The organism is Curtobacterium sp. MCBD17_023, from assembly GCF_003224415.1.
Taxonomy (GTDB): domain Bacteria; phylum Actinomycetota; class Actinomycetes; order Actinomycetales; family Microbacteriaceae; genus Curtobacterium.
Genome location: NZ_QKLJ01000004.1, coordinates 170,239 through 227,424 on the forward strand (window position 1 = coordinate 170,239; position 57,186 = coordinate 227,424).

General features: G+C 71.1%; 51 protein-coding genes and 1 riboswitch (1 of these 52 only partly in view). Of the genes, 23 read left to right on the forward strand and 28 right to left on the reverse strand.

All coding sequences use genetic code 11. The features are described 5' to 3' along the window. Positions 1-25 precede the first annotated feature (25 nt). Positions 26-1,000, forward strand: coding sequence for a 2,3,4,5-tetrahydropyridine-2,6-dicarboxylate N-succinyltransferase (dapD, locus tag DEI84_RS07750; protein WP_110890305.1), 975 nt, complete (start codon positions 26-28; stop codon positions 998-1,000). Between the two features lie 109 nt (positions 1,001-1,109). Here the strand turns inward: dapD and DEI84_RS07755 are convergent, their stop codons facing one another. The 7 genes from DEI84_RS07755 to typA form a co-directional block, all read right to left on the reverse strand. Further along, positions 1,110-2,408 (reverse strand): citrate synthase, encoded by a 1,299-nt coding sequence (locus DEI84_RS07755; protein WP_110823683.1) that lies wholly within the window; start codon positions 2,406-2,408, stop codon positions 1,110-1,112. 178 nt (positions 2,409-2,586) lie between these two features. Then, the gene (dapC, locus tag DEI84_RS07760; RefSeq protein ID WP_110890306.1) at positions 2,587-3,705 is read right to left on the reverse strand and encodes a succinyldiaminopimelate transaminase; all 1,119 of its coding nucleotides are present in this window, start codon (positions 3,703-3,705) and stop codon (positions 2,587-2,589) included. A 5-nt stretch (positions 3,706-3,710) separates the two neighbouring features. Continuing rightward, positions 3,711-4,025, reverse strand: a complete 315-nt coding sequence (fdxA, locus tag DEI84_RS07765) for a ferredoxin (RefSeq protein WP_110823681.1) — start codon at positions 4,023-4,025, stop codon at positions 3,711-3,713. 39 nt (positions 4,026-4,064) lie between these two features. Then, entirely contained in the window at positions 4,065-5,291 is a 1,227-nt protein-coding gene (locus DEI84_RS07770; RefSeq protein ID WP_110890307.1) for a PIG-L family deacetylase, read from the reverse strand. Positions 5,292-5,351: 60 nt separating this feature from the next. After that, the gene (locus DEI84_RS07775) at positions 5,352-5,897 is read right to left on the reverse strand and encodes a hypothetical protein (RefSeq protein WP_110890308.1); all 546 of its coding nucleotides are present in this window, start codon (positions 5,895-5,897) and stop codon (positions 5,352-5,354) included. Between the two features lie 68 nt (positions 5,898-5,965). Beyond that, positions 5,966-7,159, reverse strand: coding sequence for an amidohydrolase (locus DEI84_RS07780; protein ID WP_110890309.1), 1,194 nt, complete (start codon positions 7,157-7,159; stop codon positions 5,966-5,968). A 133-nt stretch (positions 7,160-7,292) separates the two neighbouring features. After that, positions 7,293-9,215: a translational GTPase TypA gene (gene typA / locus DEI84_RS07785; RefSeq protein ID WP_110890310.1), complete on the reverse strand. Its 1,923-nt coding sequence runs from the start codon at positions 9,213-9,215 to the stop codon at positions 7,293-7,295. 172 nt (positions 9,216-9,387) lie between these two features. Between typA and DEI84_RS07790 the strand changes: the two genes are divergently transcribed. The 4 genes from DEI84_RS07790 (at position 9,388) to DEI84_RS07805 (ending at position 13,477) form a co-directional block, all read left to right on the forward strand. Next, entirely contained in the window at positions 9,388-10,140 is a 753-nt protein-coding gene (locus DEI84_RS07790) for a CPBP family intramembrane glutamic endopeptidase (protein WP_110890311.1), read from the forward strand. Between the two features lie 168 nt (positions 10,141-10,308). Further along, positions 10,309-12,132 (forward strand): alpha/beta fold hydrolase, encoded by a 1,824-nt coding sequence (locus DEI84_RS07795; RefSeq protein WP_181420383.1) that lies wholly within the window; start codon positions 10,309-10,311, stop codon positions 12,130-12,132. A gap of 5 nt (positions 12,133-12,137) precedes the next feature. After that, on the forward strand, positions 12,138-12,806 hold the full coding sequence (locus DEI84_RS07800) for a hypothetical protein (protein WP_146236328.1): 669 nt from the start codon (positions 12,138-12,140) through the stop codon (positions 12,804-12,806). Between the two features lie 41 nt (positions 12,807-12,847). Next, positions 12,848-13,477, forward strand: coding sequence for a hypothetical protein (locus DEI84_RS07805; protein ID WP_146236329.1), 630 nt, complete (start codon positions 12,848-12,850; stop codon positions 13,475-13,477). A 75-nt stretch (positions 13,478-13,552) separates the two neighbouring features. Here the strand turns inward: DEI84_RS07805 and DEI84_RS07810 are convergent, their stop codons facing one another. The 3 genes from DEI84_RS07810 to DEI84_RS07820 are packed head-to-tail and all read right to left on the reverse strand — an operon-like array spanning position 13,553 to position 17,755. Further along, positions 13,553-15,733, reverse strand: coding sequence for an ABC transporter ATP-binding protein (locus tag DEI84_RS07810; protein WP_110890484.1), 2,181 nt, complete (start codon positions 15,731-15,733; stop codon positions 13,553-13,555). Between the two features lie 26 nt (positions 15,734-15,759). Next, positions 15,760-16,770, reverse strand: coding sequence for an ABC transporter permease (locus DEI84_RS07815; protein WP_110823672.1), 1,011 nt, complete (start codon positions 16,768-16,770; stop codon positions 15,760-15,762). Position 16,771: 1 nt separating this feature from the next. Next, positions 16,772-17,755 carry an ABC transporter permease gene (locus tag DEI84_RS07820; RefSeq protein WP_110823988.1) on the reverse strand — a complete coding sequence of 328 codons (984 nt, stop codon included), beginning with the start codon at positions 17,753-17,755 and terminating at the stop codon, positions 16,772-16,774. 144 nt (positions 17,756-17,899) lie between these two features. On the opposite strand from DEI84_RS07820, the gene DEI84_RS07825 reads away from it, so the two are divergent. The 3 genes from DEI84_RS07825 to DEI84_RS07835 all read left to right on the forward strand — a co-directional run bounded on the left by DEI84_RS07825 (position 17,900) and on the right by DEI84_RS07835 (position 20,929). Continuing rightward, positions 17,900-19,582: an ABC transporter family substrate-binding protein gene (locus tag DEI84_RS07825; protein WP_110823671.1), complete on the forward strand. Its 1,683-nt coding sequence runs from the start codon at positions 17,900-17,902 to the stop codon at positions 19,580-19,582. A 143-nt stretch (positions 19,583-19,725) separates the two neighbouring features. Further along, entirely contained in the window at positions 19,726-20,205 is a 480-nt protein-coding gene (locus DEI84_RS07830) for a peroxiredoxin (protein ID WP_110890315.1), read from the forward strand. A 175-nt stretch (positions 20,206-20,380) separates the two neighbouring features. Continuing rightward, complete coding sequence (locus DEI84_RS07835) at positions 20,381-20,929, forward strand: PH domain-containing protein (RefSeq protein WP_110890316.1); 549 nt, start codon at positions 20,381-20,383, stop codon at positions 20,927-20,929. 98 nt (positions 20,930-21,027) lie between these two features. Here DEI84_RS07835 and DEI84_RS07840 read toward each other — a convergent pair whose 3' ends face one another. The 7 genes from DEI84_RS07840 to gcvT all read right to left on the reverse strand — a co-directional run bounded on the left by DEI84_RS07840 (position 21,028) and on the right by gcvT (position 31,243). Then, positions 21,028-22,773: an ABC transporter ATP-binding protein gene (locus DEI84_RS07840; protein ID WP_110890317.1), complete on the reverse strand. Its 1,746-nt coding sequence runs from the start codon at positions 22,771-22,773 to the stop codon at positions 21,028-21,030. Then, positions 22,770-23,720, reverse strand: a complete 951-nt coding sequence (locus tag DEI84_RS07845) for an ABC transporter permease (protein WP_110823667.1) — start codon at positions 23,718-23,720, stop codon at positions 22,770-22,772. Before DEI84_RS07845 ends, DEI84_RS07840 begins: the two co-directional genes overlap by 4 nt. After that, the gene (locus tag DEI84_RS07850) at positions 23,710-24,639 is read right to left on the reverse strand and encodes an ABC transporter permease (RefSeq protein ID WP_110823666.1); all 930 of its coding nucleotides are present in this window, start codon (positions 24,637-24,639) and stop codon (positions 23,710-23,712) included. Before DEI84_RS07850 ends, DEI84_RS07845 begins: the two co-directional genes overlap by 11 nt. A 231-nt stretch (positions 24,640-24,870) precedes the next feature. Continuing rightward, positions 24,871-26,499, reverse strand: a complete 1,629-nt coding sequence (locus tag DEI84_RS07855; RefSeq protein ID WP_181419407.1) for an ABC transporter substrate-binding protein — start codon at positions 26,497-26,499, stop codon at positions 24,871-24,873. A 310-nt stretch (positions 26,500-26,809) separates the two neighbouring features. Next, complete coding sequence (gene gcvP, locus DEI84_RS07860) at positions 26,810-29,749, reverse strand: aminomethyl-transferring glycine dehydrogenase (RefSeq protein ID WP_110890318.1); 2,940 nt, start codon at positions 29,747-29,749, stop codon at positions 26,810-26,812. Continuing rightward, positions 29,746-30,123 (reverse strand): glycine cleavage system protein GcvH, encoded by a 378-nt coding sequence (gcvH, locus tag DEI84_RS07865; RefSeq protein ID WP_110890319.1) that lies wholly within the window; start codon positions 30,121-30,123, stop codon positions 29,746-29,748. The genes gcvP and gcvH overlap by 4 nt, the downstream gene beginning before the upstream one ends. 4 nt (positions 30,124-30,127) lie before the next feature. After that, positions 30,128-31,243, reverse strand: coding sequence for a glycine cleavage system aminomethyltransferase GcvT (gene gcvT, locus DEI84_RS07870; protein ID WP_110890320.1), 1,116 nt, complete (start codon positions 31,241-31,243; stop codon positions 30,128-30,130). Between the two features lie 177 nt (positions 31,244-31,420). Continuing rightward, a riboswitch (glycine riboswitch) is annotated at positions 31,421-31,538 on the reverse strand. A gap of 152 nt (positions 31,539-31,690) precedes the next feature. On the opposite strand from gcvT, the gene DEI84_RS07875 reads away from it, so the two are divergent. The 4 genes from DEI84_RS07875 to DEI84_RS07890 all read left to right on the forward strand — a co-directional run bounded on the left by DEI84_RS07875 (position 31,691) and on the right by DEI84_RS07890 (position 33,647). After that, positions 31,691-32,077, forward strand: coding sequence for a BlaI/MecI/CopY family transcriptional regulator (locus tag DEI84_RS07875; RefSeq protein WP_110823987.1), 387 nt, complete (start codon positions 31,691-31,693; stop codon positions 32,075-32,077). A gap of 12 nt (positions 32,078-32,089) precedes the next feature. Next, a complete protein-coding gene (locus DEI84_RS07880) occupies positions 32,090-32,827 on the forward strand; it encodes a M56 family metallopeptidase (protein ID WP_110890321.1) in 738 nt (245 codons plus the stop codon). Positions 32,828-32,907: 80 nt separating this feature from the next. Next, entirely contained in the window at positions 32,908-33,390 is a 483-nt protein-coding gene (locus DEI84_RS07885; RefSeq protein ID WP_181419408.1) for an FBP domain-containing protein, read from the forward strand. Further along, the gene (locus DEI84_RS07890; protein ID WP_110890323.1) at positions 33,387-33,647 is read left to right on the forward strand and encodes a hypothetical protein; all 261 of its coding nucleotides are present in this window, start codon (positions 33,387-33,389) and stop codon (positions 33,645-33,647) included. The genes DEI84_RS07885 and DEI84_RS07890 overlap by 4 nt, the downstream gene beginning before the upstream one ends. A gap of 12 nt (positions 33,648-33,659) precedes the next feature. Here the strand turns inward: DEI84_RS07890 and DEI84_RS07895 are convergent, their stop codons facing one another. Further along, the gene (locus DEI84_RS07895; RefSeq protein ID WP_110890324.1) at positions 33,660-34,544 is read right to left on the reverse strand and encodes a LysR substrate-binding domain-containing protein; all 885 of its coding nucleotides are present in this window, start codon (positions 34,542-34,544) and stop codon (positions 33,660-33,662) included. A 68-nt stretch (positions 34,545-34,612) separates the two neighbouring features. Here DEI84_RS07895 and DEI84_RS07900 point away from each other — a divergent pair, with 68 nt between their 5' ends. From DEI84_RS07900 to DEI84_RS07910, 3 genes are all read left to right on the forward strand, one after another. Continuing rightward, positions 34,613-35,095, forward strand: coding sequence for a GNAT family N-acetyltransferase (locus DEI84_RS07900; RefSeq protein WP_110890325.1), 483 nt, complete (start codon positions 34,613-34,615; stop codon positions 35,093-35,095). Between the two features lie 70 nt (positions 35,096-35,165). Beyond that, a complete protein-coding gene (locus DEI84_RS07905; protein WP_110823656.1) occupies positions 35,166-36,065 on the forward strand; it encodes an SDR family oxidoreductase in 900 nt (299 codons plus the stop codon). A gap of 126 nt (positions 36,066-36,191) precedes the next feature. Beyond that, positions 36,192-36,398 carry a hypothetical protein gene (locus DEI84_RS07910; protein ID WP_110890326.1) on the forward strand — a complete coding sequence of 69 codons (207 nt, stop codon included), beginning with the start codon at positions 36,192-36,194 and terminating at the stop codon, positions 36,396-36,398. A gap of 69 nt (positions 36,399-36,467) precedes the next feature. Here DEI84_RS07910 and DEI84_RS07915 read toward each other — a convergent pair whose 3' ends face one another. Next, entirely contained in the window at positions 36,468-37,655 is a 1,188-nt protein-coding gene (locus tag DEI84_RS07915; protein ID WP_258368431.1) for a MalY/PatB family protein, read from the reverse strand. A gap of 175 nt (positions 37,656-37,830) precedes the next feature. On the opposite strand from DEI84_RS07915, the gene DEI84_RS07920 reads away from it, so the two are divergent. Continuing rightward, a complete protein-coding gene (locus DEI84_RS07920) occupies positions 37,831-38,607 on the forward strand; it encodes an isocitrate lyase/phosphoenolpyruvate mutase family protein (protein ID WP_110823651.1) in 777 nt (258 codons plus the stop codon). Between the two features lie 99 nt (positions 38,608-38,706). On the opposite strand, the gene DEI84_RS07925 is transcribed toward DEI84_RS07920, so the two are convergent. Together DEI84_RS07925 and DEI84_RS07930 are read right to left on the reverse strand one after the other, a co-directional pair. Further along, positions 38,707-40,611: an amidase family protein gene (locus tag DEI84_RS07925; protein WP_110890328.1), complete on the reverse strand. Its 1,905-nt coding sequence runs from the start codon at positions 40,609-40,611 to the stop codon at positions 38,707-38,709. After that, positions 40,608-41,429, reverse strand: a complete 822-nt coding sequence (locus DEI84_RS07930; protein WP_110890329.1) for a cohesin domain-containing protein — start codon at positions 41,427-41,429, stop codon at positions 40,608-40,610. The genes DEI84_RS07925 and DEI84_RS07930 overlap by 4 nt, the downstream gene beginning before the upstream one ends. A 467-nt stretch (positions 41,430-41,896) precedes the next feature. Here DEI84_RS07930 and DEI84_RS07935 point away from each other — a divergent pair, with 467 nt between their 5' ends. From DEI84_RS07935 to DEI84_RS07940, 3 genes are all read left to right on the forward strand, one after another. Beyond that, positions 41,897-42,184: a hypothetical protein gene (locus DEI84_RS07935; protein WP_110890330.1), complete on the forward strand. Its 288-nt coding sequence runs from the start codon at positions 41,897-41,899 to the stop codon at positions 42,182-42,184. Positions 42,185-42,375: 191 nt separating this feature from the next. Then, a complete protein-coding gene (locus tag DEI84_RS15645) occupies positions 42,376-42,516 on the forward strand; it encodes a hypothetical protein (RefSeq protein WP_181420384.1) in 141 nt (46 codons plus the stop codon). A 42-nt stretch (positions 42,517-42,558) separates the two neighbouring features. Then, positions 42,559-42,975, forward strand: coding sequence for a hypothetical protein (locus DEI84_RS07940; RefSeq protein WP_110890331.1), 417 nt, complete (start codon positions 42,559-42,561; stop codon positions 42,973-42,975). A gap of 36 nt (positions 42,976-43,011) precedes the next feature. On the opposite strand, the gene DEI84_RS07945 is transcribed toward DEI84_RS07940, so the two are convergent. From DEI84_RS07945 to DEI84_RS07965, 5 genes are all read right to left on the reverse strand, one after another. Continuing rightward, positions 43,012-43,362 carry a hypothetical protein gene (locus tag DEI84_RS07945; RefSeq protein ID WP_110890332.1) on the reverse strand — a complete coding sequence of 117 codons (351 nt, stop codon included), beginning with the start codon at positions 43,360-43,362 and terminating at the stop codon, positions 43,012-43,014. Continuing rightward, positions 43,359-48,848, reverse strand: coding sequence for a DUF6531 domain-containing protein (locus DEI84_RS07950; RefSeq protein ID WP_110890333.1), 5,490 nt, complete (start codon positions 48,846-48,848; stop codon positions 43,359-43,361). Before DEI84_RS07950 ends, DEI84_RS07945 begins: the two co-directional genes overlap by 4 nt. A gap of 124 nt (positions 48,849-48,972) precedes the next feature. Beyond that, positions 48,973-50,046, reverse strand: coding sequence for a redox-regulated ATPase YchF (ychF, locus tag DEI84_RS07955; protein WP_110823645.1), 1,074 nt, complete (start codon positions 50,044-50,046; stop codon positions 48,973-48,975). Positions 50,047-50,164: 118 nt separating this feature from the next. Continuing rightward, complete coding sequence (locus DEI84_RS07960; protein ID WP_110823644.1) at positions 50,165-50,374, reverse strand: hypothetical protein; 210 nt, start codon at positions 50,372-50,374, stop codon at positions 50,165-50,167. A 9-nt stretch (positions 50,375-50,383) separates the two neighbouring features. Beyond that, a complete protein-coding gene (locus DEI84_RS07965; protein WP_110890334.1) occupies positions 50,384-50,941 on the reverse strand; it encodes a hypothetical protein in 558 nt (185 codons plus the stop codon). Between the two features lie 90 nt (positions 50,942-51,031). On the opposite strand from DEI84_RS07965, the gene DEI84_RS07970 reads away from it, so the two are divergent. Together DEI84_RS07970 and rmuC are read left to right on the forward strand one after the other, a co-directional pair. Next, positions 51,032-51,667, forward strand: a complete 636-nt coding sequence (locus tag DEI84_RS07970; RefSeq protein ID WP_309146383.1) for an exonuclease domain-containing protein — start codon at positions 51,032-51,034, stop codon at positions 51,665-51,667. An 89-nt stretch (positions 51,668-51,756) separates the two neighbouring features. Continuing rightward, positions 51,757-53,019, forward strand: a complete 1,263-nt coding sequence (gene rmuC, locus DEI84_RS07975) for a DNA recombination protein RmuC (RefSeq protein ID WP_110890336.1) — start codon at positions 51,757-51,759, stop codon at positions 53,017-53,019. Positions 53,020-53,152: 133 nt separating this feature from the next. Here rmuC and glpX read toward each other — a convergent pair whose 3' ends face one another. Next, complete coding sequence (glpX, locus tag DEI84_RS07980; protein ID WP_110823639.1) at positions 53,153-54,142, reverse strand: class II fructose-bisphosphatase; 990 nt, start codon at positions 54,140-54,142, stop codon at positions 53,153-53,155. Between the two features lie 156 nt (positions 54,143-54,298). Between glpX and fbaA the strand changes: the two genes are divergently transcribed. Together fbaA and DEI84_RS07990 are read left to right on the forward strand one after the other, a co-directional pair. Further along, the gene (gene fbaA / locus DEI84_RS07985; RefSeq protein ID WP_110823638.1) at positions 54,299-55,327 is read left to right on the forward strand and encodes a class II fructose-bisphosphate aldolase; all 1,029 of its coding nucleotides are present in this window, start codon (positions 54,299-54,301) and stop codon (positions 55,325-55,327) included. 116 nt (positions 55,328-55,443) lie between these two features. Next, positions 55,444-56,703 (forward strand): M18 family aminopeptidase, encoded by a 1,260-nt coding sequence (locus DEI84_RS07990; RefSeq protein WP_110890337.1) that lies wholly within the window; start codon positions 55,444-55,446, stop codon positions 56,701-56,703. Positions 56,704-56,725: 22 nt separating this feature from the next. Here the strand turns inward: DEI84_RS07990 and DEI84_RS07995 are convergent, their stop codons facing one another. Further along, positions 56,726-57,186, reverse strand: the 3' portion of a protein-coding gene (locus tag DEI84_RS07995) for a DUF6264 family protein (protein ID WP_110890338.1). The gene runs 280 nt beyond the window's last position; 461 of the gene's 741 nt are visible here — the last part of the coding sequence; the start codon falls outside the window, past its right edge — the gene reads right to left on this strand; its stop codon occupies positions 56,726-56,728.

Consider the following 57,186-nt stretch of genomic DNA (forward strand, 5'->3'; position numbering starts at 1 on the left):
TCCGGCGCCTCGGTACCCTGGTGCGGTGACCGACACGACCGACACGTCCGCCGACGCCCGCCCGACCTCTGCATGGGGCCACGGCCTCGCGACGATCGCCGCCGACGGCACCGTCCTCGACACCTGGTTCCCGGAGACGCACCTCGGTGAGCGGCCGGCCGACGCAGCGGTGCCGGCCGATCTGCAGGCCGCCGCGGGCGAGGACCCGCGCCGCGAGGTCCGGCTCGAGGTCGTCACCGTCGACATCGTGATCGACGAGGCCCCGACGAGCACGCCCGACGCCTACCTTCGCCTCCACCTGCTCAGCCACCTGCACGTCCGGCCGAACGAGGTCTCCCTCGACGGCGTGTTCGGGCACCTGCCGATCGTCGCCTGGACCAACGCCGGCCCGGTGCACCCCGAGACGCTCACCCGCCTCCGGCCGACCCTGCAGCGCGCCGGCATCGCCGTGCACGCGATCGACAAGTTCCCCCGGCTCGTGGACTACGTCGTCCCGGACCGGGTCCGCATCGGCGACGCCAACCGCGTGCGGCTCGGCGCACACCTCGCACCGGGCACGACCGTGATGCACGAGGGCTTCGTGAACTTCAACGCCGGGACCCTCGGCGAGGCGATGATCGAGGGCCGCGTCTCGCAGGGCGTCGTCGTCGGCGACGGCACGGACATCGGCGGTGGTGCCTCGATCATGGGCACGCTCTCCGGCGGCGGGACGCACCGTGTCCGCCTCGGTGCCCGTGCCCTGCTCGGTGCGAACGCCGGCCTCGGCATCTCGCTCGGCGACGACTCCGTCGTCGAGGCGGGGCTGTACGTCACGGCGGGCACGAAGGTCGTCCTGGTCGGGGCGGCTCCGGGCCCGGACGGCACGCCCCGGACCGTGAAGGCCGCCGAGCTGTCGGACGCGCCGAACGTCCTGTTCCGGCGCAACTCCGTCACGGGTGCGGTCGAGGCGCTGCAGCGGAAGGGCGAGGGGATCCAGCTCAACACGGCGCTGCACGCCTGACACCGAGGAGACCGCGCCAGAGGCGGGGTCCTCCGACGCGCCCTGAGCGTCCCGACCCGGCGCCGGTCGACGAGACCGGCTCCGGGCCTCCAGGCCGTGCGTCAGCGCGTCAGCGCTGCGGCAGGTCGCGCTCCGGGTACCCCACGTACAGCTGCTGCGGGCGGCCGATCTTGTTGAGCGGGTCGTTGTTCAGCTCGCGCCACTGGGCGATCCACCCGGGCAGCCGACCGATGGCGAACAGGACGGTGAACATCCGCGGCGGGAACCCCATCGCCTTGTAGATGATGCCGGTGTAGAAGTCGACGTTCGGGTAGAGCTTGCGGCTGACGAAGTACTCGTCCTCGAGCGCGATCTGCTCGAGTTCCTTCGCGATGTCGAGCAGGTCGTCCTGCACGCCGAGCGCCTCGAGGACCTCGTCGGCGGACTCCTTCACGAGCTTCGCGCGGGGGTCGTAGTTCTTGTACACGCGGTGTCCGAAGCCCATGAGCTTCACCCCGCGCTCCTTGTTCTTCACGCGCTCGACGAAACGGGTGACGGGCTCCCCCGAGTCCTTGATCTGCTGGAGCATCTCGAGCACGGCCTCGTTCGCGCCGCCGTGCAGCGGGCCGTACAGCGCGTTGATGCCGGCGGAGATCGACGCGAACATGTTCGCCTTCGTCGAGCCGACCAGGCGCACCGTCGCCGTCGAGGCGTTCTGCTCGTGGTCCTCGTGCAGGATGAGCAGCCGGTCGAGCGCCTTCGAGAGCACCGGGTCCGGCTGGTACGGCTCGGCCATGGTGCCGAAGTTGAGCCGGAGGAAGTTGTCGACGAACGACAGCGAGTTGTCCGGGTACAGGAAGGCCTGTCCGATCGCCTTCTTGTGCGCGTACGCGGCGATGACCGGCAGCTTCGCGAGGAGCCGGACGGTCTGCAGCTCGACCTTCTCGGGGTCGTCGACGTCCATGTCGTCCTCGTAGTACGTCGAGAGGGCGCTGACGGCGCTCGAGAGCACGGACATCGGGTGGGCCGAGTGCGGCAACGCGTCGAAGAGGCGGCGCAGGTCCTCGTGCAGCAGGGTGTGCCGGCGGATCCGGCTGTCGAACGCCTCGAGCTCGGTCGGCGACGGGAGCTCGCCGTAGATGAGGAGCCAGGCGACCTCGAGGAACGTGCAGTTCGACGCGACCTGGTCGATGGGGTACCCGCGGTAGCGGAGGATCCCCTGGTCGCCGTCGATGTACGTGATCGCGCTCTTCGTCGAGCCGGTGTTGACGAAGCCGTAGTCGAGCGTGTTCAGCCCGGTCTGCTTCTTCAGCGAGGAGATGTCGATCGTGGACGCGCCGTCGACGCTCTGCAGGATCGGGAACTCCGCCTGACCCCCCGGGTACGACAGCGTGGCCGTCTCGGTCGCCTGCTCGGCACCGGGGCTCACCGGGATGGGCGTCGTGGGCGGTGTGGCCGTCTTCTGAGCGTCGTTGGCAGTGTCAGTCACGCTGGACAGCCTAACGGCGGCGACTGTCGATCGGGTACAGCCCGGAGACGGTCGGTTGGTGTGCAACCACGGTTGCGCGGACGCGCCGCCCGTGGGTCGATCCCGGCCGGGAGGCCCGTCAGCCGCCCGCCACGCGACCCGCGCTGGCGAGGCGCTGGGCAGCGGCGGCGATGCGGTCGTCCGTCGCCGTCAGGGCGACGCGGACGTGACGGGCACCGGCAGCGCCGTAGAACGTGCCGGGCGCGACGAGGATGCCGCGGTCGGCCAGCCACGCGACGGTGTCCAGGGCGGGCTCGTCCCGCGTGGCCCAGAGGTAGAGTCCGGCACCGCTGGCGTCGATGCGGAACCCCGCCCGCTCGAATGCCGTCCGGAGCACGTTCCGCCGGGTGCGGTAGCGGGCCTTCTGTTGCTGCACGTGCGTCTCGTCCTCGAGTGCGACGACCATCGCCTGCTGCACGGGCAGCGGCGGCATCATGCCGGTGTGCTTGCGGATCGCGAGGACGTCGGCGAGCACTGCGGCATCCCCGGCGACGAAGGCTGCGCGGTACCCGGCGAGGTTCGACTGCTTCGAGAGGGAGTACACGCTGAGGACGCCGTCGAACGAGTCACCGACCACGCGCGGGTCGAGGATCGTCGGGGTGGGTCCGCTGTCGTACGGGGCGTCCCAGCCGAGTTCGGCGTAGCACTCGTCGCCGACGATGACGGCGCCGAGCTCCCGCGCGCGGGCGACCGCGGCGCGGAGCTGCTCGATCGAGAGCACCCGCCCGTCCGGGTTGCCCGGGGAGTTCAGCCAGACGAGCTTCGTGCTGGTCGGCCACGATGCCGGGTCGTCGGCGGCCATGGCGTCGGCGCGGACGAGTGCGGCGCCGAGCTCGTAGGTCGGGTAGGCGGCCTCGGGGAAGACGACCGTGTCACCCGGTCCGAGTCCCATCCAGAGCGCGAGCCCGGCGATGAACTCCTTCGACCCGATGGTCGGCAGGACGTGGTCGGCGGTGAGCCGGACGCCCTGGCGACGGCCGTACCAGGCCGCGATCGCCTCGCGGAGCGCGGGCGTGCCGGCGACCTGCGGGTAGGCGTGGGCGTCGGTCGCGTCGGCGAGTGCGCGACGGACGACCTCGGGCGTGGGGTCGACCGGCGACCCGACACTGAGGTCGACGATGCCGCCCTCGTACGCCGTCGCTCGCTGCTTGTACGGGGCGAGCTGGTCCCAGGGGAAGTCGGGGAGGTCGAGCGCCACGGGTGTCAGGCCCGGGGCTGTGCCATGACGACCGGGTGGTCCTTGTGGATCACGCCGACCTTGGCCGCTCCGCCGGGCGAGCCGATCTCGGAGAAGAACTCGACGTTGGCCTTGTAGTAGTCAGCCCACTCCTCGGGGAGGTCGTCCTCGTAGTAGATGGCCTCGACCGGGCAGACCGGCTCACACGCACCGCAGTCGACGCATTCGTCCGGGTGGATGTAGAGCGACCGGTCACCCTCGTAGATGCAGTCCACGGGGCATTCGTCGATGCACGCGCGGTCCTTCACGTCGACACAGGGCTGAGCGATCACGTAGGTCACGAGCGGGTGCTCCCTTCCGGGGGTTGAGCGACTGCGAGTCTACCCGTGCGGTGCTGCGACCTCGGACCGGTCGGCCTGCCGTGCCGGGTCTGCGCGCAGTCCGGAGAGGTCGGGCCAGGCGAGCACGAGCATCGCGACGACGGCGGGGCCGAAGGTCCAGACGTACCCGGCGGCGTTCGCGAGGACGAGGGGCGAACTCGTCCCGGCGACGGCGACGAGCACCTGGGTCGCGAGGATGACGCCGACCCCGACGGCCGCGACGAGCAGCCGCGACCGGTACAGCAGGCGGACGCCGACGACCACTCCGATGACGATCAGCATCGTGAGGACCATGCCGATCGGTGCTGCGCTCCACGACCCGATGGGAACGGTCTGCTGGTGGGTGACGGTGCCGAGGCCGCCGACGATCAGGCCGACGGCCGCGGCGACCACGAGTGCGGCGGCTCGGCCCGGGCCCGACATCTCGGCGAACGACTGCGGCGCGGTCGGGACCGGGGGCACGTCGTGCCGGAAGCCCTCCAGCGCGGGCACGGCCTGCCGGGCTCCGTGCGGCAGGACGTACGACAGCGCACCGGGCTCGCGCGGATCGGCGGCGTCCACGGTGAGCTGGCTGCGGTACTGCTCGAGCGCTGCCCGGACCTTGCCGCGGACCGGTAGGACGTCGACCGTGACGTCGGCGCGGCCGGAGTCCGCGTCGACGATCATCGAGAACGCGACCTCCTCGGCGCGCGCGGCGTACCGCGCGGCGGCGTGGACGCGGACGTGGTCGGGGTGTCCGTACCCACCGTCGTCGTCGTAGGTGACCACGGCGTCGGCACCGGTCGACCGGATCGCCGCACGGATGTCGTCGACCACCTCGCCCAGGTCGGCGCGCGTCAGGGAGTCCTCCGGTGCGTCGCCGGCCGCGGTCGCGCGGCCGTCCGGCCCCCACTGCATGCCCGAGTCGGTGTAGCGGCGCGTCGGGAGATCGGTCGGCCGGGCACCGGGGCCGCCGAGCCACAGGTGGGCCGGGCCGCCGAGGGCTGCGAGGGCCGCCGCGATCTCGGTCTCGCGGTGCGCGGCGACGCGTGGGCCGTCGCCGGCGAGCGGTGCGAGCTCCGCCGTGAGCATCTCGCCGCGCTCCCCCCGGGTGGCGGTCAGCACGGTCACGTGTGCGCCGAGCTCGAGCAGGGTCGCGATGGTCCCGCCGGACGACAGGGTCTCGTCGTCGGGGTGCGCGTGGACGAAGAGGACGCGTTCAGGGCGCGTGGCCGGTGCCGTGGACATCGCCTGCAAGCGTACGGGAAGGGCTCCAGGCGCCGCGCGGCGGCGGACCGCTCCCGGGCGTCAGCGCGAGGTGACGATGTAGGTGGCGGTGGCGCCGCCGTCGGCCGCGGAGAACGTCAGGACGACGCGGTGGTCGTCGCTCCGGAACAACCCGAACGCGCTCGAGCTGTCGGCCCGCTCGGCCGACTCGGCGAAGCCGGCGTCGGCGAGTTGCTGCGCCGCCGTGCTGAAGTCCCCCACCGACGCGGTGCGGACCTGCACGACCCAGCCCGAGCCTCCCGGGCCGGCCCCACCGCCGAGCACGGTGCCGTCGACGAGCGGGACGGACGAGGACGGGAACCCGTCGGGGACCTGGCCGTCACTCGTCACGTGCGTCCCGCGCAGGGCCGTGTCGAGCGCTCCGTCGATCCCGCCCGCCACGTCGGCCATGCCGCGCTCGATAGCGGCTCCGTCGATGCCCTGAACCCCTTCCGAGACGGTCGACGCGACCGAGGAACCGAGGTCGGTCGCCTGGCGGACGGCGTCGGACGAACAGCCGCTCAGACCAGCGAGGGCGACGCCGGCGGCGACGGCAGCGGTGAGCGAGGTGCGGATCGGGCGGCGCATGCCGGTACCGTAACCGGCTGGACGGCGGAGTCGTGGTGCGTTCGCTGGGAAGTCGCCCCGGACCGGCCTCAGGAGAGGTACGCCCGCGCGGCCGCGACGAGCGCGTCGACCCCGACCGGGATCGCCGTCTCGGCCTGCGGTGCGTAGAACGGCGAGTGGTTGCTGGGGATCTCCGCGCCGCTGCGGAACAGCTCCGGGTCGGTGATGCCGGTGAACCAGTAGACGATCGGGGCACCCGCGGCGGTGGCGAGCTGCCCGACGTCCTCGGACGCCATCGCCAGTCCGGACTCCATGTCGACGGCGTGCGGCACGACGGCACGGACGGCGTCGAGGACGACCGCTGCCTGCTCGGGGTCGTTGACGAGCACGTCGGCCCCCGGCGCACGCGCGATCGTCGGAGCGGCCAGTCCCCCGGCCTCGCTCTCGGCACGGACGATGCGCTCGATCGAGGCCACGATCCGCGCTCGCGTCTCCTCGTTGCGGGCGCGCGTCGAGATCTCGATGACGGCCGTGTCGGGGATGATGTTCGGCCGCGTGCCGGCGTGGAACGACCCGACGGTGACGACCCCGGCGTCGCTCGGGGCGACCTCCCGCGACACGATCGTCTGCAGGCGCACGACGGCGGACGCGGCGGTGACGATCGGGTCCAGGGACGCCTGCGGTGCCGAGCCGTGCGCGCCACGGCCCGTGAAGGTCACGGTGAACCGGTCGCTCGACGCCATGACCGCTCCGGACCCGACCGCGACGACACCGACCGGCGCCGGGGCGGAGTGCTGCCCGAGCACCACGGTCGGCTTGGGGAAGCGGTCGACGAGACCGTCCTCGATCATGGCCCGCGCGCCGGAGATGACCTCCTCTGCAGGCTGGAACACGGCGACGACCGTGCCGTGCCAGTCCGCGGTCGTGGCGACGAGCCGTTCGAGGGCGCCGAGCAGCCACGTCACGTGGATGTCGTGGCCGCAGGCGTGCATGGTGGGCCCCTCGTTGCCGTCCTCGTCCACCCCGCGGTGGGTGCTGGCGTACGGCAGGCCGGTGCGCTCCTGCACCGGCAGCCCGTCGATGTCGGCGCGCAGCCAGAGCACCGGGCCGTCCCCGTTCCCGAGCACCCCGACGACCCCGGTGCCGCCGACCCCGGTGGTGACCGTGATGCCGCCGATCTCCGCCAGCCGGTCGGCGATGACGCCGGCGGTGCGGTGCTCCTGGAACCCGAGCTCCGGGTGGGCGTGCAGGTCCTGGTAGATCGAGAGCAGGTCGAGAGTCACCGGACCACCGTATCCCCCGGTCCCGGTCCCGACGGCACGGGCGCCGACGGTACGGACGCCGACGGCCCGGCCACCTGGAGCGGTGACCGGGCCGTCGGACGGAGGACGGGCCTCCTGGATGGTGCTCGGCTGCTTACGCGTCCTGGCGCTTCAGGCGGGCGTAGCTGCGCTGGCGGGCCTGCGCGTCGAGCTCGACCTTGCGGATGCGGACCGCGTCCGGGGTGACCTCGACGCACTCGTCCTCGCGGGCGAACTCCAGGCACTCCTCGAGCGAGAGCTGCCGGGACGGCGTCATCGACTCGAACGTGTCGGCGTTGGCCGACCGCATGTTGGTGAGCTTCTTCTCCTTGGTGATGTTCACGTCCATGTCGTCGGCGCGCGAGTTCTCGCCGATGACCATGCCCTCGTAGACCTCCTCCGTCGGGTTGACGAAGAACGTCATCCGCTCCTGGAGGTTCGTGATGGCGAACGGGGTGACCACACCGGAGCGGTCGGAGACGATCGAGCCGTTGATGCGGGTCTGGATCGAGCCGGCCCAGTCGTCGTAGCCGTGGAAGATCGCGTTGGCGATGCCGGTGCCGCGGGTCTCCGTGAGGAACGACGTGCGGAAGCCGATGAGGCCGCGCGACGGGACGATGAACTCCATGCGGATCCAGCCGGTGCCGTGGTTCACCATGTTCTCCATGCGGCCCTTGCGGGCGGCCATGAGCTGGGTGATGGCGCCGAGGTGCTCCTCCGGCGTGTCGATCGTCATGTGCTCGAACGGCTCCTGCAGCTTGCCGTTCTCGTCACGCTTGGTGACGACCTGCGGCTTGCCGACGGTGAGCTCGAAACCCTCACGACGCATCTGCTCGACCAGGATGGCGAGTGCGAGCTCGCCACGGCCCTGGACCTCCCACGCGTCCGGGCGTCCGATGTCGACGACCTTGAGCGAGACGTTGCCGACCAGCTCACGGTCGAGACGGTCCTTCACGAGACGCGCGGTGAGCTTGTGGCCCTTCACCTTGCCGACCAGCGGCGACGTGTTCGTGCCGATCGTCATCGAGATGGCCGGGTCGTCGACCGTGATGGTCGGCAGCGGGCGGACGTCCTCGGGGTCGCTCAGCGTCTCACCGATGGTGATCGTGTCGAAGCCGGCGACGGCGACGATGTCACCGGGGCCGGCGGACTCGGCCGGGAAGCGGTTCAGCGCCTTGGTGATGAGGAGCTCGGTGATGCGTGCGTTGACGACGGAGCCGTCGTGCTTGACCCACGCGACCGTCTGGCCCTTCTTCATCGTGCCGTGGAAGATGCGCAGGAGCGCGAGGCGGCCGAGGAACGGCGACGCGTCGAGGTTCGTGACGTGCGCCTGCAGGGGGTGCTCGTCGTCGTACGTCGGGGCCGGGACGTGCTGGAGGATCGCCTCGAAGAGCGGCTCGAGGTCGTCGTTGTCCGGCAGCGTGCCGTCCTCGGGCTTGTTGCGGCTCGCGGCACCGGCGCGACCGGAGGCGTACACGACCGGGACGTCGAGGATCGCGTCGAGGTCGAGGTCGTCGACCTCGTCCGCCAGGTCGGAGGCGAGCCCGAGGAGCAGGTCCTGGCTCTCCGAGACGACCTCGTCGATCCGGGAGTCCGGGCGGTCCGTCTTGTTGACGAGCAGGATCACCGGCAGCTTGGCGGCGAGCGCCTTGCGGAGCACGAAGCGGGTCTGGGGCAGCGGGCCCTCGGACGCGTCGACCAGCAGGACGACACCGTCGACCATGGAGAGGCCGCGCTCGACCTCACCACCGAAGTCGGCGTGGCCGGGGGTGTCGATCACGTTGATCGTGATGCGGCCGCCCGGGTTGAACTCCTCGGCGTGCTTCCCGTTGTAGAGCACCGAGGTGTTCTTCGCGAGGATGGTGATGCCCTTCTCGCGCTCGAGGTCGTTCGAGTCCATCATGCGGTCTTCGCCCTCGAAGTGGGCGTCGAACGAGTTGGTCTGCGTGAGCATCGCGTCGACGAGGGTGGTCTTGCCGTGGTCGACGTGTGCCACGATGGCGACGTTGCGCAGGTCGGACCGAGTGGCGAGCGCCATACAGGACATCCTTTTGTGTTCGGAAGAAGATCGGGCGAGCGCCCGGTTTCGGGACCGGCCCGAAGGGGTTCGGGACCAGCCCGAGGAGTGCGGGACGGTGCCCGACGGGGTTCGGGACCATGCCCGACTCGCCAGTCTACCGGTAGTTCTGCAACCAGGAGGAGTACAGCCGATGAGCCGACGGCGAACGTGGACCGAGATCGCCGTCGTGCTGATGCTCTCGCTCGGCGCGAGCGCGCTGTACTCGGTCCTGCAGATCATCGACGACCTGTCGCAGACGACACCGCTCGGCGAGCAGTCGACCGCGCTGAACAGCTCCACGACGACGGTCCAGTACGTCGACCTGGCGCGGCAACTGCTGGGCATCGCCGTCGACCTCGCACCCGTCGCACTGGTGTGCATGCTGCCCTGGGAGTCGTCCCGCCCCCACCTGGGCCGGCTCGGCATCGACCGGTTCCGCGTCCGGCCCGACCTCGGCGGCGCGGCGCTCATCGCCCTGGGCATCGGCATCCCCGGGCTGGCGCTCTACTTCACCGGACGGGCGCTCGGCATCACCGTCGCCGTGGACCCGGCGGCGCTCGACTCGTACTGGTGGACGATCCCGGTACTGCTGCTCTCCGCCGTCCGGTCCGGGCTGCAGGAGGAGGTCATCGTCGTCGGTTACCTGTACGCCCGACTCCGCGACGACCTCGGGTGGGGACGCTGGCAGGTCATCCTGTCCACGGCCGTCCTGCGCGGCAGCTACCACCTGTACCAGGGCTTCGGTGCGTTCATCGGCAACGCGGTGATGGGCGTCGTCTTCGGGTGGATCTACACGAAGTGGGGGCGGCTGCTCCCCCTCGTCATCACGCACGTGCTCCTCGACGCGACGGTCTTCGTCGGCTACCCGTTCGTCGCGCGGGCGTTCCCCGGACTGTTCTCCTAGCGGCAGATGTCCTGCGGCGCCCCGCCCACCCGACGGGAGGCGCGGGGCCAGCTCGGCGACGCGCCTCCCGTCCGCCGATCTCCCGTTCTCCACAGCTCCCCCGACCGCTCGTCCACCCTGCGTCCGAAATGCTACGTTCTACACATCAGCACGAGCGATGGGGGGACGATGGGGATCGAGTTCGAAGACGCCGCGGCCGTGCGGCTGCTCGCGTGCGCGTCGGAGGTCGCGCTGTCACTCCGGGCGGGTTCCGCCGGACGACGCGCCAGCGCCGAAGACGCGCTGCGCGACTTCCACGGGGCCTACGCACGACTCTACGAGCAGGCGCACACGGTCGAGTCGGAGGACCGGGTCCGCCTGGTCCGGGCGCTCGACGACCTCGCCGGGCAGCTCCACGTCGTCCGGCGCCAGGCACACGACGAACAGCGTCGACAGCACGACCTGGCAGCGTGGCACGAGCGTGAACGGCAGCGCGACCAGGTGCTCGTCGGCGTCGGGGCCCCGTTGCGACCCGCGCTGGACTGGAGCGACGCGGTGGTCGACCCGAAGCCGTCGGAGACGCCGGTCCGCCCGACGCCACTCACGGCACGGTTCCGTGCGCGCACTCGTGTCCGGACGAGCAGCGGTGGCTCCGGCGGACGCAGCGGCGCGGACCCGGACCGCCTACGCCGGGTCGCTGCGCGCGCCCGCGTGCAGGACGCGGCCACCGCCCAGGAACTCACCCGTGCGCGGAACGCCTGGGTGACCTTCACCCGGACGTGCGCCTGGGTGCCCGTGGACGACGCGTCCCTCGTGCCGGGGTTCGAGGACCACCTCGCCGAGAACGCCGCGGACGCTGCCTGGCTGGACCGGATCGCGGACGCCTTCGCCGCGGCGGGAGGAGGGTCGCTGTCCGACGGCGTGCTCGACGCGGCCGGGGCGTCCCGACTGCCCCGGGAGCTCCAGCGTGTCCTCGACCCGTCGTCGACCACCGTCGAGGTCGCGGCGGCCTGGCATGCGCTCGGCTTGTCCGACCAGGACGTCGAGGCGCTGCCGCTGAGGACGAAGCTGCAGCTCGCCGGGATCGACGGGCTCCCGGCCGTGGCGCGGGACATCGCCTCGCGCGCGGTGCTCCGTGCAGCGGTCGCGAACCCGGGGCGGGTGTACCGGATGCTCGGGCTGCCGTACACGTACGGCGCGGTCGGCCTCGAGGAGTTCACGCGGCAGGTCCTGGCCCTGCGGGACGGGCTCGAGCGCGCTGACCAGTCTGCGGCCAGGCTCGCCCCGCCATCGGCGCAGGTCGGTCAGCTGGTCGGGTTCGGGACTTCGAACGGCGCGCTCGTCGCGGCGATCTCGCTCGGGGACCTCGACACGGCGTCGAACGTGACGGTGAACGTACCGGGCGCGACGACGACGGTCGGGAGTGCTCCGGAGAAGGTACGTGCTGCACACGGGCTCCTCTTGACGGCAGCACGTCAGGACCAGAAGTCGTCGTTCGCTGTCGTCTCCTGGTTCGGCTACCGCGCGCCGTCCTTCCCCGAGGTACCCGGCGAAGGCCGAGCAACCACCGGTGGGGCGAACCTGGCTTCGTTCCTCGACGGCGCCGTCGACAGTCGCGCGGGAAGCCCACCGCGCTCCATCGCCGTCCTCGGGCATTCCTACGGATCGACGACAGCTGCGGAAGCACTAGCCCAGACACGTCACCGGATCGACTCATTCGTCACGTACGGCTCGGTCGGGTTCACCGACGCGACGAAGCCGGACCACCTCAACGTCGACCGTGTGTTCGCTACCGAGGGTGAGAACGACCACGTTGCGGCCCTCGGTCGGTCAACGCGAACGGATCCTCGGGATCTCCCCGAGGTCGAGGTCTTCTCATCCGAAGCCGCCCCCGGTACGAAGGCAGTCACGGGCCACGACATGTACCCAGAGCACGGAGTCGGGTACCTCTCGTCCGGGTCAACGGCTGCACGGCACATCGCCGAGATCATCGCGAACGGGAAGCCAGGATGAAGATCATGACCACGAAATTGCTCGCGATCGTCGTCGCTGCCCTGATCCTCGGGGTGACGGTCAGCTGCGCAGCAGGAGGGAAATCCATGCCGAAGGACGCAGCCGGTCTGACACGTGCCGATGTCTCGGAACTCAGTTTGCGCCAGGAATTCAACCGGTACCGGGAGCACTACGAGGAGATGCAACGAGTACTGGCTGCGGCACAGCGCGCGGTCCACGAGGGAGAGTGGGACTGGAACGGTGGCGACGACAACCCGCAGATCGGTGGCGACGGCCGCACTCCCCTTCCCGGCGCGGACGTCGACAACAGCTACTTCCTTGAGTCGAGCAGAGCCTGGACCCCGGAGGGAGCCACGGGTTCCAGAGGAGACCTCGATCCGATGATCGACTACTTCGAGCACCGCGGCGCGAACATGCACATCGAGCGGGTCGCCGACACCTACTACCTCGACGGCAGCGTCCGTGACAACTGGCACGTCGAGTACTTCATCCAACCGAGCGGCCGCTACTCCCTCACCGTGTCGAGTGACCTCTTCTGGACCAACAACGCCGACGCACTCGCCAGGGCAGTGTTCGGCCGAGCATCACTGCGATGGCCGGATCGCTCTTCTCCCGGTGAGTACCCGGAGCCGCCCGAGTGGGATGCGCCGATCATCAACCGCCCCCGAATCTGATGCAGCCACGACGACGGCCGCTCACGCTCGTCGCCCTCGTCATGACCGTGCTCCTAGCCGGTTGCGCGGCGGGAGCAGCGCAGCAGACGAAGGACGCAGCCGGACTGACGCAGGACGACGTCGCGGAACTCACGCTGCACGAGGAGTTCGATCGGTACCGGGACCGCTACCGACACATGCAACAGCTCCTCGAAGAAGCGCAGAACCAGGTGCACCGCGGGGACTGGGAGTGGGACAGGGGCGACGACCTCCCACTGGACGGCTCCAACGGTGTCGCGCCACTTCCCGGCTCGACGGTCGTCAACAGCTACTACCTCCGCGCGCCACGATCGTGGGCACCGCCCGGCGTATCGGGGGCGAAGCGTGACCTCGATCCGATGCTCGAGCACTTCAGGGCGAAGGGATGGACCTTCGAAGTGCGAGCGCTCTCGGGCAGTCACGAGGTCCGGGCGTGGACCGGGCACGGGTGGCAGATCCAGTACTCCCTCGACGTCGACGGCCGGTACTCCCTCGACGTCTACAGCGAACCGTTCTGGACCAACGACTCCGACGCGCTGTCCGCAGCCGTCTACGGCCGAGCGACGCTGGACTGGCCGACCGAGTCCCGACCGGGTGAGTACCCGACGCCGCCGACGTGGGACGACCCGGTCGTCAACCACCCGAAGACCTGAGCCGGCGGGCGCGCCCGGCTGACGAACGGGAGGCGGCGCGCGGTCGGTGTGCACCGCCTCCCGCCCGGCAGCCGACTACGCCGCGATCGAGGGCATCTTCTCCGGGTAGTGGCACGCAGCCCGGTGGTCGACGTCCTCGCCGCGACGCGGCGCCTTCTCCGGCTCCTCCTGCTCGCACCGGCGCCGCTCGTCCTCGGGGAGGAGCGCGTAGAGCGGGCAGCGCGACCGGAACCGGCACCCGGTCGGCCGCTCGGTCGGGCTGGGCGGGTCGCCCGGCAGCAGGATCGTCCTCCGTGCCCGCTCGACGACCGGGTCCGGCACCGGCACGGCCGACATGAGAGCGGCCGTGTAGGGGTGCATCGGGCGCTCGAAGACCTCGTCGACGGCGCCCTCCTCGACGGTGCGACCGAGGTACATCACGCTGACGCGGTCGGCCACGTGCCGGATGACGGACAGGTCGTGCGACACGAACAGGTACGACAGTCCGAGCCGCGCCTTGAGCTCGGCGAGCAGGTTGAGCACGCCCGCCTGGATGGAGACGTCGAGCGCGGAGACCGGCTCGTCGAGCACCACCAGGTCCGGCTCCACGGCGAGGGCACGGGCGATCGAGATGCGCTGCCGCTGACCACCGGAGAACTCGTGCGGGTACCGGTCGGCCTCGGCCGCTCGCAGACCGACGAGCTCGAGCAGCTCCGGCACGCGGTCGGCGATGCGCGAGGACGGGGCACCGACCGCCCGGAGCGGTTCGGCGACGACGTCGTACACCGACATGCGCGGGTCGAGGCTGGCGGACGGGTCCTGGAACACCATCGAGATGCGTTGCCGGAGCGCCCGGGTGCCGGCGGCCCCGCGCGCGGTGGCGTCGGCGAGTGACTCCCCGAACAGCTCGACCGTGCCGGCCTCGGGCCGTTCGAGGTCCATGAGCTGGTGGAGGGTCGTCGACTTGCCGGAGCCGGACTCCCCGACGAGGCCGAGGGTCTCCCCGCGGCGGATGTCCAGGTCGACCCCGTCGACGGCGTAGACGTCTCCGACCTTGCGGCGGAAGACCGAGCCCTTGACGAGCGGGAAGGTCTTCGTCAGCCCTTCGACGTGCACGACGGGTTCGCGGTCGGTCCGTGTGGCCTCGATCCGGGCGCTGTGGTCCGGGATCACGGGGAGCGAGAAGATGCGGCCGGCGTCCGCGTGTGCGGCGGCGACCTCGGCGGTGCGGTGGCAGGCGGCGGTGTGCCCGACCGGCACGGTGCGGGCGGTGCCGGCAGCGGCCGTGTCGGCACCGGGTACGACGTCGACGGGCGGGGCGAGCACCGGCTCGGTCGACCGGCAGACCGCACTGACCAGCGGGCACCGGTCCGCGAAGGGGCAGGCGTCCGGCAGCCCGATGAGCGACGGTGGTGCGCCCGGGATCGGCACGAGCGGAGACCGGTCGGAGGCGTCGAGCCGCGGCAGCGCGCCGATGAGCCCGATCGTGTACGGCATCCGCGGTCGGGCGAAGAGCTCCTCGGCCGTGGCCGTCTCGACGATCCGGCCGGCGTACATCACCGCGATGCGGTCCGCGATCCCGGCGATGACGCCCAGGTCGTGGCTGACGAACACCAGCGCGGCCCCGGTCTCGCGCTGGGCGGTCCGGAGCACCTCGATGATCTGGGCCTGGATCGTCACGTCGAGCGCCGTCGTCGGCTCGTCGGCGAGGATCACGTCCGGGTCGTTCGCCATGGCCATCGCGATCATCGCGCGCTGGCGCATGCCGCCGGAGAACTCGTGCGGGAAGGCGTCCACGCGGCGACCCGGTTCGGGGATGCCGACGAGTTCGAGGAGTTCGATCGCCCGTGCTCGCGCCTCCGCCTTCGAGGCGCCGCGGTGCAGCCGGACCGTCTCCGCGATCTGGTCGCCGATCGTGTACACCGGCGTGAACGCGGACAGCGGGTCCTGGAAGACCATCGCCACCTTGTGCCCGCGGAGCCGGCTCATCTGCTTGTCCGACCGGCCGAGCAGTTCCTCGCCGTCGAGCTCGACCGACCCGCTCACCTCCGTGGTGTCGGGCAGCAGCCCGAGGACCGCCATGCTCGTCACCGACTTGCCGGACCCGGACTCGCCGACGATGCCGAGTACCTCTCCGCGGCGGAGTTCGAGGTCCACGCCGCGGACCGCGTGCACGGTCCCCCGCGGGGTCGGGAACCGGACGTGCAGGTCCCGGACCCGCAGGATCGGCTCCGTGGTGGTCGCGCCCGTGGTCGAGCCGTTCGTGATGGTGCTCATGCTGCTTCCCCGGTCGTCCGCGACGCTCATGCGCCCGATCCGGCCTGTGTGTTCAGCGCGGCCACGTCGACGGCCGCCTGGTTCTGGTCACGACGACGGTTCTGCTTCTGGCGCTTCCCGGTCGTCGAGGTCGGGTCCAGCGCGTCGCGGAGCCCGTCCCCGATGAGGTTCGCGGCGATCGCGAACACCACGAGGGCCCCGGCGGCGAAGTAGAAGAGCCACGGGCTCGTGAGGGCGTTGTCCTGGTTCTGGGCGATCAGCGTCCCGAGCGAGACGTCCGGTGCCTGCACGCCGAACCCGAAGTAGCTCAGCGTCGTCTCGCCGAGCACCGCGGTCGCGACCTGGATCGTGCCGTCGATGATGAGGAAGGACGCCACGTTCGGCAGGATGTGCCGGAAGATGATCCGGAACGGCCCGATGCCCATGTACCGGGCGGCCCGCACGAACTCGCGCTCCTTCACCGACAGGGTCATGGCCCGCACGACCCGTGCCGTGATCATCCAGCCGAAGACGGTGATGAGGACCACGAGGACGATCCACCCGGCGTTCTGGATGCGCGGGCTGATGATCGCGATGATGAGGAACGACGGCAGGACGAGCAGCATGTCGACGAAGAACATCACGATGCGGTCGACCCAGCCGCCGAAGTAGCCCGCCGCTGCCCCGGTGATCGCGGCGATGGCGGTCGAGAACACCGCGACGAGCAGCCCGATGAGCAGGCTCTTCTGCATGCCGCGCGCGGTCTGGGCGAAGACGTCCTGCCCGATGCCGTTCGTCCCGAACCAGTGCGCACCGCTCGGGGGCCGGGTGAACGAGGTGTAGTCGATCTCGGAGTACTGCCACGGGCTGACGAGCGGCCCGATGAACGCGAAGGCGAACAGCAGCAGGACGACGACGACGCCGATCCCGGCGCCGCGGTTCATGAAGAGCCGGCGCACCGTCTGGAGGATCCGGTTGCCCTGCGCGGTCGGACGGGCCGGCACGTCGCTGCGCGCGACGAGCGACGGGTCGACGGGTTCGATCCGGGTGTCGGTCATGTCATGCCCTCCTGACGCGCGGGTCGAGCGCAGCGGTCGCGAGGTCGGCGAGGAAGCCGGCGACGAGCACCACGACCGCCGCGAACAGCGTGTACGCCGTGACCACGTTGACGTCGTTGTTGTTCACCGCGTCGATGAACCACGACCCCAGCCCGTTCCAGGCGAAGATCTTCTCGGTCAGGGTCGCACCGGTCAGGATGCCGAGGAACCCGTAGGCGAACAGCGTCGTCATCGGGATGAGCGCCGTGCGGAGGCCGTGCTTGAACGTCGCTCGGCCGCGCGTGAGTCCCTTCGCCCGCGCGGTCCGGAGGAAGTCCGAGCCGAGCACGTCGAGCATCGTCGCCCGCTGGTACCGGCTGTAGATCGCGATGAGACCGACGGCGATCGAGATCGTCGGCAGCAGCAGGTGCGCGCCGCGGTCCAGGAGCAGCGTCCACGGTGTCCCGTCGAGCCCCGGCGTCGCCTCCCCCGTGAAGTTGATGAGCTGGCTGCCGGCGTCCTGGTTGAGCTTCGTCGCTCCGATCTTCAGGAACACGGCCGTCAGGAACACCGGCGTGGAGAACAGGACGATCGAGATCGCCGCACTCACCCGGTCCGAGATCCGGTACTGCCGGATCGCGTTCCACACGCCGACGAGCACGCCGAGCACGATGCCCGCGACCGACCCGACGAGCAGGAGCCGGAGGCTGACCCCGAGCCGCGGGAAGAACTGCTCGTTGACGGGGCGGTCCTGGATCGTCTGCCCGAGGTCACCGTGCGCGACATCACCGAGCCAGTGCGTGTACCGGATCACGATCGGCGTCTTGTCGTTGACGCCGATGTCGTCGAGCTTCGCGTCGATGACCTGTGCTGACGGAGCCGGATTGCGCTGCGCGTACACGGAACGGGGACTGAACGTCGCTGACGCGAGGAAGTAGGTCAGCGAGGTCGCGAGGAACACGAGCACGACGTAGTACACGAGTCGCCGCCCCAGGAAGCGGATCATGGAGGCCACCATAGGGCCTGGTTTGTTTCCGGTACATGTCGTCCGACGTCCCGCCGCGTAACGAAAGGACGTCGACAGCAGAAAACGCGCTCTACCCCCTTCGGAGGGCCCTAGGCTCGACGACAACTTCCAGAGGGGAACCACATGAAGCACAGGAAAGTCCTCGCGGTGACGGCGGCCCTCGCCGGCATCGCCCTCGCCGTCACCGGCTGCTCGGGCGGCTCCGGCGACTCCGGCGGGACCGGTGGGAACGACTCGGGCAAGAAGTCACTGCCGACCTCGGCCCAGATCAACGCCACACCGGTCTCCGACCTGCAGGACGGCGGTACGCTCCGTCTGCCGATCTCGCAATGGGTCTCGCAGTGGAACTACAACCAGGTCGACGGCCCACTCGTCGACGCGTCGACGATCGAACAGGCGACGATGCCGTTCATCTACACGATCGACGCGAAGGGCGCCCCGGCGCTCAACCAGGACTACGTGACGAAGGCCGAGGTCACGAGCGACGACCCGCTGACCATCGAGTACACGATCAACGACCAGGCGGAGTGGAACGACGGCACGCCAATCACGTGGCGTGACTTCGAGAACGAGTGGAAGACCACCAACGGCGAGGACGAGGCGTACCTCATCGCCGGCTCGACCGGCTACGAGGACATCGAGTCCGTCACGAAGGGCGCGACCGACCGGGACGTCGTCGTGACGTTCTCGACCCCGTTCTCGGACTGGAAGTCGCTCTTCAGCCCGCTCTACCCCGCCAGCCAGACCAGCACGCCCGAGCAGTTCAACAACGGCTACAAGGGCAAGGTCCCGGTCTCCTCCGGGCCCTACGAGATCACCGACCTCGACGAGACCGCCGGCACCGTCACGATGAAGCCGGACGACAACTGGTGGGGCGACGAGCCGAAGCTCGACCAGGTGATCTTCCGGTCGCTGGACGGCAACGCCGACGTCGACGCCTACCTCAACAAGGAGATCGACTCCGTCCTCACGACGACCTCCGAGCGCTTCGACCGCGTGAAGAAGGCGAAGAACACGAGGATCCTCGCGTCGACGTCCGCGCAGTACACGCACGTCGACTTCTCGTCGAACGGCCTGCTCAAGGACAAGCAGCTCCGGCTGGCGATCCAGCACGCCGTGAACCGTGACGCGCTCGCGCAGGTCATCGGCGGCACGCTCCCGTACAAGCTCGGCACGCTCGACAACCACCTGTTCCTGTCCACGGACAAGGGCTACACGTCGAACACCAAGCCGAACGCGACGTTCGACGTCGAGAAGGCGAAGCAGCTGCTCGACGACGACGGGTGGAAGACCGACGGCGCGTACCGCTCGAAGGGCGGGAAGAAGCTCTCCATCGCGATCACGATCCCGTCCGGCGCTCCCACGTCGCAGCAGCTGGCGCAGGTCATGCAGCAGCAGCTGAAGGAGGTCGGCGTCGAGCTGAAGCTGAAGTCGGTCGCCACGGACGACTTCTTCGAGCAGTACGTCACGCCGGGCAACTACGACATGACGATCTTCGTCTGGGGTGGCACCGGCTTCCACTCGAGCAGCGCGACGATCTACACCTCCGGTGACGTCGGCCAGAACTACGGCCGGGTCAGCTCGAAGGAGATCGACGACCTGACGAAGCAGGCCCTGTCCGAGCCGGACACGGACAAGGCGAACGCCATCTGGAACAAGATCGACGAGGAGGTCTGGGCGATCGGACACTCCATGCCGATCACCGCGAAGCCGGCGCTCGTCGCGCAGAACCCGAAGCTCGCCAACTACGGTGCGTTCGCGGGGGCGCAGAACATCGACTGGACGAAGGTCGGCTTCACCGACTGACCGTCCACGGGCGGTGCCCGCTGATCGAGGGAGGGGCCGGACGCACTGCGTCCGGCCCCTTCGTCGATCCGGTGCGCGCGCTCGCAGGGGATCCTCGGTGCGGTCCACGGATCGACGGGCCCCTGGACCGTACGATCTGCCTCATGGCCATCCCCGAGATCGGTTCCGCCGCCCCCGGCTTCACCCTGCCCGGCATGCTCGTCCGCCAGGGCGTCCGCACCGACGCGGAGTACTCGCTCGCCTCCGAGATCGGTCGCCCGGTGGTCCTCGCCTTCTACCCCGGCGATGCGACGCCCGTGTGCACCGCGCAGCTCTGCTCGTACCAGGAGGAGCTCGACGACTTCCGCGACCTCGGCGCGGTCGTCTGGGGCATCAGCCCGCAGGGACTCGACTCGCACGAGGGGTTCGCGCGCGGCGCCTCGCTCGCGTTCCCGCTGCTGTCGGACGTCGGCGGTGACGTCATCCGCGCCTACGGCGTCCACCTGCCGGGGATCGGACTCCGTCGCTCCGTCTTCGTCATCGGTCCGGACGGCGTCATCCGCTGGCGGCACGTCGGGCTCGTCGGACTGCGCTTCCCGAGCGCCGAGGTCATCCGCGGCCAGATCGAGGCGCTCGTCGTCTGACCCGTTGACAGCCGGCCGTGTCGGCGTGACCATGGTCTGGACGACGACCCCCGGGTTCGCCTCCTCGGGACATCAGGTCCACCGGTACGCGCACGGCCCGTCTGGCCCGCTCGGTTGGTGGTCCCGAGGAGGCGCTCTCGTCACCGCCCGAGGCCGGGTCTCCTAGGCTTGCCCCATGCCCGCCCGGATCGTCGCGACGAACATGCGCCGCTTCGCCGTCGTCCTCTGGATCGTCGCCGCAGCCCTCGTCGTCATCGGCTTCGTCACGAACGGGCCGGGCGCCGCGCTGCTCGTCCCCGTGCCGTCGCTCTTCACCGCCTGGTTCGCGTGGGTCGTGCTGTGGCGTCCGCGGATCGAGATCACCGAGGACGCCCTGGTCGTCGTCGACGTCCGCCGCACCACCCGGTTCGCGTGGCGGCGCGTCCGGGAGGTCCGCACGAAGTACGGGCTCGAGGTGGTCACCGACCAGGGCGAGCAGCGCGTCTGGATCGCGCCGCGTCCGGACGCCCGCCTGGCGGTGCTCCAGCCGGGAGGCCCGGTGCCGGTGGGCGTCACCGCTGCGGCCGACGAGATCCGCGCGTCCGTCCCCGCGCCGGTCGTGTACGACGGTGCTCCCCCGGCCACGGTCACCGCGGCCCCGATCGTGCACCGCGTCCACGGCTGGTCGATCACCGCGCTCGTCGTGCTGGGCATCGCCGCGAGCCTCGCCGGCGCGCGCCTCTGAACCGGCCCACCCCAGACGTCGGCGTCCGTCCCTCGATGACGGAACGCGCCGTCCCGTGATCGGGGCGGCGCGTTCCGGCGGACGCGAGGTGCGGCGGGTCAGCGTCCGAACTCGAAGCCGGCGCCGGGGATGGCTGCCAGCAGGTCCTTCGTGTACTGCTCCCGCGGGTTCGCGAACACCTCGTCGGTGGTCGCCTTCTCGACGATCTGGCCCTTGCGCATGACGCACACGTTGTCCGCGACCAGACGGACGACCGCGAGGTCGTGCGTGATGAACAGGTACGTCAGGCCGAGCTCGGACTGCAGCTCGGTCAGCAGGTCGAGGATCTGCCCCTGCACGAGCACGTCGAGTGCGGACACGGCCTCGTCGAGCACGATGACCTCGGGCTTGAGCGCGAGCGCGCGCGCGACGGCGATGCGCTGCCGCTGGCCACCGGACAGCTCGCTCGGGTACCGATTGACCATCGACTTCGGCAGCGACACCTGGTCGAGCAGTTCGAGCACCCGCGCGCGGCGGGACGCCTTGTCGCCGACCTTGTGCGTGCTGAGCGGCTCGGCGATCGTGTTCCCGACGTTGTACATCGGGTCGAGCGATCCGTACGGGTCCTGGAACACGGGCTGCACCCGGCGACGGAAGTCGAACAGGTCCTTGCCCTTGAGCGCGCCGATGTCGATGCCGTCGAACTGCACCGAGCCGGCGGTGATCGACTCGAGCTGCAGCACGAGCTTGGCGACCGTCGACTTGCCGGAGCCGGACTCGCCGACGAGCGCCGTGGTGGTGCCCTTCGGGATCGAGAACGACACACCGTCGACGGCTTTGAGCTCGCGGGTCGCGATGCCCTGCCCACGCAGCTTGTAGACCTTCTGCAGGTCCTTCACCACGATCAGGTCCTCGGTCGGCTTGCTCTCGCGCTCGTGGGCGCGGGACAGGAGCTCGTCGTCCTCGCTGCCGGTGCCGGACGCGATGTCCACCGTCTGGTGCTGCACCTTGGACTGGATCCGACGGCTCGCGAGCGACGGCGCCGCAGCGACGAGGCGCTGCGTGTACGGGTGCTGCGGGTCGGCCAGGATCTCCTTCGACGGACCGGCCTCGACGACCTGGCCCTTGTACATCACCACGAGCTTCTCGGCACGCTCGGCGGCGAGACCGAGGTCGTGGGTGATGAACAGGACCGAGGTGCCGAAGTCGCGCGTCAGGCTCTCGAGGTGGTCGAGGATGACGCGCTGCACGGTGACGTCGAGCGCGGAGGTCGGCTCGTCGGCGATGAGCAGCTTCGGTCGGCTGGACAGGCCGATCCCGATGAGCACGCGTTGGCGCATGCCGCCGGAGAACTCGTGCGGGTACTGCTTGAGCCGGCTCTCGGCGTCGCCGAGTCCGGCCTCCTGCAGGACCTCGACGGCACGGGCGCGGACGGCGGCCTTGCCCGTCGCCATCCCGTTCGCCTTGATCGCCTCTTCGACCTGGAAACCGATCTTCCAGAGCGGGTTGAGGTTCGACATCGGGTCCTGGGGGACGTAGCCGATCTCGGTGCCGCGGATCTCGGCCATCTGCTTCTCGTCCATGCCGACGAGCTCGCGCCCGTTCAGCTTGATCGAGCCGCCGGTGATCTGGCCGGTGCCGGGCAGGAGCTTGATGATCGCCTGGGCGCTCGTCGACTTGCCCGATCCGGACTCGCCGACGATCGCGAGGCGTTCGCCCTGCTCGAGCGTCATGTTGACGCCGCGCACGGCCTGCACGAGACCGCTCTGCGTCCGGAAGCCGACGTGCAGGTCGGTGATCTCGAGCAGCGGGGCGCCGGCGGCACCGGACGTCCGGGCGTTCGGCTGGGTGAGTGTCTCGCTCATCGGCGGGCCCTCGCCTTCGGGTCGAGCGCGTCGCGGACCACGTCACCGAGGAGGAGGAACGCGAGCACGGTGATGGACAGGGCGGCGGACGGCCAGAAGATGGTCGACGGGTTCGTGCGGATGGAGGTGCGCGCCGTGCCGATGTCGAGACCCCAGCTGAGCGCCGACGGCGGCAGACCGATGCCGAGGAACGACAGGGTCGCCTCCGCGACGATGAACGTCCCGAGCGAGACGGTCGCGACGACGATGACCGGTGCGAGCGAGTTCGGGATGACGTGCTTGACCAGCGTCTGGAAGCGGCTGACACCGAGCGCCGCCGAGGCGGTGACGTAGTCGGACTGCTTCGCGCTGAGCACGGCACCGCGCATGATGCGGGCGATCTGCGGCCAGGCGAACACGGCGAGCACGAGCGACACCGTGATGGCGTTGCGCTGCGGGATGACCGACATGATCACGATCGCGCCGAGGACGGTCGGGATCGAGAAGAAGATGTCCGCGATGCGGGACACGACCGCGTCGAGCCAGCCGCCGTAGAACCCGGCGATCGCGCCGATGACGACGCCGACGATCGTGACGAGCACGGTCGCGAGCAGCCCCACGAGCAGCGAGTTCTGTGCACCCCAGATGACGCGGGCGAACACGTCGGACCCCTGACGGGTGTACCCGAGCGGGTGTCCGGCACGGGCACCCTCGTCGCTGTAGTCGAGGTTCGCGGCGCGCGGGTCCACGTGCGTGAAGAGCCCGGGGACGATCGCGACCACGAGGATCAGCAGGATGAGGACCGCGGAGACCCAGAAGGTGGGACGACGACGCATGGACTCCCACGCGTCGGTCCACAGCGAACGGGTCTTCTCGTCGACGTTGACCTGGTCGACCGCCTGCAGCGGCGTCTCCTCGATCGGGGCGACGTAGTGCGTGGCCGATCGCGGTTCGGTGTTACTTGGCATAGCGGATCCTCGGGTCCAGGACGGCGTAGAGCAGGTCGACCAGGAGGTTGGCGAGCATGAAGATGATGACCATCACGGCGACGAACGACACCACCGTCGGGCCTTCGCCCAGGGTGACGGCCTTGTAGACCGTCCCACCGACGCCGTTGATGTTGAAGATGCCCTCGGTCACGATCGCACCGACCATCAGGCTGCCGATGTCGACGCCCAGGTAGGTGACCACGGGGATGAGCGAGTTCCGGAAGATGTGCACGGTCACGACACGACGACGGGACAGGCCCTTCGCGGTCGCGGTGCGCACGAAGTCGGCGCTCATGTTCTCGGCGACGCTCGCGCGGGTGAGGCGCACGATGTAGGCGAACGACACGGTCGCGAGCACGATCGCCGGCAGCACGAGCTCCGACCACGGCGCCTGACCGGAGACCGTGACACGGAACAGCCCGAGGTTGATGCCGAAGACGTACTGCAGCAGGAAGCCGACGACGAAGGTCGGCACCGAGATGAGCAGCAGCGAGACGACGAGCGCGGTGGCGTCGAACCACTTGCCCTTGCGGAGCCCGGCGATGACGCCGACAAGGATGCCGGCGACGGCCTCGAAGACCAGCGCGAGGATCGCGAGACGGGCGGTGATCGGGAACGCCTGGGCGAGCTGCTGGCTCACCGGGAGGCCCGAGTACGTGACCCCGAGGTCACCGCGGAAGAGACCGCCGACCCACAGCAGGTACTGGATGATGAACGGCTTGTCCAGGTTGTACTGCGCCCGGAGCTGCTCGATCACCTGCGGCGACGGCTGACGGTCGCCGAACAGCGCGGCGATCGGGTCGCCGGGCAGCGAGAAGACCATGAAGTAGATGAGGAACGTGGCCCCGAAGAACACGGGGATGAGTTGCAGGAGGCGCTTGCCGAGGTACCAGAGCATCAGATCCCTGCCTGGTACGGAGCGCGCATGTCGTTCAGGTTCATGTCGTGTGGGGTGGACGGTCCGAGGGTCGGCACGGGTGTCCGGTGCGGGCGGCGGCGCCCGCGGTCGTGGGGGAAGGTGTAGCCGCCGTGGTACGGGGGTTCGGGGACCGTGTGGTCCCCGAACCCCCGTCCGGTTGGCCGCGGAGCAGGATACCTGCTCGCGATGGGTCCTCCGCGAGGACCGGTGTTACTTGGTGACCTCGATGTCGTAGTACAGCGGCACCGAGTCCCAGCCGAACTTGACGTTCTTCACGTTGTCCGCGGACCACACGCCGGTGACGTTGGAGTACCAGAGCGGGATCTCGGGGAGGTCCTGGAACAGGAGCTCCTGCGCCTGGTCGAAGAACTTGTTGCCCTCTTCGACGGTCGCAGCCGAACGGCCCTTGGCGAGCAGCTCGTTGTACTCGGCCGAGTCGTAGCGCGAGTAGTTGTTCGACGAACCCTCACCCATGGTCGGGCCGAGGAAGTTGTACAGCGACGGGTAGTCGGCCTGCCAACCGGTACGGCTTCCGCCCTTGAGCTTGTCGTCCGTCTGGAGCTCGAGCGCCTCGGCGAACGTCGGGACCGCGTTGCCCTCGGCCTTGATGCCGAGCGTGTTCGAGATCGAGTTCGTGACGGCGGTCACCCATGCCTCGTGGCCACCATCGGCGTTGTAGGTGATGGTGAGGGTGTCGTCGTACTTCGACATCTTGTCGGCTTCGGCCCAGAGCTTCTTGGCCTCGTCCGGGTCGTACTTCAGGACGTCGGAGCCCTTCAGGTCGCCGGTCCAGCCGTCGATCACCGGGGAGGTGAAGTCCTTCGCCGGGGTACGGGTGCCCTGGAAGATCTTGTCCGTGATCTGCTTGCGGTTGATCGACATCGAGATCGCCTCGCGACGCAGCTGACCCTCCTCGCCCTTCCAGTGGTCGAGGTAGTAGGGCAGGTAGATCGCCTGGAAGATCGCGGCGGCCTGGTTGACGTTCGAGTCGGGGAAGTCCGACTTGTAGGTCGAGAACGCGGCGTCCGGCACGGCGTCGAGGACGTCGAGGTTGCCGCCCTGGGCGTCGGAGTACGCGGTGTCCTGGGTGCTGTAGAACGTGATCGTGAGACCGCCGTTCTTCGGCTTGCGCTTGCCCTGGTAGTCCTCGTTCGCGACGAGCTTGATGTCCTGGTTGTGGGTCCAGGCCTTCTTGCCGTCGAGCTTGTACGGACCGTTGCCGATCGGGTTCTCACCGAAGGCCTTGGGGTCGTCGTAGAACGCCGAGGGGAGCGGCACGAAGGCGTTGTAGCCGAGCGACAGCGGGAAGTCCGACTGCGCCGACTTGAGCGTGACGGTGAACTCGTCGTCGTCGACGACCTTCAGGCCGGTGAGCTCGGAGTCCTTGTCGGCGTCGTAGCCCTCGATGTTCTCGAAGAAGTAGCTCGCGCCCTGGGCGTTCGACTTCTGCGCCGCCCAGTTCCACGCCTTCGTGAAGGACTCCGCGGTGATCTCCTCACCGTTGGTGAACTTCCACCCGGTGTTGATCGTGATGTCGAAGGTCTTGGAGTCGTCGGTCTCGACGCTCTTCGCCAGTTCCTTGACCGGCTTGCCGTCGGCGTCGTAGGTGAACAGACCGTCGAACAGCGACGTGATGATCTTGCCGCCACCGGTCTCGGTGGTGTTCGACGGGATGAGCGGGTTCTGCGGCTCGCTGCCGTTGGTGGTGACGATGCCGTTGGCGTTCGTGGAGCCGGAGCCCGAGCCACTTCCGCCACCGTTGCCGGAGCAGCCGGTCAGGGCGAGAGCTGTGGCCCCGAGCACGGCGAGGGCAGAGAGCCCAGCGCGCTTCTTGATCAAGAGTTCCTCCTGGTGCATGGGACGCGCCGGGCACAGAGGTCCCTCCCGCCGCGTTTGACTCCTGAACTGTAGGCAGTGCTGAGGGGCCCGTCCAAACCCAGCGCACATCGGTTACACGTCTGAAATCAAGTTGCAGGATCGTTGCGGCAAAGTGCAACTTCCCCGCGTGCGCGAGCCGGGATCAGGTGATCTGTTGCGTTTGCATCGAGGTCCGTGCATCGTCCAGGTGACGTCCCGGTGAACCACAGGTGTGGTCGAGAGCGGCTCGTGGTCGGAGCGCTCCACCGTCGTCGTCAGGATGGCGACCCGGCTACGCGAACGCCTCGATCGGCGGGCACGCACACACGAGGTTGCGGTCCCCGTACGCCTGGTCGATGCGGCGCACCGGCGGCCAGTACTTGCGCGTCGCCTGCCCGGCCGACGGGTAGACCGCCTGCTCCCGCGTGTAGGCGTGGTCCCACTCGCCGGTGATGACCGACGCTGCCGTGTGCGGGGCGTTCACGAGCGGGTTGTCCTCCGCCGGCCACTCCCCCCGGCCGACCGCGTCCGCCTCGGCCCGGATGGCGAGCATCGCGTCCACGAAGCGGTCGAGCTCGGCGAGGTCCTCGCTCTCGGTCGGTTCGACCATGAGCGTGCCCGCGACCGGGAACGACATCGTCGGGGCGTGGAAGCCGTGGTCGATGAGCCGCTTCGCGACGTCGTCGACGGTGATCCCCGTCCCCTCCCGCAGCGGGCGGAGGTCGAGGATGCACTCGTGCGCGACCAGACCCGACTCGCCCGTGTACAGGACCGGGAACGCCTCGCGCAGCCGCGCCGCCAGGTAGTTCGCGCCGAGCACGGCGACCTCGGTGGCGCGGGTGAGGCCCTCGACGCCCATCATCCGGACGTAGGTCCAGGTGATCGGCAGGATGCTCGGGCTGCCGTACGGCGCGGCGGAGACCGGACCGCCCGCGTGCGCGAGCCGGCCGTCCTCGGTCGACGCCTCGGCACCCGTCCGCCGGTCGGCCTCCTGCGCCATCGGGTGCCCGGGCAGGAACGGTGCCAGGTGCGCCTTCGCGGCGACCGGCCCGACGCCCGGACCGCCACCACCGTGCGGGATGCAGAAGGTCTTGTGCAGGTTGAGGTGCGAGACGTCCCCGCCGAAGTCCCCGAATCGGGCGTGCCCGAGCAGCGCGTTGAGGTTCGCGCCGTCGACGTAGACCTGGCCGCCGGCGTCGTGCACGGCGTCGCAGACCGCGGTGATGTCGTGCTCGTACACCCCGTGGGTCGACGGGTACGTGATCATCAGCGCGGCGAGCTGCTCGGCGTGCTGCGCGGTCTTCGCCCGGAGGTCGTCGAGGTCGACGTTGCCGTCCTCGTCGCAGGCGACCACGACGACCCGCATGCCGGCGAGGACCGCCGACGCCGCGTTCGTGCCGTGCGCGCTCGACGGGATGAGGCACACCGTGCGTGCCTCGTCGCCGCGGGAGCGGTGGTAGCCGCGGATCGCGAGGAGTCCGGCGAGCTCGCCCTGGCTGCCCGCGTTCGGCTGCACCGAGACGGTGTCGTAGCCGGTCACCTCGGCGAGCCAGGTCTCGAGGTCCCCGATCATGTCGAGGTAGCCCTCCACGTCCCCGCGCGGGGCGAACGGGTGCAGTCGGGCGAACTCGGGCCACGTCACGGCGGCCATCTCGGTCGCCGCGTTGAGCTTCATGGTGCAGCTGCCGAGCGGGATCATGCCGCGGTCGAGCGCGTAGTCCTTGTCGGACAGGTGCTTGAGGTAGCGCATCATCCGCGTCTCACTGCGGTGGGCGCTGAACACCGGGTGGGTCAGGAACGCGCTCGCGCGCTCCAGCCCGGACACGACGCCCGTGGTCGCGTCCCGCACGGCGGTCTCGATCGCCGGGACGGTCACGTCGGTCGCGCCGAACACCCGGGCGAGGGCGACGACGTCCTCGGGCGTGGTGGTCTCGTCGACGGAGAGCTGGAGGGTGTCGGCGTCGACGAGGTGCAGCAGGTACCCGGCCTCGTGCGCCGTCGTGACGACGGACTCCGCGCGGCCGGCGAACCGGAGCGTGACGGTGTCGAAGAAGGCGTCGTGCACGAGCTCGGCGCCGGCCGCGCGGGCGACGTCGGCGAGGGCCGTGGCCGTCCGGGCCACCCGGGACGCGATGAACCGCAGGCCCTCGGGCCCGTGGTAGACCGCGTACATCGACGCCATGACCGCCAGCAGCACCTGCGCGGTGCAGATGTTGCTCGTCGCCTTCTCGCGGCGGATGTGCTGCTCGCGGGTCTGGAGGCTGAGCCGGTAGGCCATGCTGCCGTCGGCGTCGAAGGACACCCCGACGAGCCGGCCCGGCAGCTGACGCTCGAGGCCCGCGCGGACGGCGAGGTACCCGGCGTGGGGTCCGCCGAACCCGAGCGGGACGCCGAAGCGCTGGCTGGTCCCGACCGCGACGTCGGCGCCGAGGTCACCGGGGCTCGCGAGCAGCGTCATCGCCAGCAGGTCCGCCGCGACGACGGCGATGCCGCCACCCGCGTGGACGCGCTCGACGGTACGGCTCGGGTCGACGATCCGGCCGGAGGCGCCGGGGTACTGCAGGACGACGCCGAAGGCACCGTCGAGCTGCTCGTCGGTGGGGCCGTCCGCGGCGTCGAAGGACCGCAGGGTGATGCCGACCGCCTCGGCGCGGTGGCCGAGGATCGCGGCGGTCTGCGGCAGGAGGTCGGCGTCCACGAGGAACGCGTCACCCTTCACCTTCGAGGCGCGACGGGCGAGGAGCATGCCCTCGACCACGGCCGTGCCCTCGTCGAGCATCGAGGCGCCCGCGGTGGCCATGCCGGTGAGGTCGGACACCATCGTCTGGAAGTTGATGAGCGCCTCGAGCCGACCCTGCGAGATCTCCGGCTGGTACGGCGTGTAGGCCGTGTACCAGCTCGGGTTCTCGAGCACGTTCCGCTGGATGACCGCCGGCGTGTGCGTGTCGGAGTAGCCCAGGCCGATCATCGCCCGGCGGACGGTGTTGCGCCCGGCCACGGCCCGCAGTTCGGCGAGCGCCTCGGTCTCCCCCACCGCGGTCGGCACGCTCGAGTGCGCGACCGGTGCGGCGTGGATCGACTCGGGGACGGCTGCCCGGACGAGGGCGTCGAGCGACGGCTGGCCGACGACGTCGAGCATGGCCTGCTGTTCGGCCGACGTCGTGCCGATGTGGCGGTCGGCGAAGGTGGTCTGCAGGTTCGTCGACGTGGTGAGGTCCTGGTCCGCGGTCATGCGATCGAGGCCCGGTACGTGTCGTGGTCCATGAGGTCCTCGGGGAACGACGTGCCGTCGACCTTGAGCTTGACGAGCCAGCCGGCGCCGAACGGGTCGTGGTTGACGGTGTCCGGGGTCGCGACGACGGCCTCGTTGACCTCGACGACCTCGCCCTCGATTGGGGCGAAGAGCTCGCCGACGCTCTTGGTGGACTCGATCTCACCGAGCTGCTCGCCGGCGGTCGTGGTGGTGCCCACGGCGGGGAGCTCGACGTAGACCACGTCACCGAGCTGCTCGGCCGCGTGGTCGGTGATGCCGACGGTGACGACGTCGCCCTCGACGAGGATCCACTCGTGGTCCTTGGTGTACTGCAGTGCGGTCTGGTCGGTCATGGGATCAGCCTTTCGAGGCGCGGCGGTAGAAGGGAAGCGCGGTCACGGTGCCGGGGATGGCGGTGCCACGGACGTCGATGTGGAGGACCTGTCCCCCGTCGGCGCAGTCCGGGTCGACGAACGCCATCGCGACCGGGTGGCCGAGCGTCGGCGAGAGCGCGCCGGAGGTCACGGTGCCGACGACGACCCCGTCGCGCAGGACGTCGTACCCGGCACGGGCAGCACGGCGTCCTTCCATCACGATGCCGACGAGGACGCGGGCGTCGGGGGCCGGCTGCACGCCGGCGTCGCCGACGAAGGACCCCGAGGTGGCGACGACCCGGCCGAGTCCGGCCTGTGCGGGTCGGACCGAGGTGTCGAGCTCGTGGCCGTAGAGCGGCATGCCGGCCTCGAGGCGGAGGGTGTCACGCGCCGCGAGCCCGGCGGGCACCACCCCGCGCTCGGCCCCGGCGGCGAGCAGGGCGTCCCAGATCGCCGGGGCGACCTCGGTGTCGCTGTACAGCTCGAAGCCGTCCTCGCCCGTGTAGCCGGTGCGGGCGATGAGCACCTCGCTGCCGTCGAACAGGGCGTGCAGGACGCGGTAGTACCGGAGCTCGTCGAGCGGGGACTCCGGCTGCAGACGGTCGGCGACGACGAGGGCGTCGAGCGTGCCCGCTGCGGCCGGCCCCTGGATCGCGACGAGGGCCGTCCGGTCGGAGTCGTCCGTCACGAGGACGTCGAACCCGGCGGCACGGTCCTGCATGGCCGCGACGGCGACTTCACGGTTACCGGCGTTCGCGACGACGAGGAAGACGTCCTCTCCGGTGCGGTACACGACGAGGTCGTCGAGGATGCCGCCGTCCGGGGTGAGGAGCAGCGAGTACTTCGCCCGGCCGACCGGCATCGCGCCGAACGACCCGGCGAGTGCGGCGTCGAGGTAGGGGACGGCGTCGGGTCCCTGCACGCCGATCTCCGCCATGTGCGACAGGTCGAACACCCCTGCGGCTCGGCGCACGGCGTGGTGCTCGGCGAGGTCCGACGAGTACCGGACCGGCATGCGGTGGCCGGCGAAGTCGGTGAAGGTCGCACCGGCGGCTTCGTGCGCTGCCTCGAGCGGCGACGAACGCAGTGGTTCGGACAAGACGGAGTCCTCCTGACATCGGCAGGGCCCGACGACCGTCGTCGGGTGCGGAACTCCCCCTCTGTCATGGGCCTGAGAGCTTCACCGCGGCCCGTGAGGTCCTGCGGCTTTCACCGTGGGCGAGACGGTGCGCCGCGGGATGCGCCCACGTCGATCGCGTCTGCTTTTCAGAGTGGCCTGTCCGCTGCGGTGTTGGACCTGAGAGATTGGCGGGGAGCTTGCTCCTTCGGTGCCCGGGACCGAAGGAGCATCGATGATGCGCTGCGATCCGGTCGGGCTCTCCCGCGGCGGGTGGTCGGCCGTCGTGTTCTGTTGTCCGGTGAGCATACCGAGCCCGCGTTACGGGCATGTGTCGGACTGCGCGTCCGGCGGTCTCCCCGACCACCGACCCGGTCCTCGACGACGGGAGCACCGGTCGGCCGTTCGACATCACGTAGAGTGGCGGACGTGGCAGGACAGCGATCGCGCCCCCGCGGGCAGCTCGAGCAGGCGGTGCTCGACACGCTCTGGTCCGCCGACGCCTCGGCGAGTGACGGGCTCACCGCCCGCCAGGTCCTCGACGCGTTCGGTGAGCCCCGGCCCGCCCTGACGACGGTCCTCACCGTGCTCGACCGGCTCGGTCGCAAGGGTGCGGTGCTGCGCGAGGAACACGCGGATGCTCCGCTGACCTTCCGTGCCGCGCACTCGCGCGAGGACCACACCGCGTCGCTCATGTCGACCGCGCTCGCCGCGGCCTCCGACCGTGAGGCCGCGCTCCTGCAGTTCACCGGCTCGCTCGCGTCCGGGGACCTCGAGGTCCTCCGCCGCGCGATCGATTCGCGCACCCGTCCCTGACCGGTCCGTCCCGTGGTCGTCACCGGCGTCTGCCTGGTCGTGCTCGCCCTCGCCGTGGTCGCGTTCGTCCCGCGCGTGCTCACCCGGGCGGGGTGGACGATCGACCGCCCGCGGACGGCGATCGCCGCATGGCAGGCCGCGGTGGTGGTCGGGACGGCCGGGTTCGTCGTCGGCATCGCCTTGGTCGTGCTCGCGGACCGGCCGCTGGGCGACCCGTTCGGCATCGGCGACTCGCCGAGTCACGGGCTCAACGTGGGCGTCGCCGTCCTCGCCGTGATCGCGTTCGCCGTCGCGGTCCGCGTCCGACCGAGTCCCGCGCACGCGGCCGTGCGCGAGGCCTTCCGCGCCGGCGCAGCACCGCACCGCGAGGTGGACGGCACCCTCGTCGCGGTGCTGCAGGCCGACACCGCCCTGGCGTGCGCCGTGCCCGGCCGGTCGGGCGGTGTCCTCGTCAGCACCGGGCTCGCCGACCGGCTGCGCACGGACGAACTGGAGGCCGTGGTCGCCCACGAGCGTGCCCACCTCCGGCAGCACCACGCGTCCGTCGTCGGCTTCGCCGAGTCCGTGGAACGGGCCGTGCCGTGGGTCCCGGGAGCACGGGCGATGGCCCGGTCCACCCGTGTCCTCGTCGAGTTCGCCGCCGACGACGCTGCCGCGCGTCGCGTCGGCCGCGACGCGCTCCGTCGGGCGGTGCTGGTGGCGGACGGGACCGGCGCGCTCGGCGCGATCCGGGCCTCCCGGCTGTCCTGAACCGGACGGGAGGCCCGCGCTGCGTCCGCCTGTCGGCGCACGGGGCTAGCCTGGTCCGGTCCGCCACCGCGAGGGGAACCGTGCAGCCGCTCACCGAATCCGACATCCGATCGTCCTTCGTCAACGCGACGCCCGACGAACTCGCGCAGCTCCCGATCCCGGGGCTGCACGAGACGTTGTGGAACGAACGCGAGTACCTGGGCTGGCGTGACCCCCAGGCCGCCCGCCGGGGGTACATGGTGTCCTGGATGGACGGCAAGCCCGTCGGCATCGTCGTCCGTGCCGCGGGTGGTTCGCTCCGTCCGGGCATCGCGGCGATGTGCTCGTTCTGCCACTCCCCGCAGCCGGCGACGCAGGTGCGCCTGTTCTCCGCTGCCCGCGCGGGCGAGGCCGGCCGGAACGGCAACACGATCGGCTCGTACATCTGCGAGGACCTCGGCTGCTCGATGCTCATCCGCACGGCACCGCCGCACCTCAACCCGCCGGCGACGATCGCGATGCGGTCCGAGTCGTTGCTCGCGCGGCTGCACAACTTCACGGCCGACATCATGAAGACGGCGTGACGCCGGACCGCTTCCGCACCGCACGGTGGGCCGTCGCCGAGGAGCTCGGGGACGGCCGGTGGCGTCTCACGCTCCGTGACGAGGCCGACGACGAGCTCGGCGCGTTCGGCCTCGGCGTCGAGGGGCCGTGGGACCCCGACGTCGAACCCCACGTGGCGTTCGTGCTCGTGCAGCTCGGGCTCGCGCTGACCGGCACCAGTCCGTGGCGTGAGGACGAGCTCGGCGACCGGCGCGCACCGGTCCTGCCGCTCGGCTGACTCCGCGCCCGGTCAGTCCGCGGCGGCGAAGTTGCGGAGGACCTCGCGGTCGTCACCCGACCGGGACGCCCAGACGAGTTCACTGCGGTGCGCGCTGCCCTCGAGCGGCAGGAGCACCACCGTGTCCGGGGCCGCCAGCGCCGCGCTCTCCGGCAGCACCGTCACCCCGAGGCCGACGCCGACCAGGTGCAGCACGGTCGCCCAGGTCGTGGCCTCCTGCACGATCACCGGACGCCGACCACCCGAGGCCACGGGCGCGGTGTTCCGCTCGGTGGCGAGCCTGCCGGCCTCGGCGGGGAAGAACACGAACGGGTCGTCGAGCAGCTCCGGCCCCCGGATGCTCGTCCGCCCGGAGAACCGGTGGTCGCGCGGCACCGCCGCCACGAACGGCTCGCTCCGGAACCGGGTGAACCGCACGCCGTCGACCGGGTCCGGGTCGCGCACGACGGCCAGGTCGAGTTCCCCGCGCTGGACCGCGGTGACGAGCCGCGAGGAGAACCCCTCGGTGAGTTCGACGCGCACGAGGGGGAAGCGCTCCCGGAACCGCTGCACGCGCTCGATCGGACCGAGTGGCAGCGCCGAGACGACGAATCCGACGTCGAGCCGACCCGCCTCTCCCCGTCCGACCCGCACAGTCTCGTCCAGGTCCCGTCGGGCCTGCGCCAGGAGGGACCGCGCCCGCCCCTGCAGCACCCGACCGGCGGGCGTGAGGGCGACACTCCGCGAGGTGCGCGCGAACAGCTCCACGCCGAGGGCGACCTCGACGCGGCGGATGAGCTGGGACAGCGCGGGCTGCGCGATCCCCAGGTCGACGGCCGCCCGACCGAAGTGCAGTTCGTCAGCGAGCGCCAGGAACGCCCGGAGCTGTCGGAGGTCGACCTCGGGAGCACGATCCATACCGGAATGCTATCAATCCGACCGAACGAGTATTGGACGTGTCTGGTTCGGCGACCCAGGATGGAGGCATGCCCGCCACCACCGAGGTCGTCATCGACGACATGTCCTCCGCCGCCGACGCCGCTGCGTTCCGCTCGCTGAACGAGCGGTGGATCACGACGTTCTTCGCCCTCGAGGACGAGGACCGTCGACTGCTCGGCGACCCCGTCCAGCACATCGTCGAGCCCGGCGGCGTCGTCCTCGTCGCCCGACTCGGCTCCGACGTGGTCGGCTGCGTCGGGCTCGCCCCGCACGGCGACGACGCGTTCGAACTCGTGAAGATGGCCGTCGACCCGGACCACCAGGGGCACGGCACCGGGCGCCGGCTCATCCGCGCCGCGGTCGACCGCGCCCGGGAGCTCGGCGCACGCCGGGTGCTCCTCGAGACGAACAGCGGACTCACGAGTGCCGTGCACCTGTACGAGACGACCGGGTTCCGTCACCTCCGCACCGACGAGCACCCGCCGAGCCCGTACGTCCGAGCGGACGTGGCGATGGCGCTCGACCTCTGACGCCGGCGACGCAGGCCGGAGCGCGCACCTGTTGACGGGCCTCCCGGCCGGTCCGCGTACGGTCCTCGACATGCCCCGCGACCAGTACGAGTACAGCGACCCGACGACCCGGTACCCGAACACCAGCCCGGAACCGCAGCAGCAGCCGGAGCCCGGCCTGGAGTCGCGGATGGACCCGAAGCCGGACCACGGTGAGGACTCCTACCGTGGCACCGGGCGCCTCACCGGGCGTCGCGCGCTGATCACCGGCGCCGACTCCGGGATCGGCGCGGCCGTCGCGATCGCCTACGCACGCGAAGGCGCCGACGTCGCCCTCGCCTACCTGCCCGACGAGGAGGAGGACGCGCAGCGGATCGTCGCCCTGGTCGAGGCCGCCGGTCGCAAGGCCGTCACGATCCCGGGCGACCTCACCGCCCCGAACTACCCCGCCGCGCTCGTCGAGCGGGCCGTCGCCGAACTCGGCGGGCTCGACGCGATCGTCAGCTGCGCCGGCAAGCAGCACTGGCGCGCCGAGGTCACCGACATCCCGGACGACCAGCTCGTCGACACCTTCACCGTCAACGTGCTCTCGCTCTTCCGGCTCGTGCAGGCGGCGCTCCCCCACCTGGAGCCCGGCTCGACGATCATCACCACCGCGTCGATGGAGGCCTACCAGCCCGCTCCCGACCGGCTCGACTACGCGGCGTCGAAGGCGGCCGTCAACAACTTCTCGAAGGGGCTCGCGCAGCAGCTCATCCCGCGCGGCATCCGCGTGAACGTCGTCGCGCCCGGGCCGACCTGGTCGGTGCTCCAGGTGTCCGCCGGGGTCGACCCCGAGACGCTGCCGGACTTCGGGTCGAGCGAGTCGCCGATGGGTCGCCCCGGGCAGCCCGCCGAGCTCGCTCCCGCGTACGTGTTCCTGGCCTCGCACGAGTCGAGCTTCGTCGCGGGCGAGACCCTCAACGTGAACGGCGGCATGGTCACGCCCTGACCACTCCGAGCCGGGGGCCACTCCGAGCCGGGGGCGCTCCGAGCCGCGGGCCGCTCCCACCCGCCGGCCGGCCGGGGCGCTCCGCCGTCCTGGCCGGTCCGCTGGTGCCGTTGCTACGCTTCGGGCATGGCGACGCACGAGGTCCAGGCCGTCCGTGAGCAGGGCATGTGGCAGGTGTTCATCGACGGGTTCCCCGTGACCGAGGTCCGCCGGTGGCCGTCCGTCGCCTTCGTGGCCCGCGAGTGGATCTCCCTGACCGACCAGGTCCCCTCCCGCGAGGTCGACCTGCACGTGACCGTCATCGGTCGCAACCACTTCGCGCCCCTCGCCTGAGCGCGGGTCACTCCGCGGCGGCCACCAGCTGCTGCGCTCGCTGGTACGAGCACCGCTCCGGCGTCCGCGTCAGGCGACGTGCCAGACGACACCCTCCTGCGCGCTCGACGGGTACGCGGCAGCGATGCGGAACACCGCCTCGCGCAGGGTCTCCGGCGAGCACGCCAGGTTGATCCGGGCGAACCCCCTGCCCTGCGCCCCGAACGGCAGGCCGGAGTTGAGCGCCACGAACGCGTGCTCCCGGAGCTGCACCGCCGGGTCGTCGCCGAGGCCGAGCCCCCGGAAGTCGAGCCAGGCCAGGTACCCGGCCCGCGGCCTCGCATAGACGACGCCGGGCAGGTGCTCGGTGAGGAGCTTCGCCAGCAGCCGGTCGTTCGCGACGATGCGGTCGACGACGTCGTCGAGCCACCCGACGGCCAGGCTGAAGGCCGCGACGTTCGCGTGCAGCCCGAGGATGCTCGTCCGACAGGCGACCTCCTCCCACAGGGTGTCGAGGAGCTCGGTGGTGCGGGTGTCCCCGGCGACGATGACCGAGCACTTCACGCCGGCGAGGTTCCACCCCTTGCTCGCACTCGTCACGCAGACGCTCCGCGCCCCGAGCGGCTCGGCGATCGACGCGAACGGCGTGAACTGCACGCCCGGGTGCGTCAGCGGAGCGTGGATCTCGTCACTGATGACGAGGACGTCGTACCGGGCGGCCAGCTCCGCGAGCGCGACGAGGTCCGCGCGGTCGTGGACGAGCCCGATCGGGTTGTGCGGGTTGCAGAGCAGGAACACCCGGACGCCGTCGGCGAACGCCCGCTCGAGGCCGTCGAGGTCGAGCCGGTACACGCCCCACCGTTCGAGCAGCGGCACCTCCTCGACCTGACATCGGGCCTCCTCGACGAGCTCGAAGAACGGCGGGTACACCGGCGGCGTGATGGCGACGCGACCGCCGTCGGGCAGCGCGAGCCGGAGCGTCTCGACGATGCCGACACTGACGTCCGTCGCCAGGTACACGCGTGCCGGGTCGACGTCCCAGCCCCAGCGGTCGCGGGCGAACGCGGCGAACGCGGGCGCGAGCGGTCCCGGCCCGTCCAGGTACCCGAGGTCCGACTGCTGCACCCGCTCGACGAGCGCCTGCCGGATCTCCGGCGCGACCTCGTGGTCCATCTCGGCGACGAACAGGGGCAGCACGTCGGGCGCGTACCGCGTCCACTTGATGCTCGTGCGGACCCCGCGGAGCGTGCCGACCGGGTCCTGTTCGTCGCTCGCCATGCCGTCCAGCATGCCCCGCCGGGAGGCCCGGCACGAGTCCGGACGTCATCTCGCGTCGTCTGCGGCCCGCGCCGCAGGCGACCGTTCGCACTGGGCGACACCGTTCGGGCCGCCGCCCGCGAACGGTGTCGCCCAGCGTGAACAGCGCCTCCGCCGCACGCCTACTGTCGGCTCCATGACCACGAGCACCGCCGAGAAGGCGACGACCCTCAAGTCCCTGCACGAAGCCCCGCAGATCCTCCGCGTCGTGAACGTCTGGGACGCGATCAGCGCGAAAACGGTCGCGGCCCTGCCCGAGACGCGCGCGATCGCCACCGCCGGGCACTCGATCGCCGCGTCGTACGGGTACCAGGACGGCGGCATGCCGCTCGACCTCGCCCTCACCGGCGCGAAGACCGTCGTCGACGCGGTGGACCTGCCCGTCACCGCGGACCTCGACGACGGGTACGAGGACCCGGCCGAGACGATCCGCCGCGCGATCGGCCTGGGCATCGTCGGCGCGAACGTCGAGGACCGTCTCCGCCCGTTCGACGAGTCGGTCGCCCGTGTCGCCGCGATCATCAAGGCCGCCGAGCAGGAGGGTGTCGACTTCCAGCTGAACGCCCGGACCGACGCCATCGCCCGCGGCGGTGACCGCCCGATCGCGGAGAGCATCGCGGACGCCATCGCGCGCGGCAAGGCGTTCCTCGACGCGGGCGCCCCGCTCGTGTTCGTGCCGGGCGGGCACCAGCGCGAGGTCGTCGAACAGCTCGTCGAGGGCCTGGGCCGCGGCAAGCTCAGCGTCATCGGCCTGCCGGGCGCACTGCCTGCGTCCGAGTACGAAGCGCTCGGCGTCGCCCGCATCTCCTACGGCCCGCTCACACAGCGCGTCGCCCTGCGGGCGCTCCGCGACCTCGCCGCGGACCTCTACCTCGGCGGCGTCGTGCCGGAGGACACCCCGACGCTCAACTGACGGACGCGGCTGCGGAGCCGCAACGAGACGGACGGGAGGCCCGACCCCAGCTGGTCGGACCTCCCGTCCGTCAGTCGGTCGCGTCGGCGACCGGCGTGCTCACCCGAGCGCCGGGTACAGCGCCGGGCTGGTGCGGGCGTGCGTCGCCTGCTCGAACCCGTAGCCGAGGCCGATGACGGTGCCCTCGTCGTAGGAGCGGCCGAGGAACTCGAGGTTCACGCCCGCCCCGGTGATCGTGGCGTCCGCCGCGGTGGCCTGTCCCATCGGGACGGTCACGGCCGGCATGCCGGTGTTCGGGCTGAGGCGCATGTTCGTGCCCTGCGTGCCGTACGGGGTGCCCGACGGGTAGACGAGCGCGTCGAGGTCCTGCGCGTCCATCATCCCGGTGACGACCTGCTTCCCGGTCGCGATCTGCGTGGTGTGCGAGCCCTCCGGTCCCGCCCAGGCCTGGTACTGCGCCTCCGTGATCGCGTTGCGCTGCTGGTACGTGCCCTTCCGGCTCGGCACGTACTCCCCCGAGTCCAGGATGCCCTGCAGGGAGCGCGCGGTGACGTCCGGGTCGAGGTGCTTCGCCACGTACTGGTCCAGGTCGTGCTTGAACTCGTTCGTGCTGCCGCTGCCCTCGCTGAGGACCCGGTTGAACTCGGGCGTCGCGGTGATCGGCACGACGGTCGCACCCTGGGCCTCCAGGGTGGCCCGGGCCTCGGCGAAGAGCCGCGCGGTGGTGCGGTTCGTGCCGACCATCGACGTGACGTAGCCGATCCGCTTCCCCTGCAGCGCCGTCGGGTCGAGGAACTGCGTGTACGAGGTCGGGACCTTGCCCGCCTGGCCCTGCGTGACCGGGTCGGCCGCGTCGATGCCGGTGACGGCGTCGAGCGCCACGGCGGCGTCGGTGACCGAACGGGCGAGCGGGCCGCCGGTGTCCTGGGACAGCGCGAGCGGGATGATGCCGTCGCGGCTCGCGAGACCGACCGTCGGGCGGATGCCGACGAGCTGGTTGTAGGAGGACGGGACGCGGATCGAGCCGCCGGTGTCGGTGCCGAAGCCGATGCCCGCCAGGTTCGCCGCGATCGCCGCGCCCGTGCCGCCGCTGGACCCGCCGGCGGTCTGGCTGGTCACGTAGGGGCTGGCGACGAGGAGCGACGATCCCGCCGGCTGGTTCGAGGAGAACTCGGACACGAACCCGAAGGCGAACTCGTCGAGGCTCGCCTTGGCGAGGACGACCGCCCCGGCGTCGCGGAGGCCGGCGACCATGGCCGCGTCGGTCGTGGTCTGGTTGTCGTCCCAGCAGCCGCAGCCGCCGGTGGTCGGCATGTCCTTCGTGTCGTAGTTGTCCTTCAGCGCGATCGGGACGCCGAGGAGCATGCTCGTCATGCCGTGCGCGGCCCGCTCGGCGTCGGCGGCCTTCGCTGCCGTGAGTGCCGCGGCGTTCGTCGTGACGATCGAGTTGAGCGGCCGCCCGCCCGTCCCGGTGTCCGTGGTGGTCCGGTCGTACGCGGCGATGCGGTCGAGGTAGTCCTGGGTGATCTCGGCCGAGGTCGTGACGCCCGCGTTCATCGCGGCTTGCATGTCGAGCGTCGACGCCTCGACGAGGGTGAACGGCCCGTCGTCGTAGACGATCCGCTGCGACAGACCGGCGACGTCCGGAAGCGTGATCGTCCCGTCCCGGTCGGTGTCGGCCGCCGAGACCGCCGACCAGTCCGCGTCCGCGGTGGTCGCTCCGAGGTGGTCGGACAGGACGGTGAGGTCGGCGGTCGTGACCTGGTCGTCTCCGGTCAGGTCGAGCGCCGTGTAGTACGGCGCGAGCATGGCGGCGGGGCTCGCGTCGAGGGCGGCCGGCGCAGCACTCGCGACGAGTGACGGGGTCGCGACGACGGCGGTGCCGACGAGGGCCAGGAGCGCCGCTCCGGCGACGGTGGTGCGACGACGGCGGGTCACGGGGGTTCCTCCGGGGGTTCGGGTCGAGGTGGCGTCGGTCGTCCGGGAGTGGTCGGTGGCGGTCATCGCGCGTCCTCCGTCCGGGTCGCACGGGAGGCACGGCGACGGGCGGCGACGAGGCCCGCGCCGGCGAGCAGCAGCGCGACGCTGGCGGCGATCCAGGGTGCGAGATCGGCACCGGTCCAGGCGAGCGCGCCGCCGGCGGGTGCGGGTGAGGTGTCGGTCACCGGGTCCATGGACCCGCCGGTCCCCGTGCCGGTGCCGGGTCCGCCGGCGCCGCCGGTGCCGCCCGGTGCGGTGGTCGGAGCCGCCGTCGGTGTGCTGGGAGGGCCGGGGGTCGGCGTCGGGCTCGCCGTCGGGACCGCTGCGATCGTCACGGTCGTCGAGGCCGGGTCGGTCAGGGTGGTGGTGCTGCCGTCGCTGGCGACCAGGGTGACGCTCGTGACGGCGAGGTCGACCGTGGCGGGGCTCGTCGCGGTCAGCTCGACCGCCGCCGCGAGGTCACCCGACAGCGCGGGCGAGGTGCCGAGGCGGGTGTGCAGGAGCGTGACGGTGTCGCCGTCCTGCTCGACCGAGTCGAACCCGCCGTCCGGACCGGTCGCGCTGCCGTCGACGACTTCGACGGCGTCGGCGTCCGCCGCGATGTCGATCTCGTACGCGAAGACGTCGGACGTGGCCGGCAGGGTCAGGGCGATGTCGACGGTGTCGCCGACCGTCACCGTGGCCGGTGCGGTGATCGTGGCCGTGGTCGCGACCGGGGCCGCGGCGGCCGGTGTCGCCGCGAGGACGGCGAGGCCGACACCTCCCGCGGTGATGACGGCCGTGCGGAGTGTGGTGGTCAGGCGGGTGGTCGTGCGGGAGCGGAGCCGAGTGCGGTGCTGCATCCGTGCGGGTCCTTCGTCGGGGTTCGGGCTGAGCGCTTGCTCAGTGCTCGAACCGTAACGACGGGGTGTTTCGCGCTCGGGCCCCGTCGGTTTCCCACGTGTTACGCCTTCGGAGCGGGCTGTCGCTGCCACTGGCGTGGGGTCATACGGCACGGAGACCGGACACGGCGGCGAGCGCTGGGCGGGCCTCCTGGCCGGCGGGGCCGGGAACCGACCGCGCGACTGGACAGACGGACGTCTGCGGAGTACTGTCCTTGTTTGGTGCATTGCAGCGAACCCATCTGACTCGCGCACACCGACCGTCTCGAACCGATCCCCCTGGATCGCATTCCAGCGAGACCACCGCTCCCCGACCGGCGAGCATGCACGTCGAATGTCGACGTGCGCGTCCGCGCTCCTGCGGCCGACGAGACCACGGAGTCCGTCCGGCCCCGCGCGACGCCGAATGACTGAAGAAAGACAGCACCATGACCACGAACGAACACACCATCATCACCGGGACCGCCATCGCGGCACCCACCGTCTCCCCCGACCGCATCGCCGAGTTCCCCGTGCGTGAGGACCGCTCGCAGCGTGAGTACCTCGTGCGCATGCCCGCCGACGACCTCGGGTTGTTCCTGACGCCCGGCGTCCGCGTCGCCGTCGACGGCGTAGCGGGCTGGGTCGTCCCGGGCCGCTCCTGGCGCGGCGAGGCCAGCCGCACCATCCTGCAGGCGCGCGCCGTGCGTGCGCCGGAGCTGGCGCTGGCCGCCTGAGCCGTACGGTCGGGTCCGCCCGACGCCACACGACACGAGACGCCGTCCCTCCGGGGGCGGCGTTCCGTCGTTCCGGCCCTGGTGGTCGCGGCGCCCGTGGGCGGCAGGCGGCAGGCGGCAAATCGCCGTCGCGCTGGCTCCGACGACCGCAACGGGAGTACCGCTACGACGTTCGCTGGGAGGACGGACACGTGGAGTCCGGGGTCGACCTCGTCGCCCTGTACCGGCGTGCGCCTGCTGACCACGGAGTGGTCGAGCGGGTGATGGAGGAGCATTGCCCCGAGTCGGGTACCGGCCCGTGGCTCCGCTACCCGGCGGCCGAGCTGCTCTGAAGCGCTGACGTGGCGCCGTCGGCGACGTCCCATGGGTCGCTGGTGTCCACTCCCCGCGCCTGGCGACTCATCCTGTGCCGCTCCCGGAACCCCGGTGCCTACCGTGGGGACGAGGGAGGGCACATCGTGAAGTACATCCACTACGACGGCGCAGACGTCCTCACCGGGGACCTCATCGCGGATGCCGTCGCCGACTACGCAGCGGTCCTCGGCGCGAACACCAGGACGGACACGATCGCGGTGCCCTGCGTCGGGGACGACGGGACGCTCGAACGGACCAGGATGCTGGTGGGTCCGTCCAGCGAACTGTTGCTGCGCGAGGCGCCGGACGACCTCCTGGAGCCGGAGGACCCGGCGTTCATCCGGCGGCTCCGGGACGCAGCGGCGCGGTGCGGCGACATGCTCCCGGTGAACGCGGACGGGCGGACGCTGTTCGTGGGCGCCGCTGACGACGCTTGACGTCGCACCACGGACGAGCACCGGTCCGGCTGGGCATCACACCGTCGAGGGGTCAGGGCCGGCAGCGCCGCCCAGGACTTCCTCGTCCGTGGCCGTGCCGCCGAACGGGTACTGCACCCAGTGCTCCCGGTCGCCCGACTCGAACAGCTCGACGGCTCGGGACCGGCAGTGCTGCTCGTCGTTCCGGGAACCGCCGGGGGCGATGCCGAGCGCGTCGCGCAGTCCTGCAGTGTCCACCACGAACGAGGTCCCTGCGCCGCTCGACACCTCCCACGTGGTGACGCCAGCGGTGAACAGGAACCGGCGCTGCGGTCGTCCTGCGACGCGGAAGTACCGCGTCTCCGGTGGGCCCGGCTCCGGAGCGCGCGACGAGGTCGGCGACGTCATCGCAGGTCCCAACTCGGCTGGGGGTCCTGGGAGTACCCGGAGTACCCGGCCACCCGGCTCTGCTCCATGTCGTAGTACGCGCTCGGTCCGAGTGGATCGACCCCTGCTGGGCGCAGCGCTTCGTCCGGAGCGCCGATGTCGACGATGTCCTTGCCCTGCATCTTCTGGTAGTCCACCCATTTCTCGTTCGCCCAGAGGTGCACCCGCTCGTGGACCGACGTGGGGAGGTGCGCCTCTGTCCAGTCGTAGACCCGGGACGGCAGCGCCTCGTACGAGGAGTACCCGTGCGCAGCTCCGTAGGGATGGACGCGGTACTCCATGCTGCGCCCCATGACCGCCGTGTCGGCGGAGGCGTTCCGCGTCACCGCACCCATGATGCCCTCGCTGACCTTCTGGCCCACGGCTCCACCGGCGCCGCCGGTGACGGTCCCCGCGAGCGCACCCTGGCCCGTGGCGGAGAGCGCTCCGGTGACCGAGTGCGGGCCAGGCCCGGTGTAGTAGCCGTACGCTCCCTGGACGCCGCCACCGATCCCGCCGGAGCTGGCACCCGCGACGACCGACGCCTTCATCCCGGTCAGTCCCGCCCGGGCTGCGATGCCCGCACCGCCGAACCCGCCGAGGGCGCCGCTGAGCGCGACCTCGCCCCAGTCGACCTCGCCCGTCGTGGCCTTCTGGATGATCGTGTCGGCTCCGGCGCTGATCAGCATCATCCCCGCCGGGCCGCCCACACCGGTCGCCATGAGCACGCCGCCGGCGACGACCATGGCACCCCCGGCGAAGTACTCCCAGTTGTCGGCGAAGAAGTCACCGGCGGCAGCGAACGCGCCGCGCGATGCCGAGCTGTCGTACGCCTTCAGTTCTGCGTCGGTGAGCGGGCGGAGTCCGGTCGGGTCGACGGCCCCGAGCGGGTCGTTGCCCGCGTACGCGTAGGGGTTGCCGTCCCACCCGGCGCCGATGACCGGGGGCAGCGGATCAGCGGACAGGAAACCCCGGGCGGTCGGGTCGTACACACGCGCACCAAGCCACTCGAGGCCCGCGACGACGAGCCCACCCGTCGCCGTGACCCCGATGTCGTCCGGGAACCCGGACGCGGCGGGCGACGAGCCGACGGTCCCGGTGACCGCCCAGGGATCGCCGACGTCCGTCGCCCGTGCTCCACGCCACTGGTCGGTGGTCCAGGTCGTCCCGACCGCGGTGAGCCCTGCGGGCAGCCCGAGCACCCGCTCGCCTCCCACCGCCACGAGGGTCGGTACGGCGGCGGCCGTGTCCCACCAGACCGACGCGTCGTCGACCTCCGCGAGTTCGCCGAGTGCGTCGACCCACAGGCGGTGTTCCGTCGCGGGGTGGTCGCTCGTGCCGGGGACGGGACGGTGCACGACCTCGGCCAGACGACCGATCGTGCCCCAGCCGTACTCGGTCCTCGCCCCGTCCGGGTCGGTGACGGCCACGCGCCGCCCCAGGGCGTCGTGCAGGTACTCGCTGCGCGACCCGTCGGGGTGCTCCGTCGAACGGATCTGCCCCGCTGCGTCGTACTCGTGTGTCGTCGTGCCGTCGGGGCCGGACTCCGCGACGAGGCGTCCGCCGAGGTCGTACTCCCACGTCGACCGGCCCGCGTCCGTCTCCACCGCGACGAGTTGCCCCGCGGCGTCGTACTCGACCGTGGTCACACGGGCCGGGCCGTCGTCCGGGCCCTGCCGGGTGACCCGGGAGACCCTCCCGTGGTCGTCACGCTCGACGAGGGTCGCACCGCTCCCGCCCGTGTGCCGGGTCATGAACCCGTCGTGGAAGGCCCAGCTCTGCACACGCCCACCGGCACGCGCGGCGATGCACCGACCGCTCGCGTCGCGGTCGAACTCGACACGGCCGAGTCCCGGGTGCTCGACGGCGACCGCCCGTCCGGCTGCGTCACGCGTCCACGTCGTCCGCACGCCGTTCGTGTCGGTCGACGCGATGCGCTCGCCGTCCGGTCCGTACTCCCAGGTCATGCCCCAGCCGTCCCGGGTCCGGGAGGTGAGCAGACCACGACCGTCGAAGCGCAGTTCGTGGTCGACGACCCTGCCGTCGTCGCGCGTGTGGTCGTGCACGACGACCCGACGCCGGGCGGCGTCGTGCTCGACGACCGACACCAGCCGACCGTCGACCGAGGTGCTGACCGGCCGCCCGGACGCGTCGTGCGTCCACGTGGTGGTGCGGCCGTCCGCATCCGTCCGCGAGATCGGTCGACCTGCCGCGTCGTACCGGAGGACCGTCCGGCGCGTGAGGGGGTCGGTGATGCCGGTGACCTGGCCGAGGTCGTCGTACTGGTACTCGGTGACGGCGCCGGTGGGCCCCGTGACCCGGGTGACCCGCCCGAGGTCGTCGTGGTCGTACGAGGTGACGCCACCGACCCCGTTCACCGTGCGGACGAGCTGCCCGACGGCGTCGTAGGTGAAGCGACGCGTACCGAAGGCGGGGCCCCGGGTCGCGACGAGCCGCCCGACCCGGTCGTACTCGAACCGCGTGGTCCCGACCCCGGGCACCCGCTGCACCGTGAGGCGTCCGACCGCGTCGTACTCGAAGTGCTCGGACTCGCCCGTCGGGAACGTCCTGGCGACGAGACGCTGATCGGCGTCCCAGACGAGTTCCGTGACCCCGCCGACCGGGTCGGTGGTCCGCCACGGGCGACCGCACGCGTCGTACTCGTACGCCGTGGTCGCGCCGGAGGCCGCCACGACGGCGACGACCCGACCGGCCGGATCGCGTTCGAGCGTCGTCAAGCCGCCCTCGCCGTCGACGAGTTCGACCGCGTTGCCCGCCGCGTCGTAGGTGACGAGTTCGGCCGAGCCGTCCTCGGCCTCGACCCGCACCGGGCGGCCGTACTCGTCGAAGCGGACCGTGGTGCGGGCGAAGGCGTCGGCGATCGTGACGGTGCCGGTGTCGCGCTCCGTCGTCGCCGAGGTCCGGAGTCCGGTCGGGTCGATGCTCGCCGTCAGGTTCCCGGCCACGTCGTACTCGCGCGACCAGGTGCCGCCAGCGGGGTCCATGACGCTCGTGAGCCGCGAGAGCGCATCGTGCGCGAACGCCCACCTCCCGCCACCCGGGAGCACGACCGCGGCCACGTTGCCCAGGTCGTCGAACTCGCGCTCGACGGTCCTGCCGAGCGCATCGGTGGTGCGGACGAGCTCGCCGTTCGCTCCGTACTCGAACCGGGTCCGCGCGCCCGTCGGGTCCACGACCGCCGTGGGCCGTCCCGCAGGGTCGTGCTCGAACCGCCACTCCGCACCGTCCGCGTCGGTCCGCTGCACGAGGAGCCCCGCTCCGTCGTACCGGTACTCGGTGCGCGCACCCGACGGACTGACGGCAGCGGTCGGACGTCCCGCGGCGTCGCGCTCGGTCCGGGACGTCTCCCCCGAGGCGTTCCGGATCGCGACGAGGTCACCGGCCCGGTCGTACGCGAAGTGCAGCGGCACGCCGGTCGGGTCGACGACCCTGAGCAGCCGACCGCGATCCCACTCCAGTTCGGTGCGCCCACCGAGGGCGTCGTGGATGACGGACGGGTTCCGCGACACGTCATCGGGGTACTCGTAGCTGATGACCGATCCCGACGCAGTGACGAAGGTGGTCACCCGGTCCTGCGCGTCGTACCCCCAGGTCAGGTCCGCACCCTCGGCGGTGACCGTGCGCGTCCGCCGACCGCGCTCGTCGTGGGCGTGGACCGTGACGGACCCGTCTCGACGCGTGGACGAGACCAGGTTGCCCGAAGCGTCGTACGTCATCGACTGCCGCTGGTCGGCGGAGTCGAGCATCCCGACCAGGCGTCCCTTCGCGTCCGCGATCCACGAGTTCGACCGGGTGCCGTCCTCGTCCGACACAGCGGTCACGCGACCGGGGAGGTAGGCGAACCTCGTGCGCCGCCCGTACTGGGACACCTGCAGGACGACACGTCCTTGCTCGTCGTAGGTGTTCTCGGCCTCGACCACGCCGGCGGCCGAGACGACAGCGGCGATGAGGCCGTCCTCGTTCCACCGGTACGTCCGTGTCCCGAGTGCACCGGTCACGCGGCCGAGGTACCCGTTCTCGTACCCGTACTCCATCCGGCGTCCGTCCGACGCACGGACCACGGCCACGCGCCCGTCGACGTACTCCACCTCGAGGTTCCGGCCGAACTCGTGCTCGAGGCGGATGACGGCACCCGAACCGTCACGGCTGACCGTGGTGGTCTCGCCGTGCCCGCGTCCGGACGCGAGCCAGCGACCGGTCGGGTCGAACGCCCACCACCCGCCCTGGTTGTCGCGCACGACGAGACGGGCCCCGTCGGGACCCTCGCCCGGCTCCCGGTGCAGCCAGGAGTTCTCGCCGACAGCACGACCGAAGCCGTCACCGTCGCGCGGGTAGTCGACTGCTCGCCCGTCGTCCCGGACCCAGCGGGCACCGGTGTCGGACAGCAGGAGCGCCTGGTCGAGGACCGATGCCCATCCCGGTCCGAACACCCCCGGCGTCCCGAGCGCGGACGGCATCGAGTTGTACATGCGCGTCAAGGCCAGGCCGGATGCCCCGACGAAGGCCAGGTCCGTCTCCGGCTCGAGGAAGTTGCCGGTCGACGTGTTCACCGGGTCGTTCGCGTACCCGCTGGTGGGCATCGCACCCGCCGCGGTCGGCGGGTCGATCTGGAGGCTCGAACGGCTCGCCGAGACGCCGGCCGCCTGCAGTGCCGCGCCGAGCGCTGCGTCGCTCAGGGTCGAGACCGCCCCGGCGCCGCCGGCGGCCTCGAAGGCGGCGGCGATCGTGTCGGCCCAGGAGGCGTCCTCGGCGTTCGCGCTGAGGTACCGGCGGTAGGCGCCCACCACTCCGGCCGCATCGATGTGGCCCCATGAACAGTCGCTCGCGAAGTCGGCGAGCGCCGCCTCGATGCCGCCCGGGGCCGCCGCGAGGGCGTCGTCGAGCCCGCGTGATCCGGTTGCGAAGGACCGCAGGTCCTCCGGCCGCGCAGAGGAAGTACCACCTCCGCCTCCGCCTCCACCGCCACCGGGAGCCGGGGTCTGGCGGGAGCCGGTCGAGGCCTGGGCAGCAGGGAAGGTCGGGGCCGGTCCGGGATCGACGTTCGGACGCTCGTCCTCACCGAACCAGAAGTCGTGGAACTGGTCGCCGAAGTCCTTGTTGTTGTGCCGGTGGACCCACTCGTTGTTCTCCTTGCGGCGGGCGTCCTCCTCGTGACCGGCCGCGATCATCTTGCCGACGTACCCGGCGACCGTGCGGAGGGCACTGGCGAGGTTCGACGCGTCCTGCGACGAGGTGGTGGCGTTCGTGGCGAACAACTCCGAGAAGTGGCCCTCGAAGTCGTGCTTCGCCGTCGAGACGTACGAGGCCCGGGATCCAGCCTGCCCTTCGAGCCGGGCCGCTTCTGCCAGGAGCTTCGACTGCAGTGCCGACGCGGTGGAGTACGTGAACTTCCCACCGTTGGACGAATCCGACTGCGGGAGCAGTGGCACCTCGACGAATTCGGTCATGACCGGCACTCCCCCGTGTTGCTTCCCCGGGCCGGGTTGCCGACCCGCCGCGCATCGCGCGCGACGGCTCCACCGTACCCACCGGTGGCGACGAGCACCACGGGTGCGGGCAGGACACCGGGCCTCAGTTGTTGAAGCGGAACTCCACCACGTCGCCGTCCTGCATGACGTAGTCCTTGCCCTCGATGCGGGCCTTCCCCTGCGCACGGGCCTCGGCGATGGAGCCGGTGGCGATGAGGTCGTCGAACGAGATGACCTCCGCCTTGATGAAGCCCTTCTCGAAGTCCGTGTGGATCACACCGGCAGCCTGGGGCGCCTTCCACCCCTTGCCGATCGTCCACGCACGCGACTCCTTCGGACCGGCAGTCAGGTACGTCTGCAGCCCGAGCGTCTCGAACCCGATGCGCGCGAGCTGGTCGAGACCGGACTCGGTCTGACCGGTGGACTCGAGGAGCTCCGCGGCGTCCGCGGGGTCGAGGTCGATGAGCTCGGACTCCACCTGGGCGTCGAGGAACACCGCGTTCGCCGGGGCGACGAGGGCGGCGAGCTCGGCCTTGCGGGCCTCGTCGGTCAGGATCGCCTCGTCGACGTTGAACACGAAGATGAAGGGCTTGGCGCTGAGCAGCCCGAGCTCCTTGATCGGCTCGAGGTCGATCGAGGTCGCGGAGAGCAGCACGCCCTTCTCGAGCTCGGCACGGGCGTCGCGGGCGGTCTCGAGCACGATCGGCTCGGCCTGCTTCAGCTTGAGCATCTTCTCGTACCGCGGGAGCGCCTTGTCGATGGTCTCCATGTCGGCGAGGATCAGCTCGGTGTTGATGACCTCGAGGTCGTCCGCCGGCGAGACCTTGTTCGCCACGTGCACGACGTCGTCGTCGGTGAAGCCGCGGACGACCTGCGCGATGGCGTCGGCTTCGCGGATGTTGGCGAGGAACTTGTTGCCGAGCCCCTCACCCTCGCTCGCGCCCTTGACGATGCCGGCGATGTCGACGAACGACACCGGCGCGGGCACGGTCTTCTCCGAGCCGAACAGCTCCGCGAGCTGGTCGAGACGCGGGTCCGGCAGGTTCACCACCCCGACGTTCGGCTCGATGGTGGCGAACGGGTAGTTGGCCGCGAGCACCTGGTTCTTGGTCAGGGCGTTGAACAGGGTCGACTTGCCGACGTTCGGGAGACCGACGATTCCGATGGTGAGTGCCACGGGAGGAGAGCCTACCGGCGGCGGCGTGACGGGGCCGCCCCTGGGTCCCGCCGCCGGTTCCGAGCCGACGCGCCGGCGACGGACAGGCCGTGCCGGTGGGGAGCCTCCAGTGTGTCCGTCAGCCGCCGCTGGACGTGGGATCCAGCGTGGCGTACCAGATCGCCGCGATGACGAGCCCGCGGAACCCGGCGAGGGCGCCGACGGCGATCGCGACGCAGGTGCCGGCGAGCACGAGGGCCAGGCTGATCGCCCGTCGTGCGGTGCGCGGCGGTGCGTCGACGACCTCGGCCTGCGCCAACAGGTCGTCGAGGTCGCGTGGGTCGGCCATGACGGGAGGCTACCGCCGCCCGCCTGGTCGGACCAGGGCCGCCACCTGCTCCTCGACGACGCTCAGCACCTCGACCTGGAGGCGCTGGGAGCGTCGCCAGTCACCGGGCACCTCGAGCGCGTGGTCGGCTCCGTCGACGGTCACGAGCCGCGCCCCGGTGTGCGGGACACAGTCGGGCCGCCACACGGGATCGGCGGAACCGCCGACCGCGACGTGTCCGTCGCTGACCGTGGCGAGCGCGTCGCGCACCGTGTCGTCGGTGAGCACCGGGGTCAGCCACACGCCGGGGACCTCGTGCGCCACCGCCCAGGGCAGGGCGGAGCACCCGAAGGACTTGGCGACCACCAGGTCGGGCAGCCGGTCGCCGAGCGCGGTGGCGACGTGTTGCGTGACGAAGCCGACCGGGTCGGCGCGGGCAGCGTCGTCGACCGTCCAGTCGGGTGCGAGGACCGCACAGCCGGACTCCCGCGCGATGGTCGCCGACCACCGGAGGAGCGGAGCCTGCTGTCCGTACCCGGCACCCGCCAGGACGAGGACGAGCGGGGTGCGTGCGGGACCGGTCTCCATCGCCACAGCGTACGAGCGGGGACTCCCGCTGCCGGCACCACGCCGCGCTCGATTCAGGAGTTGTCGTATCCCCGTGCGACGATCGATCGCGTGTTGAACTTCACCGCGATCGACTTCGAGACCGCGAACAACTCGTCCGCCAGCGCGTGTTCCGTGGGTCTCGTCAAGGTGCGCGGCGGCCGCGTCGTGGAACGGGCCTCCTGGTTCATCCGTCCGCCCGCCGGGCATGACGCGTTCCTCGAGTGGAACACGCGGATCCACGGGATCGTCGAGTCGGACGTCACCCACGCCAAGACGTGGGAGCAGCAGTACCCGGACATCGTGGCGTTCGCGGAGGGCGACGTGCTCGTCGCACACAACGCCCGCTTCGACATGGGCGTCATCGCGGGTGGGTGTGCGGCGACGGGGATCGACATCGCCGAGCACCACTCGATGTGCTCGCTGGCGGTCGCACGGAAGACGTACACGCTCGACTCGTACCGCCTGCCGTCGGCCGCGACGGCAGCGGGCTTCTCCGGCTTCCAGCACCACGACGCGGCGGCCGACGCCGAGGCCTGCGCCGCCATCGTCGTCCACGCGGCCGGGTTCCACGGCGTCCCGACGGTGGAGGCGCTCGGCGCCGTGACCCGCGTCACGATCAACCCGGTCCGCGCCCGTGTCGAGAAGCCGAAGGCGACCACGCCGCAGCCGCGGCTGTCACGCCGCCCCATGGTCTTCTCGGACTGACCGCGGTCCGACGGGCCCCGTCCGGCCCGTCGCACGGCTCGCCGCCGGCCGGGAGGCCCGGTGTCGGTGGGACCTGCCAGGGTCGCGTCATGCAGATCCTCGCCCTGGTCATCGGTCTCGTGATCGGCATCGCCGTCGGGGCCGTGGTCGCGTGGTCACTCGCCCGGTCCCGTGCCGGAGTGGACGCAGCGACCGCGAACGCGACGGCGGACGGCCTCCGTTCCCAACTCGACGCGGCCCGACGTGACGCCGAGGAGCGGCTCGACGCGCAGGACGCGCAGTACCGCCGACAGGTCGACTCCCTCGAGCGCCGGGCGGCCGAGTTGGAGCACCTCGTGCAGCGCATGCACGGCGCCGAGTCGAACCGGGCGCAGGACGAGTCGAAGGTGCTCTCCGCGCTCAGCCCGGTCGCCGACACGCTGCAGGTCATGCGGGAGAAGATCGCCGAGCTCGAGCGCTCCCGCAGCGAGCAGTACGGCGCCCTGTCGGCGCAGCTCCGGTCGGCCGCCGAGTCCGAGGAACGCCTCCGTGCCACGGCCGAGACCCTCGCGAGCGCGCTGTCGTCGAACAGCACGCGCGGAGTCTGGGGCGAGACGCAGTTGCGGAACGTGGTCGAGGCCGCCGGGCTCCTCGAACGGGTCGACTTCGACGTGCAGTCGTCGGTGACCACCACGGCGGGGGCGGCCCGCCCGGACATGATCGTGCACCTACCCGGCGGGAAGAACATCGCCGTCGACGCCAAGGTGCCGTTCGCCGCGTACCTGCAGGCGATGGACATCCCGGCATCCGCGACGGGGGCGGAAGGTGCGCGGCGCGGACACCTCATGGCGCAGCACGTCAAGGCACTCCGGGCGCACGTCGACGCCCTGGCGGCCCGGGAGTACTGGTCGGGCTACGACGCCTCCCCCGAGCTGACGGTGGCGTTCATCCCGTCGGAGTCCCTCATCGCGAGCGCCCTGGCCGCCGACCCCGGCCTGCTCGACCACGCGTTCCGCAAGCGGGTGGCACTGGCTTCGCCCGTGACGCTGTGGTCCGTGCTGAAGACCGTCGCGTTCTCGTGGCAGCAGGACGTCGTCACGCAGGAGGCACGCGAGCTGTTCCGGGTGTCCCGCGAGTTGCACGGGCGGCTGTCGACCATGGCCGGGCACGTGGACAAGCTCGGCCGGTCGATCCGCGGTGCCGTGGTCGACTACAACCGGTTCGTCGGGTCACTCGAGCGGCAGGTGCTCCCGAGCGCCCGTCGGCTGTCGCTGCTCGACGAGTCGAAGGTCATCGCGGACCCGACGTCGATCGAGGACGAGCCGCGGTTGCTGACGGCGCCGGAGCTCGTCGCGAGCACCGAGCGCGACTGAGCGGCGCCGGGACCGGGACCGGGACCGGGACCGGGACCGGGACCGGGACCACGAAACCCGCTCGAACCACGGGAGTACGTGGTGCGAGCGGGTTCTCCTTGTGCGGATCCTCGGCGCGCCGCGCGTCAGCGGATCAGAACCACTTCTCGGCGCGGTGGTCCGCCTGGATGCGGCGGATCGTGTTCGAGCGGGACCGGAGCACGAGCGAGTCGGTGTGGATGACGCCGCGCGAACGACGGACACCGTCGACGAGGACGCCGTCGGTGACACCGGTCGCGACGAAGAACGTGTTGTCCCCCGTGACCAGGTCGTCCTGGTCGAGCACCTTGTCGAGGTCGTGGCCGGCGGCGACGGCGCGCTCGCGCTCCTCGTCGTCCTTCGGCTGGAGCTTGCCGAGGATCACGCCGTCGAGCGCCTTGATCGCGCAGGCGGTGATGATGCCCTCGGGCGTCCCGCCGACGCCGACGCACATGTCGATGTTCGACCCGGGCAGCGCCGCTGCGATGCCACCGGCGACGTCGCCGTCGAGCAGCAGTCGGGTGCCGGCACCGGTCGCGCGGATCTGACGGATGAGTTCGTCGTGGCGCGGGCGGTCGAGGACGGCGACGACCATGTCCTCGAGGTCCTTGCCCTTCGCCTTGGCGAGCGCACGGATGTTCTCGCCGATGGGCTTCTCGAGGTCCAGGACCCCGCGGCCCTCGGGCCCGGCGGCGATCTTGTCCATGTAGAACACGGCGGACGGGTCGTACATGGAGCCGCGGTCCGAGACGGCCATGACGGAGATGGCGTTCTGTCGCCCGGCGGCGGTCAGCGAGGTGCCGTCGATCGGGTCGACCGCGATGTCGCAGGCCGGGCCGTGGCCGTTGCCAACGTGCTCGCCGTTGTAGAGCATCGGGGCGTTGTCCTTCTCGCCCTCACCGATGACGACGACGCCGTCGAAGTTCACCGTGCCGAGGAACTTGCGCATCGCGTCGACGGCGGCACCGTCGGCGAGGTTCTTCTCACCACGTCCGACCCACGGCTGTGCCCGGATCGCGGCGGCCTCCGTCGCACGCACGAGTTCGAGCGCCAGGTTGCGGTCGGGCTGGAGGAACAGGGAGCCGGTCTCAGTCGTGGGAGTCACGACCCGAGCCTACCGACCGCCACCCTCCCGGCCTCCCCGCGCGCACGGATGTGCACACCGTGCTCCGTCCACAGGTGCCGACCACATCCACCGCCCACCAACCGCCCCTGACTAGCATCGGTTGCGACATCACCGAAGAAGTCGAAGGAGATCCCAGTGCCCATCGCAACGCCGGACCAGTACGCCGAGATGATCGACCGCGCGAAGGCCGGGAAGTTCGCCTACCCCGCGGTCAACGTGTCATCGTCCCAGACCATCAACGCGGTCCTCCAGGGCCTGACCGAGGCCGGCTCCGACGGCATCATCCAGGTCACGACCGGCGGCGCGGACTACTTCGCCGGGCACACGGTCAAGAACCGAGCAGCCGGCGCCCTCGCGATGGCCGCCTTCGCGCACGAGGTCGCGAAGAACTACCCGATCACGGTCGCGCTGCACACGGACCACTGCCCGAAGGACGCCCTGGACGGCTTCGTGCTCCCGCTCATCGCGGCGAGCGAGGAAGAGGTCCGCGCTGGCCGCAACCCGATCTTCCAGTCGCACATGTGGGACGGCTCGGCGGTGCCCCTCGACGAGAACATCGAGATCGCCAAGACGATGATCGAGAAGACGCGGAACATCAACGCCATCCTCGAGGTCGAGATCGGCGTCGTCGGCGGCGAAGAGGACGGCGTGCAGCACGAGGGCACGAACGACGCGCTCTACACGACCTCGGGCGACGTCGAGCGGGTCGTCGAGGCACTCGGTATGGGCGACCAGGGCCGCTGGATCGCCGCGCTGACCTTCGGCAACGTGCACGGCGTCTACAAGCCGGGCAACGTGAAGCTCCGGCCCGAACTCCTCGGCGAGATCCAGGACGCCATCGCGCAGAAGCACGGCACCGGTCAGAACCCGCTCGACCTCGTCTTCCACGGCGGTTCGGGGTCGACCGACGACGAGATCCACCAGGCGGTCCGCAACGGCGTCATCAAGATGAACATCGACACGGACACGCAGTACGCGTTCACGCGGTCGATCGCCGGCTCGATGTTCTCCAACTACGAAGGCGTCCTCAAGATCGACGGCGAGGTCGGCAACAAGAAGCAGTACGACCCGCGCGCCTGGGGCAAGGTCGCCGAGACGGCGATGGCCGCCCGCGTCGTCGAGGCCACGAAGGTCCTCGGGTCCGCGGGTCAGTCCCAGAGCTGAGCAGCGAGCACCCGGCCCGGACCGGGAGGCACGGGGCACGTCCGACGGACGTGCCCCGTTCTGCGTCCCGTGGCCTCTGCTGCGTCCGCCCACTGCCGCCGTGCCACGATGGACGGATGACCGTCGACGCCATCGCCAGCGAGTTCGCCCACTTCGTCACGGAGTCGCCGACCCCGTTCCACGCCGCCTCGGTCGCGCGCGACCGCCTGGTGGCTGCCGGGTTCACCGACCTCGCCGAGACCGACGCATGGCCGACCGAGCCCGGGGCCTACGTCGTCGTCCGCGACGGCGCGGTCATCGCCTGGCGCCTCCCCGGAGGAGCCACGGCGACGACGCCGTTCCGCATCCTCGGCGCGCACACCGACTCCCCCGGGTTCCGGATCAAGCCGAACCCGTCCGTCCGTGTCGGCGGCTGGGAACAGCTCAACGTCGAGGTCTACGGCGGCCCGGTCCTGTCGACGTGGTTCGACCGTGACCTCCGCATCGCCGGACGGGTCGTCCACGCCGACGGCACCGCGAGCCTGTTCGACACCATGGACGCCGTCGCGCGGATCCCCAACCTCGCGATCCACCTCGACCGCGGCGCGAACGACGCCCCGGGCATCGACAAGCAGCGCCACACGCTGCCGATCGTGGGCACCGACGGGACCACCGGCGGCACCGACGTCGAGGCGTGGCTGCGCTCCCGACTCGGCGAGACGGCCGTGGCGTGGGACCTGTTCCTCGCCGACTCGCAGGCCCCGTCGCGGATCGGCATCGACCGTGCGTTCCTGGCGTCCGGCCGGATGGACAACCTGACGAGCGTGCACGCCGGCCTCCGCGGGATCGTCGAGGCGCCGGGCGACGGCGACCACATCCCGGTGTTCGCCGCGTTCGACCACGAGGAGATCGGGTCCTCGTCGCCGTCCGGTGCCGGCGGGCCGTTCCTCGAGGACGTCCTCGCCCGCGTGCAGGAGGGGCTCGGGGCGAGCCGTTCCGAGTCCGCCCGTGCCTTCCGGGCATCGTGGCTGCTGTCGAGCGACGCGGGGCACCTGGTGCACCCGAACTTCTCGGAGAAGCACGACCCGACCAACCGCCCGCGCCCGGGTGGTGGCCCACTCCTGAAGATCAGCGCGAACCAGCGGTACATGACCGAGGCGAAGGGCACCGCCGTGTTCGCGGCGGCGTGCGAGTCCGCGGGCGTGGCGTTCCAGCCGTTCGTCAACGTGAACACGATCCCGGGCGGCTCGACGATCGGACCGATCGCGGCGACGCGTCTCGGCATCCCGACGATCGACATCGGCGTCGGTCTGCTCTCGATGCACTCGGTGCGGGAACTCGTGCACGTCGACGACCTCACCGACCTGCACGGGGCGGTCGCCGCCTTCCTCGCCTGACGGCGCGGCATCGGCGCTGGGCCTAGCCTCCGGCGGCCTGCCGCATCATCGCTGCGACGAACCCGTCGTCCCGGAAGACCACGGCGGCGAACACCACCGCACTGAGCAGGGTCGCCACCGCTCCCCCGAGCAACGGCACCCAGAAGCTCCTCCGACCTGCGCGGAGCCGGACGACGGACCACCAGAGGACGAGCGCGAAGACCACGAGCATGACGACCGAACTGATCATCGCCGCGCCGTTGAGCGCTCCGGGGTCCTGCAGAGCGGTGTAGTTCGTCTCGAGCTCCTCGCGCACCGTCGAGGCGACGGACCCGATCGAGAGTGACTGGACGACGCTCACGAGCCCCATGCCGAGGAGCACGAAGGTCAGCAGCACGTCCACGGGGGACGCGCCGAGCCGTCGGGCGGACGCGGCGTCCCCGGTGGTCACCGTCCGGTCGGCCGTCGCAGCAGCTCGTGCTCGGACAGCGGGACGACCCGACC

Excerpts from the sequence above, each read along its gene's own strand:
- DEI84_RS07770 (WP_110890307.1), bottom strand. The coding sequence starts at position 5,291 with ATGTCCACGGCACCGGCCACGCGCCCTGAACGCGTCCTCTTCGTCCAC.
- DEI84_RS07775 (WP_110890308.1), bottom strand. The coding sequence starts at position 5,897 with ATGCGCCGCCCGATCCGCACCTCGCTCACCGCTGCCGTCGCCGCCGGC.
- typA (WP_110890310.1), bottom strand. The coding sequence starts at position 9,215 with ATGGCGCTCGCCACTCGGTCCGACCTGCGCAACGTCGCCATCGTGGCA.
- DEI84_RS07790 (WP_110890311.1), top strand. The coding sequence starts at position 9,388 with ATGAGCCGACGGCGAACGTGGACCGAGATCGCCGTCGTGCTGATGCTC.
- DEI84_RS07795 (WP_181420383.1), top strand. The coding sequence starts at position 10,309 with ATGGGGATCGAGTTCGAAGACGCCGCGGCCGTGCGGCTGCTCGCGTGC.
- DEI84_RS07800 (WP_146236328.1), top strand. The coding sequence starts at position 12,138 with ATGACCACGAAATTGCTCGCGATCGTCGTCGCTGCCCTGATCCTCGGG.
- DEI84_RS07805 (WP_146236329.1), top strand. The coding sequence starts at position 12,848 with ATGACCGTGCTCCTAGCCGGTTGCGCGGCGGGAGCAGCGCAGCAGACG.
- DEI84_RS07810 (WP_110890484.1), bottom strand. The coding sequence starts at position 15,733 with ATGAGCACCATCACGAACGGCTCGACCACGGGCGCGACCACCACGGAG.
- DEI84_RS07815 (WP_110823672.1), bottom strand. The coding sequence starts at position 16,770 with ATGACCGACACCCGGATCGAACCCGTCGACCCGTCGCTCGTCGCGCGC.
- DEI84_RS07820 (WP_110823988.1), bottom strand. The coding sequence starts at position 17,755 with ATGATCCGCTTCCTGGGGCGGCGACTCGTGTACTACGTCGTGCTCGTG.
- DEI84_RS07825 (WP_110823671.1), top strand. The coding sequence starts at position 17,900 with ATGAAGCACAGGAAAGTCCTCGCGGTGACGGCGGCCCTCGCCGGCATC.
- DEI84_RS07830 (WP_110890315.1), top strand. The coding sequence starts at position 19,726 with ATGGCCATCCCCGAGATCGGTTCCGCCGCCCCCGGCTTCACCCTGCCC.
- DEI84_RS07835 (WP_110890316.1), top strand. The coding sequence starts at position 20,381 with ATGCCCGCCCGGATCGTCGCGACGAACATGCGCCGCTTCGCCGTCGTC.
- DEI84_RS07840 (WP_110890317.1), bottom strand. The coding sequence starts at position 22,773 with ATGAGCGAGACACTCACCCAGCCGAACGCCCGGACGTCCGGTGCCGCC.
- DEI84_RS07845 (WP_110823667.1), bottom strand. The coding sequence starts at position 23,720 with ATGCCAAGTAACACCGAACCGCGATCGGCCACGCACTACGTCGCCCCG.
- DEI84_RS07850 (WP_110823666.1), bottom strand. The coding sequence starts at position 24,639 with ATGCTCTGGTACCTCGGCAAGCGCCTCCTGCAACTCATCCCCGTGTTC.
- gcvP (WP_110890318.1), bottom strand. The coding sequence starts at position 29,749 with ATGACCGCGGACCAGGACCTCACCACGTCGACGAACCTGCAGACCACC.
- gcvH (WP_110890319.1), bottom strand. The coding sequence starts at position 30,123 with ATGACCGACCAGACCGCACTGCAGTACACCAAGGACCACGAGTGGATC.
- DEI84_RS07895 (WP_110890324.1), bottom strand. The coding sequence starts at position 34,544 with ATGGATCGTGCTCCCGAGGTCGACCTCCGACAGCTCCGGGCGTTCCTG.
- DEI84_RS07900 (WP_110890325.1), top strand. The coding sequence starts at position 34,613 with ATGCCCGCCACCACCGAGGTCGTCATCGACGACATGTCCTCCGCCGCC.
- DEI84_RS07905 (WP_110823656.1), top strand. The coding sequence starts at position 35,166 with ATGCCCCGCGACCAGTACGAGTACAGCGACCCGACGACCCGGTACCCG.
- DEI84_RS07910 (WP_110890326.1), top strand. The coding sequence starts at position 36,192 with ATGGCGACGCACGAGGTCCAGGCCGTCCGTGAGCAGGGCATGTGGCAG.
- DEI84_RS07915 (WP_258368431.1), bottom strand. The coding sequence starts at position 37,655 with ATGGCGAGCGACGAACAGGACCCGGTCGGCACGCTCCGCGGGGTCCGC.
- DEI84_RS07920 (WP_110823651.1), top strand. The coding sequence starts at position 37,831 with ATGACCACGAGCACCGCCGAGAAGGCGACGACCCTCAAGTCCCTGCAC.
- DEI84_RS07925 (WP_110890328.1), bottom strand. The coding sequence starts at position 40,611 with ATGACCGCCACCGACCACTCCCGGACGACCGACGCCACCTCGACCCGA.
- DEI84_RS07930 (WP_110890329.1), bottom strand. The coding sequence starts at position 41,429 with ATGCAGCACCGCACTCGGCTCCGCTCCCGCACGACCACCCGCCTGACC.
- DEI84_RS07935 (WP_110890330.1), top strand. The coding sequence starts at position 41,897 with ATGACCACGAACGAACACACCATCATCACCGGGACCGCCATCGCGGCA.
- DEI84_RS07945 (WP_110890332.1), bottom strand. The coding sequence starts at position 43,362 with ATGACGTCGCCGACCTCGTCGCGCGCTCCGGAGCCGGGCCCACCGGAG.
- DEI84_RS07950 (WP_110890333.1), bottom strand. The coding sequence starts at position 48,848 with ATGACCGAATTCGTCGAGGTGCCACTGCTCCCGCAGTCGGATTCGTCC.
- DEI84_RS07960 (WP_110823644.1), bottom strand. The coding sequence starts at position 50,374 with ATGGCCGACCCACGCGACCTCGACGACCTGTTGGCGCAGGCCGAGGTC.
- DEI84_RS07965 (WP_110890334.1), bottom strand. The coding sequence starts at position 50,941 with ATGGAGACCGGTCCCGCACGCACCCCGCTCGTCCTCGTCCTGGCGGGT.
- rmuC (WP_110890336.1), top strand. The coding sequence starts at position 51,757 with ATGCAGATCCTCGCCCTGGTCATCGGTCTCGTGATCGGCATCGCCGTC.
- DEI84_RS07990 (WP_110890337.1), top strand. The coding sequence starts at position 55,444 with ATGACCGTCGACGCCATCGCCAGCGAGTTCGCCCACTTCGTCACGGAG.